This window comes from Williamsia sp. Y853 (genome assembly GCF_056786495.1).
In genome coordinates, this window is the sequence record NZ_JBXCJC010000001.1 from 1 (window position 1) to 55,257 (window position 55,257).

General features: G+C 64.0%; 57 protein-coding genes, 1 tRNA gene and 1 rRNA gene (1 of these 59 only partly in view). 20 read left to right on the forward strand and 39 right to left on the reverse strand.

Annotation, left to right across the window (positions count from 1 at the left end; translation table 11 throughout):
- The 8 genes from AC1TPF_RS00005 to ssd all read right to left on the reverse strand — a co-directional run.
- Positions 1-322, reverse strand: a 16S ribosomal RNA gene (locus AC1TPF_RS00005); the annotation flags it as partial.
- A gap of 690 nt (positions 323-1,012) precedes the next feature.
- The gene (locus AC1TPF_RS00010; RefSeq protein WP_482137205.1) at positions 1,013-1,372 is read right to left on the reverse strand and encodes an Rv3654c family TadE-like protein; all 360 of its coding nucleotides are present in this window, start codon (positions 1,370-1,372) and stop codon (positions 1,013-1,015) included.
- Complete coding sequence (locus AC1TPF_RS00015; protein ID WP_482137204.1) at positions 1,369-1,689, reverse strand: TadE family type IV pilus minor pilin; 321 nt, start codon at positions 1,687-1,689, stop codon at positions 1,369-1,371. Before AC1TPF_RS00015 ends, AC1TPF_RS00010 begins: the two co-directional genes overlap by 4 nt.
- Before the next feature lie 40 nt (positions 1,690-1,729).
- Positions 1,730-1,936: a DUF4244 domain-containing protein gene (locus AC1TPF_RS00020; RefSeq protein WP_482137203.1), complete on the reverse strand. Its 207-nt coding sequence runs from the start codon at positions 1,934-1,936 to the stop codon at positions 1,730-1,732.
- Between the two features lie 46 nt (positions 1,937-1,982).
- Positions 1,983-2,585, reverse strand: coding sequence for a type II secretion system F family protein (locus AC1TPF_RS00025; protein WP_482137202.1), 603 nt, complete (start codon positions 2,583-2,585; stop codon positions 1,983-1,985).
- The gene (locus AC1TPF_RS00030) at positions 2,582-3,391 is read right to left on the reverse strand and encodes a type II secretion system F family protein (RefSeq protein WP_482137201.1); all 810 of its coding nucleotides are present in this window, start codon (positions 3,389-3,391) and stop codon (positions 2,582-2,584) included. Before AC1TPF_RS00030 ends, AC1TPF_RS00025 begins: the two co-directional genes overlap by 4 nt.
- The gene (locus AC1TPF_RS00035) at positions 3,388-4,584 is read right to left on the reverse strand and encodes a TadA family conjugal transfer-associated ATPase (RefSeq protein ID WP_482137200.1); all 1,197 of its coding nucleotides are present in this window, start codon (positions 4,582-4,584) and stop codon (positions 3,388-3,390) included. The genes AC1TPF_RS00030 and AC1TPF_RS00035 overlap by 4 nt, the downstream gene beginning before the upstream one ends.
- The gene (gene ssd / locus AC1TPF_RS00040; RefSeq protein WP_482137199.1) at positions 4,581-5,648 is read right to left on the reverse strand and encodes a septum site-determining protein Ssd; all 1,068 of its coding nucleotides are present in this window, start codon (positions 5,646-5,648) and stop codon (positions 4,581-4,583) included. The genes AC1TPF_RS00035 and ssd overlap by 4 nt, the downstream gene beginning before the upstream one ends.
- A gap of 404 nt (positions 5,649-6,052) precedes the next feature.
- Between ssd and AC1TPF_RS00045 the strand changes: the two genes are divergently transcribed.
- Positions 6,053-6,889 carry an HAD family hydrolase gene (locus AC1TPF_RS00045; RefSeq protein WP_482137198.1) on the forward strand — a complete coding sequence of 279 codons (837 nt, stop codon included), beginning with the start codon at positions 6,053-6,055 and terminating at the stop codon, positions 6,887-6,889.
- 436 nt (positions 6,890-7,325) lie between these two features.
- On the opposite strand, the gene AC1TPF_RS00050 is transcribed toward AC1TPF_RS00045, so the two are convergent.
- Both AC1TPF_RS00050 and AC1TPF_RS00055 read right to left on the reverse strand, forming a co-directional pair.
- On the reverse strand, positions 7,326-8,051 hold the full coding sequence (locus AC1TPF_RS00050) for a Fic family protein (RefSeq protein WP_482137346.1): 726 nt from the start codon (positions 8,049-8,051) through the stop codon (positions 7,326-7,328).
- A gap of 67 nt (positions 8,052-8,118) precedes the next feature.
- Positions 8,119-8,985, reverse strand: coding sequence for a LuxR C-terminal-related transcriptional regulator (locus AC1TPF_RS00055; RefSeq protein ID WP_482137197.1), 867 nt, complete (start codon positions 8,983-8,985; stop codon positions 8,119-8,121).
- A gap of 135 nt (positions 8,986-9,120) precedes the next feature.
- Here AC1TPF_RS00055 and acs point away from each other — a divergent pair, with 135 nt between their 5' ends.
- Positions 9,121-11,061: an acetate--CoA ligase gene (acs, locus tag AC1TPF_RS00060; RefSeq protein ID WP_482137196.1), complete on the forward strand. Its 1,941-nt coding sequence runs from the start codon at positions 9,121-9,123 to the stop codon at positions 11,059-11,061.
- Positions 11,062-11,075: 14 nt separating this feature from the next.
- On the opposite strand, the gene AC1TPF_RS00065 is transcribed toward acs, so the two are convergent.
- On the reverse strand, positions 11,076-11,300 hold the full coding sequence (locus AC1TPF_RS00065) for a hypothetical protein (RefSeq protein WP_482137195.1): 225 nt from the start codon (positions 11,298-11,300) through the stop codon (positions 11,076-11,078).
- Between the two features lie 183 nt (positions 11,301-11,483).
- On the opposite strand from AC1TPF_RS00065, the gene AC1TPF_RS00070 reads away from it, so the two are divergent.
- Both AC1TPF_RS00070 and AC1TPF_RS00075 read left to right on the forward strand, forming a co-directional pair.
- A complete protein-coding gene (locus tag AC1TPF_RS00070; RefSeq protein WP_482137194.1) occupies positions 11,484-12,686 on the forward strand; it encodes a sensor histidine kinase in 1,203 nt (400 codons plus the stop codon).
- Positions 12,676-13,350: a response regulator transcription factor gene (locus AC1TPF_RS00075; protein WP_482137193.1), complete on the forward strand. Its 675-nt coding sequence runs from the start codon at positions 12,676-12,678 to the stop codon at positions 13,348-13,350. Before AC1TPF_RS00070 ends, AC1TPF_RS00075 begins: the two co-directional genes overlap by 11 nt.
- Before the next feature lie 16 nt (positions 13,351-13,366).
- On the opposite strand, the gene AC1TPF_RS00080 is transcribed toward AC1TPF_RS00075, so the two are convergent.
- Positions 13,367-13,870 carry an SRPBCC family protein gene (locus AC1TPF_RS00080; protein ID WP_482137192.1) on the reverse strand — a complete coding sequence of 168 codons (504 nt, stop codon included), beginning with the start codon at positions 13,868-13,870 and terminating at the stop codon, positions 13,367-13,369.
- Between the two features lie 192 nt (positions 13,871-14,062).
- Here AC1TPF_RS00080 and AC1TPF_RS00085 point away from each other — a divergent pair, with 192 nt between their 5' ends.
- Positions 14,063-14,581, forward strand: coding sequence for a phage holin family protein (locus AC1TPF_RS00085; RefSeq protein ID WP_482137191.1), 519 nt, complete (start codon positions 14,063-14,065; stop codon positions 14,579-14,581).
- Between the two features lie 4 nt (positions 14,582-14,585).
- The gene (locus AC1TPF_RS00090) at positions 14,586-15,512 is read left to right on the forward strand and encodes an alpha/beta fold hydrolase (protein WP_482137190.1); all 927 of its coding nucleotides are present in this window, start codon (positions 14,586-14,588) and stop codon (positions 15,510-15,512) included.
- Positions 15,513-15,543: 31 nt separating this feature from the next.
- Here AC1TPF_RS00090 and AC1TPF_RS00095 read toward each other — a convergent pair whose 3' ends face one another.
- Genes AC1TPF_RS00095 through nth form a run of 4 tightly spaced genes read right to left on the reverse strand, consistent with a single transcriptional unit; the run spans position 15,544 to position 18,886 of the window.
- Positions 15,544-16,743 (reverse strand): MarP family serine protease, encoded by a 1,200-nt coding sequence (locus AC1TPF_RS00095; RefSeq protein ID WP_482142159.1) that lies wholly within the window; start codon positions 16,741-16,743, stop codon positions 15,544-15,546.
- Entirely contained in the window at positions 16,743-17,477 is a 735-nt protein-coding gene (locus AC1TPF_RS00100) for an NUDIX hydrolase (protein ID WP_482137188.1), read from the reverse strand. Before AC1TPF_RS00100 ends, AC1TPF_RS00095 begins: the two co-directional genes overlap by 1 nt.
- A complete protein-coding gene (locus AC1TPF_RS00105) occupies positions 17,474-18,202 on the reverse strand; it encodes a TlpA family protein disulfide reductase (protein ID WP_482142160.1) in 729 nt (242 codons plus the stop codon). The genes AC1TPF_RS00100 and AC1TPF_RS00105 overlap by 4 nt, the downstream gene beginning before the upstream one ends.
- A gap of 3 nt (positions 18,203-18,205) precedes the next feature.
- On the reverse strand, positions 18,206-18,886 hold the full coding sequence (gene nth / locus AC1TPF_RS00110; RefSeq protein WP_482143969.1) for an endonuclease III: 681 nt from the start codon (positions 18,884-18,886) through the stop codon (positions 18,206-18,208).
- A 209-nt stretch (positions 18,887-19,095) separates the two neighbouring features.
- Here nth and AC1TPF_RS00115 point away from each other — a divergent pair, with 209 nt between their 5' ends.
- Both AC1TPF_RS00115 and AC1TPF_RS00120 read left to right on the forward strand, forming a co-directional pair.
- Positions 19,096-19,344 carry a hypothetical protein gene (locus AC1TPF_RS00115; RefSeq protein WP_482137186.1) on the forward strand — a complete coding sequence of 83 codons (249 nt, stop codon included), beginning with the start codon at positions 19,096-19,098 and terminating at the stop codon, positions 19,342-19,344.
- 169 nt (positions 19,345-19,513) lie between these two features.
- Positions 19,514-20,188, forward strand: a complete 675-nt coding sequence (locus AC1TPF_RS00120; RefSeq protein WP_482137185.1) for a Crp/Fnr family transcriptional regulator — start codon at positions 19,514-19,516, stop codon at positions 20,186-20,188.
- 82 nt (positions 20,189-20,270) lie between these two features.
- Here AC1TPF_RS00120 and AC1TPF_RS00125 read toward each other — a convergent pair whose 3' ends face one another.
- From AC1TPF_RS00125 to AC1TPF_RS00155, 7 genes are all read right to left on the reverse strand, one after another.
- The gene (locus tag AC1TPF_RS00125; protein ID WP_482137184.1) at positions 20,271-20,852 is read right to left on the reverse strand and encodes a GTP-binding protein; all 582 of its coding nucleotides are present in this window, start codon (positions 20,850-20,852) and stop codon (positions 20,271-20,273) included.
- On the reverse strand, positions 20,833-21,231 hold the full coding sequence (locus AC1TPF_RS00130) for a DUF742 domain-containing protein (RefSeq protein ID WP_482137183.1): 399 nt from the start codon (positions 21,229-21,231) through the stop codon (positions 20,833-20,835). The genes AC1TPF_RS00125 and AC1TPF_RS00130 overlap by 20 nt, the downstream gene beginning before the upstream one ends.
- Before the next feature lie 7 nt (positions 21,232-21,238).
- Positions 21,239-21,652, reverse strand: a complete 414-nt coding sequence (locus tag AC1TPF_RS00135) for a roadblock/LC7 domain-containing protein (RefSeq protein ID WP_482137182.1) — start codon at positions 21,650-21,652, stop codon at positions 21,239-21,241.
- Positions 21,649-24,360: a HAMP domain-containing sensor histidine kinase gene (locus AC1TPF_RS00140; protein ID WP_482142161.1), complete on the reverse strand. Its 2,712-nt coding sequence runs from the start codon at positions 24,358-24,360 to the stop codon at positions 21,649-21,651. Before AC1TPF_RS00140 ends, AC1TPF_RS00135 begins: the two co-directional genes overlap by 4 nt.
- Positions 24,361-24,775: 415 nt before the next feature.
- Positions 24,776-25,582: an MBL fold metallo-hydrolase gene (locus AC1TPF_RS00145; RefSeq protein ID WP_482142162.1), complete on the reverse strand. Its 807-nt coding sequence runs from the start codon at positions 25,580-25,582 to the stop codon at positions 24,776-24,778.
- Positions 25,583-25,616: 34 nt separating this feature from the next.
- The gene (locus AC1TPF_RS00150) at positions 25,617-26,363 is read right to left on the reverse strand and encodes a GntR family transcriptional regulator (RefSeq protein ID WP_482137179.1); all 747 of its coding nucleotides are present in this window, start codon (positions 26,361-26,363) and stop codon (positions 25,617-25,619) included.
- A gap of 27 nt (positions 26,364-26,390) precedes the next feature.
- Entirely contained in the window at positions 26,391-27,545 is a 1,155-nt protein-coding gene (locus AC1TPF_RS00155; RefSeq protein WP_482142163.1) for an acyl-CoA dehydrogenase family protein, read from the reverse strand.
- Between the two features lie 167 nt (positions 27,546-27,712).
- On the opposite strand from AC1TPF_RS00155, the gene AC1TPF_RS00160 reads away from it, so the two are divergent.
- Both AC1TPF_RS00160 and AC1TPF_RS00165 read left to right on the forward strand, forming a co-directional pair.
- Positions 27,713-28,567, forward strand: a complete 855-nt coding sequence (locus AC1TPF_RS00160) for an HpcH/HpaI aldolase/citrate lyase family protein (RefSeq protein ID WP_482137177.1) — start codon at positions 27,713-27,715, stop codon at positions 28,565-28,567.
- A complete protein-coding gene (locus AC1TPF_RS00165) occupies positions 28,560-29,543 on the forward strand; it encodes a MaoC family dehydratase (RefSeq protein ID WP_482142164.1) in 984 nt (327 codons plus the stop codon). The genes AC1TPF_RS00160 and AC1TPF_RS00165 overlap by 8 nt, the downstream gene beginning before the upstream one ends.
- Here the strand turns inward: AC1TPF_RS00165 and AC1TPF_RS00170 are convergent.
- Genes AC1TPF_RS00170 through AC1TPF_RS00180 form a run of 3 tightly spaced genes read right to left on the reverse strand, consistent with a single transcriptional unit; the run spans position 29,540 to position 32,957 of the window.
- Positions 29,540-30,439, reverse strand: a complete 900-nt coding sequence (locus AC1TPF_RS00170) for an LLM class flavin-dependent oxidoreductase (RefSeq protein ID WP_482142165.1) — start codon at positions 30,437-30,439, stop codon at positions 29,540-29,542. The two genes, AC1TPF_RS00165 and AC1TPF_RS00170, sit on opposite strands and share 4 nt — an antisense overlap.
- Positions 30,440-30,450: 11 nt before the next feature.
- Complete coding sequence (locus AC1TPF_RS00175; protein WP_482142166.1) at positions 30,451-31,791, reverse strand: amidohydrolase family protein; 1,341 nt, start codon at positions 31,789-31,791, stop codon at positions 30,451-30,453.
- On the reverse strand, positions 31,785-32,957 hold the full coding sequence (locus tag AC1TPF_RS00180; protein WP_482142167.1) for a CoA transferase: 1,173 nt from the start codon (positions 32,955-32,957) through the stop codon (positions 31,785-31,787). The genes AC1TPF_RS00175 and AC1TPF_RS00180 overlap by 7 nt, the downstream gene beginning before the upstream one ends.
- Before the next feature lie 132 nt (positions 32,958-33,089).
- Between AC1TPF_RS00180 and AC1TPF_RS00185 the strand changes: the two genes are divergently transcribed.
- Positions 33,090-33,233, forward strand: coding sequence for a hypothetical protein (locus AC1TPF_RS00185; RefSeq protein ID WP_482137172.1), 144 nt, complete (start codon positions 33,090-33,092; stop codon positions 33,231-33,233).
- Between the two features lie 41 nt (positions 33,234-33,274).
- Here AC1TPF_RS00185 and AC1TPF_RS00190 read toward each other — a convergent pair whose 3' ends face one another.
- Both AC1TPF_RS00190 and sp36 read right to left on the reverse strand, forming a co-directional pair.
- On the reverse strand, positions 33,275-33,739 hold the full coding sequence (locus tag AC1TPF_RS00190) for a RidA family protein (protein WP_482137171.1): 465 nt from the start codon (positions 33,737-33,739) through the stop codon (positions 33,275-33,277).
- 7 nt (positions 33,740-33,746) lie between these two features.
- Positions 33,747-33,911, reverse strand: coding sequence for a Sp36 family protein (gene sp36, locus AC1TPF_RS00195; RefSeq protein WP_023956445.1), 165 nt, complete (start codon positions 33,909-33,911; stop codon positions 33,747-33,749).
- Positions 33,912-34,054: 143 nt separating this feature from the next.
- Here sp36 and bagA point away from each other — a divergent pair, with 143 nt between their 5' ends.
- A complete protein-coding gene (bagA, locus tag AC1TPF_RS00200; RefSeq protein WP_482137170.1) occupies positions 34,055-35,065 on the forward strand; it encodes an ATPase BagA in 1,011 nt (336 codons plus the stop codon).
- Positions 35,065-36,159 carry an ATPase BagB gene (gene bagB / locus AC1TPF_RS00205; protein ID WP_482137169.1) on the forward strand — a complete coding sequence of 365 codons (1,095 nt, stop codon included), beginning with the start codon at positions 35,065-35,067 and terminating at the stop codon, positions 36,157-36,159. The genes bagA and bagB overlap by 1 nt, the downstream gene beginning before the upstream one ends.
- A gap of 57 nt (positions 36,160-36,216) precedes the next feature.
- On the opposite strand, the gene AC1TPF_RS00210 is transcribed toward bagB, so the two are convergent.
- On the reverse strand, positions 36,217-36,534 hold the full coding sequence (locus tag AC1TPF_RS00210; RefSeq protein WP_482137168.1) for a WhiB family transcriptional regulator: 318 nt from the start codon (positions 36,532-36,534) through the stop codon (positions 36,217-36,219).
- A gap of 227 nt (positions 36,535-36,761) precedes the next feature.
- Between AC1TPF_RS00210 and AC1TPF_RS00215 the strand changes: the two genes are divergently transcribed.
- Positions 36,762-39,230 carry a penicillin-binding protein gene (locus AC1TPF_RS00215; protein ID WP_482137167.1) on the forward strand — a complete coding sequence of 823 codons (2,469 nt, stop codon included), beginning with the start codon at positions 36,762-36,764 and terminating at the stop codon, positions 39,228-39,230.
- An 84-nt stretch (positions 39,231-39,314) separates the two neighbouring features.
- Here AC1TPF_RS00215 and AC1TPF_RS00220 read toward each other — a convergent pair whose 3' ends face one another.
- On the reverse strand, positions 39,315-39,782 hold the full coding sequence (locus AC1TPF_RS00220; protein WP_482142168.1) for a GatB/YqeY domain-containing protein: 468 nt from the start codon (positions 39,780-39,782) through the stop codon (positions 39,315-39,317).
- 104 nt (positions 39,783-39,886) lie between these two features.
- On the opposite strand from AC1TPF_RS00220, the gene AC1TPF_RS00225 reads away from it, so the two are divergent.
- The 3 genes from AC1TPF_RS00225 (at position 39,887) to AC1TPF_RS00235 (ending at position 41,525) form a co-directional block, all read left to right on the forward strand.
- A complete protein-coding gene (locus AC1TPF_RS00225) occupies positions 39,887-40,882 on the forward strand; it encodes a metallophosphoesterase (protein ID WP_482137165.1) in 996 nt (331 codons plus the stop codon).
- Between the two features lie 65 nt (positions 40,883-40,947).
- Positions 40,948-41,021: transfer RNA gene (locus tag AC1TPF_RS00230), tRNA-Pro, on the forward strand.
- A 249-nt stretch (positions 41,022-41,270) separates the two neighbouring features.
- A complete protein-coding gene (locus tag AC1TPF_RS00235; protein WP_482137164.1) occupies positions 41,271-41,525 on the forward strand; it encodes a hypothetical protein in 255 nt (84 codons plus the stop codon).
- A 168-nt stretch (positions 41,526-41,693) separates the two neighbouring features.
- On the opposite strand, the gene AC1TPF_RS00240 is transcribed toward AC1TPF_RS00235, so the two are convergent.
- The 7 genes from AC1TPF_RS00240 to AC1TPF_RS00270 all read right to left on the reverse strand — a co-directional run bounded on the left by AC1TPF_RS00240 (position 41,694) and on the right by AC1TPF_RS00270 (position 50,480).
- Entirely contained in the window at positions 41,694-42,173 is a 480-nt protein-coding gene (locus tag AC1TPF_RS00240; protein WP_482137163.1) for a hypothetical protein, read from the reverse strand.
- 515 nt (positions 42,174-42,688) lie between these two features.
- Positions 42,689-43,378: a response regulator gene (locus AC1TPF_RS00245; RefSeq protein WP_482137162.1), complete on the reverse strand. Its 690-nt coding sequence runs from the start codon at positions 43,376-43,378 to the stop codon at positions 42,689-42,691.
- Entirely contained in the window at positions 43,371-45,905 is a 2,535-nt protein-coding gene (locus AC1TPF_RS00250; RefSeq protein ID WP_482142169.1) for a DUF4118 domain-containing protein, read from the reverse strand. The genes AC1TPF_RS00245 and AC1TPF_RS00250 overlap by 8 nt, the downstream gene beginning before the upstream one ends.
- 10 nt (positions 45,906-45,915) lie before the next feature.
- Entirely contained in the window at positions 45,916-46,542 is a 627-nt protein-coding gene (locus AC1TPF_RS00255; RefSeq protein ID WP_482137160.1) for a potassium-transporting ATPase subunit C, read from the reverse strand.
- Positions 46,543-46,548: 6 nt separating this feature from the next.
- The gene (gene kdpB, locus AC1TPF_RS00260; protein ID WP_482137159.1) at positions 46,549-48,654 is read right to left on the reverse strand and encodes a potassium-transporting ATPase subunit KdpB; all 2,106 of its coding nucleotides are present in this window, start codon (positions 48,652-48,654) and stop codon (positions 46,549-46,551) included.
- On the reverse strand, positions 48,651-50,336 hold the full coding sequence (gene kdpA, locus AC1TPF_RS00265; protein WP_482137158.1) for a potassium-transporting ATPase subunit KdpA: 1,686 nt from the start codon (positions 50,334-50,336) through the stop codon (positions 48,651-48,653). Before kdpA ends, kdpB begins: the two co-directional genes overlap by 4 nt.
- Before the next feature lie 3 nt (positions 50,337-50,339).
- Positions 50,340-50,480 carry a potassium-transporting ATPase subunit F gene (locus AC1TPF_RS00270; protein ID WP_482137157.1) on the reverse strand — a complete coding sequence of 47 codons (141 nt, stop codon included), beginning with the start codon at positions 50,478-50,480 and terminating at the stop codon, positions 50,340-50,342.
- A gap of 308 nt (positions 50,481-50,788) precedes the next feature.
- Between AC1TPF_RS00270 and AC1TPF_RS00275 the strand changes: the two genes are divergently transcribed.
- On the forward strand, positions 50,789-51,046 hold the full coding sequence (locus AC1TPF_RS00275; RefSeq protein WP_482137156.1) for a hypothetical protein: 258 nt from the start codon (positions 50,789-50,791) through the stop codon (positions 51,044-51,046).
- Positions 51,047-51,058: 12 nt separating this feature from the next.
- Here the strand turns inward: AC1TPF_RS00275 and AC1TPF_RS00280 are convergent, their stop codons facing one another.
- Both AC1TPF_RS00280 and AC1TPF_RS00285 read right to left on the reverse strand, forming a co-directional pair.
- Positions 51,059-51,679: a TetR/AcrR family transcriptional regulator gene (locus tag AC1TPF_RS00280; RefSeq protein WP_482137155.1), complete on the reverse strand. Its 621-nt coding sequence runs from the start codon at positions 51,677-51,679 to the stop codon at positions 51,059-51,061.
- 164 nt (positions 51,680-51,843) lie between these two features.
- Positions 51,844-52,560 (reverse strand): enoyl-CoA hydratase/isomerase family protein, encoded by a 717-nt coding sequence (locus AC1TPF_RS00285; RefSeq protein ID WP_482142170.1) that lies wholly within the window; start codon positions 52,558-52,560, stop codon positions 51,844-51,846.
- 149 nt (positions 52,561-52,709) lie between these two features.
- On the opposite strand from AC1TPF_RS00285, the gene AC1TPF_RS00290 reads away from it, so the two are divergent.
- Both AC1TPF_RS00290 and AC1TPF_RS00295 read left to right on the forward strand, forming a co-directional pair.
- Positions 52,710-54,245, forward strand: a complete 1,536-nt coding sequence (locus AC1TPF_RS00290; RefSeq protein ID WP_482142171.1) for an AMP-binding protein — start codon at positions 52,710-52,712, stop codon at positions 54,243-54,245.
- A gap of 38 nt (positions 54,246-54,283) precedes the next feature.
- Positions 54,284-55,257 carry the 5' portion of an amidohydrolase family protein gene (locus AC1TPF_RS00295; protein WP_482137152.1) on the forward strand. The gene runs 205 nt beyond the window's last position, so 974 of the gene's 1,179 nt are visible here — the first part of the coding sequence; its start codon is at positions 54,284-54,286; its stop codon lies beyond the right edge, outside the window.

The following is a 55,257-nucleotide window of genomic DNA, read 5'->3' on the forward strand; positions in this document are numbered from 1 at the left end:
GTCTCAGTCCCAGTGTGGCCGGTCGCCCTCTCAGGCCGGCTACCCGTCGTCGCCTTGGTAGGCCATTACCCCACCAACAAGCTGATAGGCCGCGGGCCCATCCCAAACCGCCGGAGCTTTCCACCCTCTCCCATGCAGGAGAAGGTAATATTCGGTATTAGACCCAGTTTCCCAGGCTTATCCCAAAGTTTGGGGCAGATCACCCACGTGTTACTCACCCGTTCGCCACTAATCCACCAGCAAGCTGGCTTCATCGTTCGACTTGCATGTGTTAAGCACGCCGCCAGCGTTCGTCCTGAGCCAGGATCAAACTCTCCATGAAAATCCTCTAAAACCACTCCCAAAGGAGCAAGTTTCAAAAAAATCTGTTCTGAAGAGATTTTCAAATCCCAACCAAACAAAAACTGACACCACCACAGGACTCAAAACCTGCGATGGGATCAAAATAATATCTAACTAATGCCGGCACCACACATCTGCCACCGAACCAAACCCCGGAATGGGATTTCGTCACCGTGACAGACATACAGCACCTAAATTGGCACTAACAATCCATCGACACACTATCGAGTTCTCAAAGAACACACCCGCAACCAACTTCGACACACGCATTCGATGCCATCCTGGAAGGGATATTTTGTTGTATCTAACCGGCTGTCTCCGTCTCGGAGGCAACTTTTCAAGCTTACCCGACTCGCATCCGGTCCGCAACTCGCTGCTCTCGCAGTCCGCCGCCACCCGCGTTTGAACCCTCCACCGAAAAGCGGAGCACATTCAACTATGGGCGGTCAACCTTGTTCCTTCAGGAAAAGACTTCCCTGTCGGTGTTCTCGGCTCCGGGCTTCTTGCTCTCCGGCGCCTCACTGGCTGACTTGAAGAAAGTTACGGGAACCGGACACCTACCGTCAAATCGCCTGGTCCGAGCGGTGTTTGGGTGGATCGCCGCAGACCAGAGGCACGCAGGGGCTCGTGACTGCGGGCCACGGATCTTCTGTGACCGTGGCCACTGTCCTCATCCCACCTCGACCGGTCCCGCCCGGGCGCTCGACCGAGCATCTCGAAGCCCGACGGCGCCAATCTCTACTGCGACCTGGGCGGTGACCACGACGTCACCACCCGTGACCTGGCACTTTTGCACCGATGCAGACATCCGGGAAGCAATGTCACGCGCGGCCCCGCACGGATCGGACTCGCCCATCACCAACCGTTGCGCCGCGGCCAATGCCGCGAGGTCGGCGGCCGACTGCGAGTGATGGCGGGCCGAAATGGCCGCTCCCACATACACAATCAGCACGACCACAGCGACCAGCGCCGCAATGACCATCGCCCCGACCACCGTCGCCGATCCGCGCTCGTCGCGCACCGGGTTCACGGATCCGCCCCGATCGGCTCAACTGCGGCCACTGCGGTGGCGCCCACCTCAACCATCGGCAGCAACGAGACCGACACCCGGACCCGTGCCTCCACCACCTCTCCCTCAGTGCGAAGGGACACCGAGGCGCCCTTGGGAGCCACCTGCCTCCCTACATCCCGCGCCTTGGCCGAATCTCCCTGTGCTGCAACACGTGCAACCTCTCGTGCCGCGTCGATGCATCGAATATGGGTTGCCATCGCCGCCACCCCGGCCACGGAGATCACCACTACCGCGACAATCGAGGCGATGGCGAACGCCGCTTCGATTGTCACCATCCCCCGATCGTCGGCCGGTAACCCCCGCCGCCGCATGGGGTCAGCCGACCGCGGTCTGCAGCGCCTTGTTGATGATCCCCGTCAGCGCAGCGACGATGTTGTCACCGGTGACCACTGTGTAGAGGATGGCGCCAAAGGCCGCGGCAGCGATCGTGCCGATTGCGTATTCAGCGGTGCTCATTCCGCTGTCGTCGGTCATCAGTAGTGCCGCCCTGACCTGGGCCTCTCGAATCATCCTGTTGATCATGATCATTTCCCTCCCCTTCTGTGCCGCGGAGGATCCGCGGCAGGTCTCACATCAGCCCGCCGCCGAAGACCGGCCCGGCAAGCCCGATGACCACCGGCACGATCCCCAAGCACACGAACGCCGGTAGAAAGCACAAACCCAGTGGTCCGCTGATCGCCACACCTGCACGCTCGGCTGCAGCTGCCGCCCGATCCTGGGCATCAGCTCGTCGGCTCTCCGCCAGCTCGGCCAGTCCACGCACCGGCGAGGAGCCGGCCCGCGCGGACCGGCGAGCCATTGAAGCCAGTGCCTGCACAGCTGGGTCTGCATTGTCGGGAACCGCCCATGCCTGTATCGGGTCAGCACCCAGTGCAAGCAGATCCGCAGCCTGGGCGAGAGTGCGGGCAAGTGCAGGAGGTGCCGATTGCGACACCACCCGCGCTGCCATACCGACCGGCAGTCCAGAGCGCAGGCACACCGCAAGCAGGTCATAACCTGCAGCTGCGGCGAACGGATCGTCGGAAGGGGCCTTGACGCCCAGCCAGCGCGGCTGTCGGTTGCGTTCCCGCCGGGCCGGCGGACCGACAACCCGATAGGTGATCCACTCCGGTCTGGGCCACAGGACGATCGCTACCGCGCAGACCAGGGCTGCCACCACCCACCCGGTCATGACCCCGCGACCTTTCCGACAATTCGCCTCGACCACAACAAGCCCGCGCAGACCAGACCGACGCCGACAACCAGGAGGATTCCTCCGAGGCCGCCCCCGAGCAGGACCGACAACGGCGAGGCACCAATCGCCTGCCCGAGACCGATACCCAGCACCGGCAGCAGTGCCAGCACCATGGCGGTCGCTTTGGCTCCGGCGAGTGCAGCCCGCGTCCGATCCCGAAATCGACCGCGCGCGATCAGATCTGATCGCACGGATGTCAGCAGTTCGGCAATCGGCAGCCCGTACTGTTCGGCCGTCCGCCACGCCACCGCCACCCGAGACCAGGCCTGCGGGTCACGGACCTGCGCCTGTTCGATCCCACCTGCGACGTCGCCGCCCAGCATGGACCGTCCGGCCATCGTCGACAACGTCTCGGCAACGGCTGACCGCGGTCCACCACCGGCGTCCTCGGCTGCCTGTCGGCAAGCGTGCGCAGGATGGGCGCCGACACGTAGTTCGGCGATCATCACCTCGAGCGCAGCGAGCAACGCAGCAAGCTCGGCTGCCACCTCCGTCTCGCGTCTCCTGGCCCGAAACAGCAGGTAGGCCATGCCCGACGCCATGGATGCGGCGATACCGGCAGACATCCCGACAATGATGAGAACTGCGACCGGCACCCCGATGGCCGCAACCGCGACGACGTCTTCAGTGGACCTGGCGCGGCGAACAACCGAAGCACCATCCAAGGCGAGTGTCCTCACCTGCGCTCGAGTCCGCGGCCAGAGCAGCAGCGTCAGCGCCACAGCCGCGAGCACCACGCTCATCGCACGAGCCTGCTGTCGAGGAGCGCGGCCAGGTCGGCGGCCGCAGCAGTGAAACCACCGCGGCGACGCCACACCGCTTCGACGTGCACCAAGCCGTCGGCACCGCGGCGCAACATCCCGATCTCCCCCACCCCGCGGGCACCGTTCGCGTCGCGGAACACACCGATCACGACTGAGATGGCTGCCGCGAGCTGGCTGTGGAGTGCAGGCCGGTCCATGCCACCGAGCGCGGCGAGCGCTTCCATCCGGGCCGGGACCTCGGCCGTGGAGTTGGCGTGCAGCGTTCCGGCACCGCCGTCATGGCCGGTGTTCATCGCGGTCAGCAGATCAACGACCTCAGCGCCGCGGACTTCACCGACCACGATCCGATCCGGACGCATTCGCAGCGCTTGGCGCACCAGCGCACGAACCGGAACCTCTCCTGCCCCTTCAACATTGGGGGTCCGGGCCACCAGTCGCACCACGTGCGGATGTTGCGGGGCCAGCTCCACGGCATCTTCCACGCAGAGGATGCGTTCGGCCGGATCGACGCGACCGAGCAGTGCCGACAGCAGGGTGGTTTTTCCGGCGCCGGTCCCGCCGACAACCAGGAACGCGAGCCGGGCGTCGATGATCGCCTCCAGCAGAGTCGCGGCTTCCTCTGCGATGGCACCGGATGACACCAGTGCGTCGAGGTTCTGGGTTGCCGGTCGCAGGACTCGCAGGGACAGGCAGGTCCCGTCGACGGCAATCGGCGGGATCACCGCGTGCAGGCGAACGCTGTACCCACGTCGGCCGAGGCCGGACAGCTGACCATCGACCCAGGGCTGCGCGTCATCGAGTCGTTTGCCTGCGGCCAGGGCCAGACGCATGGCCAGTCGCCGGACCGCGTCGTCGTCTTCGAATTCGATGTCCGACAAGCGAAGTCCGCGTCCCTGATCAACCCAGACGGCCCGCGGACCGACAACGAGGATGTCGTTGACGCCCGGACCTGCCAGTAGATCCTCGAGACGGCCGGCACCCACCAATTCGGTCTGCAGAAAGCGCAGCGCGTCGAGTAGGTCGGTGTCACCGAGCACACCACCGGCCTCGGCCCGGACCACGGCGGCCATCACCTCAGGTGTCGGATCCTGAGCGGTCGCGGCCAACCGTTCGCGGACCCGCGTCAGGAGTTGGCTGCGGTTGGACGCCGCCACCGGGCCCGGTTCACTCATCGCACAGCTCCCCGCAGCGTCTCGGCGCGCTCGAGGACCGTCACTGCACAGCGCCGCAGCGGCGAACGCCGCGCCAACAGCAGTCCGCCGGACTCGAGGTCACGGGCAAGTCGGGAATCCGGTCGGGTGGCGGTGAGCAGCGGCAATCCCAGCACCTGCGCCACCTGGCCGGCACGAAGTCCACCCGGAGACGGCCCGCGCACCACCACTTCGACCCGACCTGCCCGCGCCCGAAGCCTGGCCGCCATCTCGCGTCCGGCGGCACATGCCCGGATCGAGGCGCCACAGACCAGGACGACCAGGTCGGCCGCCTCCACCACGGCCGTGACCACCTCGTCGCCACGTCGCGGTACATCCACGACAACGACATCGCCGTTCGCTCGAGCAGCGTCGATCGCGGCGAGCGCAGCCTCCGGCCGGACCGGCGCAGGCGCGCCCCGGCGACCGGCCAGGATCGCCAGGCCTCCGCGCGCATGTGGCAAAGCGGTGTGCAGCGATTCGGCAACAACCTGCCCGCTCTCCAAGGTGAGTTCCTGCCAACGCAACCCTGGATGATCCTCGACGCCGAGAAGCAGATCCTGGCCTCCGCCGAGTTCATCGAGATCGAGCAACAGGGCGCCGTGGCCACGTTCACACGCGATCAACCCGATACCGGCGGCGAGTGTGGACGCACCGGCCCCACCGTGGCCGGCAATCACTGCGATGGCGACCCCTTCCGGGCCGGTGGGTCGCCGGATCCTCGACAACGCCTGAACCACTGCGTGCTCGTCGTCCGGTAGCACGAATCCATGTCCGGCTCCGAGCGCCAGCGCGCTCCGCCACATGTTCGGGCCGTCCCCGGTGACGCCGACGACCATCAACCCGTTGCGGCGGGGCAAACCGGCCGCAAGGGTCTCATCAACCGTCGACGCATCGACAAAAATGGCTGTCGCCTCAGCCCATTCACGTCGGCAACGATCGGGACGTGCACGAATCACGTGATAGCCGGATGCGGCCGCGACACGCTCGATATCGTCGGCCATTTCGGGCGACACCATCGCGAGTACCAGGGGAGCTTCGTTCATGCCTCACTGTGGCAGTGGTTCCACCGTGACATCGCTCGAAACCATCGGTTCGAGCGATGGTTGTGAATAGAACCCCACACTGTGGACAATTGCCCAAAAGAGGACAAAACCGCTGGTAGCGCGGGTGGTGAGAGGGTGGGCCAGATGACCGAAAACCCCCAGATATGGGGACGACCCCGGCCAGGGGGGGAGGAGGCCAGGGTCGTCGCGTTCAGCCCCGGGGGGTCGGGCTGAAAGCCCCGGAACTCGTCCGGGTAAGTACGACTATACACAAGAATCCATGATTGATTGCAACTTCAACCAATCGCCTTACTTGGCCTGAGCCGAGGCGCACAGACTTCCAATGGTGTAACCCAAACAAGTGAATCTTCGCCTCACGTGTGCCCTGGACGTACCCTCGACGGGTGACAGCATTCCAGCCGGCCGACGAGGGCCCACAGCACTCGGCCGGCACCCCGATCGCGGCCTTTTTCGACCTCGACAAGACCATCATCGCCAAGTCCAGCTCGCTGGCATTCTCACGCCCGTTCTTCGACCAGGGCCTCATCAACCGGCGCTCGGTCCTCAAATCGTCGTATGCGCAGTTCATGTTCCTGCTGTCGGCGGCCGACCATGATCAGGTCGAGCGGATGCGCAAACATGTCACCGAGATGTGTACCGGTTGGGATGTCGAGCAGGTCTCCTCGATCGTCCGCGAAACGCTGCACGACATCGTCGACCCGCTCGTCTTCGCAGAGGCCGCCGATCTCATCGCCGGTCACAAAGCGCGTGGCCACGACGTGGTTATCGTGTCGGCTTCGGGCGCCGAGATCGTCGAGCCCATCGGAGAGATGCTCGGCGCCGACTATTCGATGGCCAGCCGCATGAAAGTCGTCGACGGCAAGTACGCAGGCGTGATGGATTTCTACTGCTACGGCCAGGAGAAGGCGGTGGCGATGAACGACATCTCCCGGGCCGTCGGCTACGACCTCTCCCAGTGCTTCGCGTACTCCGATTCGATCACCGACCTGCCGATGCTCAGCGCGGTCGGCCATCCGACGGTCATCAATCCTGATCGGGGCCTGCGGCGTGAGGCCACCGAACGCGGGTGGCCGATGCTGTCGTTCACCAAACCGATCTCACTCCGCGATCGGCTCCCGTCAACCCCTTCGCCGAAGGTAACGGCTTCTGCCGCAGTCGGTTTGAGTGCATTGGCGGCCGGCGCAGTCACCTATACGATCCTGCAGCGCAAACGGCATTGAGTCCGCTGCGGCGGTTTCAAATATGTTCAGCCGCAACGGATGAGTGAATTTTCGAATTCACGACCAGGGAACACTTGATGTGACTGTGGTCACGGTGTACAAAGTAGTTACGGAAAGCGCGGAACGCCAAGTGCGGGCCGGAAGAGAAGGTACGGACTCCTGACCGCGCACTCCCAGCACGGATATCGAGCACCCACGCGAAGCACGCCGCGGGAGGCTACAGGTAGTGGACCTGCAAGATCCGCGCCGAGTTCAAGTGAGTTCCTTTGGGTGGGAGCGCATTTGGATAAGGTGCCGGAACACTTGCCGAGGTCATCCCACACAACCACAATACGCACGCATGTGTAACTCGGATCCGTGCTAGCGGGCGGCGATCTGACCCCACGTTCCAATACGTCGGGTCAGAGAGCCGTCCGCAGCGCGTTGTCCGCCTCTTCTACTTTCTCGGGCGCGCCGCTTCTGCGATCGACATCGCTTCGGCAGCACCGGCTTCAAGCGCCTCACAGCTGAGCAGCAACCACAACCGGATTGCCTCGGCATCGCCCGTACCGAACCCCTTCGACAGGTCGCGGTACTCAGAAATCCGCTTGAACCACGTCACCTCGGGGACCCCTAGGTTATGCGGGTCCAGCCCAGTGCTTGCACAGACCAGGCGGGACGCGGCCCGGGCCACCACCCCGTTGGCGTGCTGGAAGGGTTCGAGCGCCAGCAGCTCGGCATGCACCACAGCCGCCAGCACCGGTGCCGGCGCCTTTGTCGCACCGGTGATCAGTTGGGCAAGCAGGTCCAGGCGTTGCCCGAGTCCGGCGTCGGCACGCGGACGGCCGAGCAACTGCTGGTCGTCGGTGATGTCGGCGGCGGCGAGCACATGCAGCCGCGCGAGTGTCTGCATCGGTGCGCGCGTCCAGACCGCAACGAACTGCGGCAGGGAATCACCATCGAGGGCCTGGGCGACCCGCATCGCGCCGGACAGTACCGGATCGTCGAAATCTCCATCGCGGACGAGTTCGACACTGCCGCCGTCTATTGCGGCCGATGACCGGCCTGCACGCCACGACGCCTCGGTGGCTGTTTTGTCCCAGCCTCGCAGGTTGGCGGGGTGTCGGTGTGCGGCGGCCAGCGCATCTCGCGCACGGTCGGCGGCCGTCGCGACGCCCGGCATCTCGAACAGTGGAGCCAGCGGATCGGTCACGACAGATCAGCGTACGCGGCCCATACCCCCGCCAGGATCAGCGCATCTCCCGGTGGTCAGGGCAGCTCAGAGCATGGCCCGCATTCCGTGCCTTCACCACAGCCTCGTGCCGGGTGTGCGCGCCCAGACGGACCATCGCGGCGCGCAGGTACGTCTTCACCGTGTCCACGGTCAGCCCCAGCCGGTCAGCCACCACCCGATTGCCGAAACCCATGGCCACCAGCGACAACACCTCCAGCTGTCGAGGGGTGAGCGGTATGGACGGTTCAGCCGCAGACCTGCCCGCGCCGCCGATCTGGTCGACGAGCTCGAGGATCCGTCGGCGCGACTCATCATCGGTCGAGACCGTGGCGATATCGCGCAACTCATTGCACCAATCGAGCGCCGAGGCCTGCGCCTGCTCGGCCTGGGTGCGGGCAGCCAAGGCAGCAACGCGACGATCCACCTCGTCGCGCGTGCTCAATTCGGCGGCAACCCGGCCCGCTTCTACGGTCAATGCGTTGACCACGTCGTCGCCGAGGGGACCCTGGCCACGCCAGCCGGCGTACAAGAGCCCGCGCACCGAGCCGTCGACGACAATCGGTGCCGCGGCGAGATCGGTGATGCCCTCTCCGAGGATCTGGTCGTCGAAATCGTGGGTGATCTCGTCGGCCGAACCGTAGTCCCGGAGCAGGATCGCGCGTTTGTTGAGCCAGATGAGTCCACCGAGACCCCGCTGCGGGGTGACCCGGATGGTGCGCAGCGCGGAGGTCTTGTGTCCGACCGATGTCGTGACCACGATGGTGTCCTGATCACGCAGGCCCGCGAAAACCACCGGTGTTCCGGTCATCCGACGAAAGCGCGCGCTGGTAGCCCGCACCAGCTCGCGATCGCTGGGACGGAGGACCTCGTTGTCACCGCTCATGCACTATCCACTTTCGGGGCTATTTCAGTTGATGATGCCGCAGACATGATGTGGTACACAACACAGCGGCAGCCGAACCCGCCCACATCACAGTCGATGACGGCATGCGGACCGGCGGCGAGCGAAAGGGAGACAATGAGCGAAGGCACTGTACAAGCGGTATATCCCCCATCGACCGAGTTCGTCGCGCAGGCAAATGCGGGGCCCGAACTCGAAAAGGCCGCCGAGGCCGACCGCCTGGCGTTCTGGGCCGAGCAGGCGCACCGCCTGCATTGGGACACCGACTTCACCGACGTCCTCGACTGGTCCGACGCCCCGTTCGCGAAGTGGTTCGTCGGCGGCAAACTCAACGTCGCCTACAACTGCGTCGACCGGCATGTGGAAGCCGGCAACGGCAGTCGCGTTGCGATCCACTGGGTCGGTGAACCGGGCGACTCCCGCGACGTCACCTACGACCAGTTGCTCGCCGAGGTCTCGCAGGCCGCCAACTACTTCACCGAGATCGGCCTGGTCTCCGGCGATCGTGTCGCCATCTACATGCCGATGGTTCCCGAAGCGATCGTCACCATGCTGGCCTGCGCCCGCCTGGGACTGACCCACTCTGTGGTCTTCGCCGGATTCTCTGCCGGTGCACTGCGCTCGCGGGTCGACGACGCCGAAGCGAAACTGGTGGTCACCACCGACGGCCAGTACCGACGCGGCAAGCCTGCACCGCTGAAAGCTGCCGTCGACGAAGCCCTCGGCAGCGGCGACGATGCCGCGAAGTCGGTTGAGTATGTGCTCGTGGTGAACCGCACCGACTCCGACATCAACTGGACCGACGGCCGCGACCTGTGGTGGCACGAAACCGTCGCAAAGGCCGATACCGCGCACACCCCGGAAGCCCACGACGCCGAGCATCCCCTGTTCCTGCTCTACACCTCGGGAACCACCGGTAAGCCCAAGGGCATCGTCCACACCTCGGGCGGCTATCTGACACAGGTCAGCTACACCTTCCACAACGTCTTCGACCACAAGCCCGGCCAGGACGTGTTCTGGTGCGGCGCCGACATCGGCTGGGTCACCGGACACAGCTATCTCGTCTACGGCCCGCTGTCGAACGGCGCGACCGAGGTCGTCTACGAAGGAACTCCCAACTCCCCCAACGAACATCGCCATTTCGAGATCATCGAGAAGTACAAGGTCAGCACCTACTACATCGCGCCGACCCTGATCAGGACCTTCATGAAGTGGGGCCGCGAGATCCCCGACGCCCATGACCTGACCTCGCTGCGGCTGCTCGGCAGCGTCGGCGAACCGATCAACCCCGAGGCCTGGCGCTGGTACCACGAGGTCATCGGAGGCGAGCGCTGCCCGATCGTCGACACGTGGTGGCAGACCGAAACCGGGGCCATCATGATCTCGCCACTCCCCGGGATCACCGCCACCAAGCCCGGCTCCGCGATGGCCCCGCTGCCCGGGATCAGCGCGAATATCGTTGACGAAGAAGGTAAGTCGGTGAGTGCAGGCGAGCAGGGCTTCCTGGTCCTCGACAAGCCGTGGCCGTCGATGCTCCGCGGAATCTGGCGTGATGACGAGCGTTTCCGGGACACCTACTGGTCGCGGTTCGCCGAACAGGGCTGGTATTTCGCCGGTGACGGGGCCCGCTACGACGACGATCACGATCTCTGGGTCCTTGGCCGCATCGACGATGTCATGAACATCTCGGGGCACCGAATCTCCACGGCCGAAGTCGAATCCGCGCTTGTCGGCCATCACAGCATCGCCGAGGCCGCGGTGATCGGCGCCGCCGATGCGACCACAGGTCAGGGCATTGTCGCGTTTGTCATCCTGCGTCAGGGTCAGGAAGACACCGGAGATCAGCTCGTCAAAGAGCTCAAAGATCAGGTGTCCAAGGACATCTCACCCATCGCCAAACCGCGCGAGATCCATGTTGTGCCAGAACTCCCGAAGACGAGGTCCGGCAAGATCATGCGCCGTCTGCTGAAGGATGTCGCAGAGGGTCGCGAACTCGGTGACACCTCAACGCTGGTGGACCCGACGGTCTTCGACAACATCCGCCGCAGCAGCAGCTGATCGCACCAGTTGCGTCAGGCCCGGGCGACCTCAGGTGTCGTCCGGGCCCACCGCAGCGATTCACGCAGGTCGTGGCGGCGACGAGCCCATCGGATTTGTCGCATCTGCGCGCTATCCGCTGCGTCGCGCCGTGCCATCGCAGCACGCACTTCACGCGCCCGATAGTCCAGGCCGTCGCCGCCACCGAACGGCCACGACGAGATCACCACAACACCCACACACACCAGGATCCAGAACATCGTCGCTCTCCTTGGTTTCTGTCGGCATCAGGTGGGACACCGATCGGGTACCAAGAACGCTAATGAGAACAAAGCAGCAGGTCAGCCACCTCGGGGACGATCTTTCACTCCTACCACCGCAGGTCCGGAGAATCCTCCCCGGGACGGAGGTTTTCGTGGGCCTCACCCGATAAGATCAACGAGATGCGGTGGTTGACTGCACGGTATGCGCGCACCTTCGCGCTGATGGGGTACCAGTACCCCTGGTACTACATGCTGATCACCGACGCCGCGATCCTGGCAGCCGTGAGCGCCGCGACCGCGCAACGGATCGCCGATCATCCGCACGGCCGAGACTGGCTGTACCTCTCACTCGCGGTGTTCTTCGCACTCGCCCCGCACATCGCCTGCCTGTTCCTCAAGAAACGGATCGTGTTCACCCCGTTACTTCTTGTGGGAACGGTCATCTCGGTGGCCTTCTTCTGGATGATCCCGGTGTACGCCGATGCCGCGCCACTGCTGCTGGTCCTGGGTGTCACCACCGGCGGGGCGATCAGCACGTGGAAACAGTCGGTCGTCAACATGATCCTGAGCGCCGGCGCCCTGGCGATCGGAATCGCGACCGGAGCAGTTGAGCAGGGATGGTTGATCGCCGCAATGCTGTGTTTCGGTGTCGCAGTGGGACACCTGATGCAGGCCCAGCTGGCGTTGCTGTTGCGCGAACGTCAGGCCAGGGCCGCGCGGCTTCAGCTCGACCGCGTCACCCTCGCCAGTGAAGTGCACGATGTGATCGCACATTCCCTCAGCATCGTTCTGCTCAACGTGACCGGCGCCCGGCGGGCGTTGCAGGAGGACAACGACACCGCCGATGCCGTCGCCGCGCTTCTCGATGCCGAACAACAGGGCCGCGCGGCGATGGCCGACATCCGCCAGACCATCGAATTGCTCCGCGCCGACGCCGAACCCGACTCCCCGACACCGGGTCTGAGCGATCTGCACGAACTCGTCTCGTCGTTCCGGCGTGCCGGACAAGACATTCGGTTCGACTACGACGATCCCGGCGCGCCCGCCACGAGCGCAACCGAACTCGCGACGTTCCGCATCGTCCAGGAATCCCTGACCAACGCATCGAAACACGCCCCCGGCGCCACCGTTGATCTGAAGGTGCGGCCCGACGCGACCGGAAGTCTGCACATCACCGTGCGCAACAAGGTCACACCCGACAGCCGGCGCCGGCCGGGTGGGTCCGGCCTGAGTGGAATGCGTTCACGAATCGAACATCTGGGTGGCCGGTTCCACGCGGCGCCGACCGACGACGCCTGGGAGGTCAACGCGGTGTTGCCGTTTGCCACCGACCACCGGACCGGCACGGACCTGCGCAGCACGGCGGTACCCGGTGGCCGCTGAAACGCCGCGGATCCGCGTACTCCTGGTGGACGATCAGGATCTGGTCCGATCCGGGCTGCGTCGAATCCTGCGCCGCAAAGACGGTTTCGACGTGATCGGCGAATGCTCCGACGGCGACGAGGTGGTCGACGCCGTGGCAGACCACCGGCCCGATGTGGTGGTGATGGATCTGCGGATGAGGCGGGTCAGTGGGATGGCCGCAACCCGAAGGCTGGCGTCGACAGTCGATCCACCACCGGTCTTGGTGCTCACCACTTTCCGGGACGAGGAGTTGTTGTCGGACGCGCTGCGAGCCGGTGCGGCCGGTTTCGTGTTGAAGGATTCACCCGCCGAAGAGCTGATCCGGGCCGTGCGCATCGTCGCCGAGGGTGAGGCAGTCCTCGATCCGGCGATCACCTCGCGGGTGCTCGACACCTATCGGGCTGCGCCGGGCCCGACCGCCGCCGGTGCCTCACTCGATCGCCTGACCTCACGCGAGTCGGCGGTCCTGGGCCTGATCGGACGCGGGTTGTCGAACGACGAGATCGCCGCCGAACTGGTGATCTCGGTGGTCACCGTCAAGAGCCATGTCGGCAACGTCTTCCACAAGCTCGGTGTGCGCGATCGGGCCGCAGCGGTGGTCTACGCGTTCGACCACGGGGTGGTCAGTCCCCGCGCCCGCTGAGCGCTCCTCAGCGGCGCTACAGCTTCGCGAAATGTTTGACCGTGTCGGTCTCGATGGTGGCGAAGGTCTTCGCGGAGATCGGGGTCGCGAACTTGGTGGTCTTGGCCATCAAACCCGAGAGTTCGATGGCGAACGACCACGTGAATCGACAGCCGATCGGTGCAGGCTCGACCTCGGTGAGTTCACCGAACGCCTTGAGGCTCGGAACGTTGGCCTGCTCGACGTAGAAGGCGTTGCGGTACCGACCCGCCTCTGGATCCTCGTCCCAACAAAAGAATTTCTCCGACAACTTCACATAGCCGGGGGCCAATTCGGCCGACCGCGTGGTGCCGACACCGTAGGGCGGCGCCGAGGTGAAGGTGATCGATTTGATGATCCGGCACCAGTCAAGGGTGTTCTGCCTTGTCAGTTCGGCCCATGCCGTGGCGGGGCTGACCGGCAGGTTGACCGAGAAGCGGTGGGTGACCGGGGCGGTCTCGAAGAAGTCGAGAGCAAACGGTTCGAGCGGGTACGCGGGCATGATTGCCTTTCGTGAGGCGTTCAATCCCGGCGAGCGGCGAGGCGACCAAGGATTCGATCACTCGCGCGAGAACGGTCCGATGAGCCTGCGATCAATCCTGGCATGGCAACATAAGAGCCTACAAACCCCGGCGAGAAGAAAGACAAGCGTCCGGGTGGTCTCGGATGCTTGTCCGAGGATGGAGGAGTAGCAGTGACTCTGGACGACCGCACCTCGGGAGATGTTCCGAACGTCTCATCGATCCCGTTGTCCGACCCCAATGTGCGCCCCGGTGGTGACCCGAGTGTTGGAGCGCTGGTGAAAGAAGCCACCGCACATCTGTCGACACTGTTCCGCGCCGAAGTGGCGTTGGCCAAGGCCGAACTGACCGGGGAGGCCAAGAAGGCCGCCATCGGCACGGGCCTGATCGTCGTGGCCCTCACCGTTGCGCTCTACGCCAGCCTGTTCTTCTTCTGGTTCCTCGGCGAGTTGCTCTCCGAGTGGCTGCCGCGGTGGGCCGCATTCGGCATCGTGTTCCTGATCCTGCTCGTCGCGGCGATCATCACCGGACTTGTCGGGTACATCGTGTTCAAACGGATGACCGGGCCCAAGAAGACCATCGCGTCCGTCCAGCACCTCTCGGACGTGTTGCCTGCAGGCCCCGGAGGTCACGACGCACAGGTTCGCCCCGGCGCCGACCTGCGCAAGCCCAGCCAGCCCGCCAAGGGCTGACATTTTGCCTGCCCCGGATCCGTCGACCGTCCGGTTCACGGGATGGCACCACAGCGATGTCCGCGCCAACGGCGTCCGACTACATGCGGTCGAGGCCGCGACCCCGCGGAAGGACCGTCCCCTGGTCCTTTTCATGCACGGTTTCGGTGAGTTCTGGTGGAGTTGGCGCCACCAGCTCACTGCGCTCACAGAGGCCGGCTACCGGGCGGTCGCCGTCGACCTGCGTGGCTACGGGGACAGCGACAAACCTCCGCGCGGCTACGACGGTTGGACACTGGCCGGTGACACCGACGGCCTGATCCGGGCCCTGGGACATACCGACGCCACTCTGGTGGGTCATGCCGACGGCGGCCTGGTCTGCTGGGCGACCGCCGTCCTGCATCCCCGTTCGGTCAGGTCGATGGCGGTGATCTCCTCTCCACACCCGCAGGCCCTCAAGACGGCCACGCTGCGCGAACCGAGCCAGCGCAAGGCGTTCCTCGGCGGGTTCCTCAAGTCCCAGATCCCCCGGACGGCAGAGCGCACACTCCTCGAGGACGACGGCTTGATGGCCGAGATACTCCTGCGCAGACATTCCGGTCCCGCCTGGATCGACACCGACGACTTCGCCGACACCGCGCAGCGGAACCGCTCCGCAATCCAGATACCGGGCGTGGCCCATTGCAGTCTGGAATACCAGCGCTGGGCCTTCCGGTCGCAGTTCCGTCCCGACGGAAGCCGCTTCCTGGAACTCATGGACAAACGTCTGCACATCCCGGTTCTCGCGATCCGGGGTGAACTCGACAACTACATCCAGCGATCGACTCTGACCGCGAGTGCGCACTGGTCGTCGAAACTGGAACTGACCGAGGTCGCAGATGCCGGCCACTACTCACATCAAGAGCAGCCCGACGAGGTCAACGGTCGGCTGATCGAATTCCTGCAGAGCTGACCCTGCCCCGCACCGATCACCGGCCGAGCCTTCAGGACGAGTGGACGCAGGACTGGGTGTCGACGGGCGCGCTCAGGCGTTCGGATTCGGCCAGACCGGGTTGAACCTGGGCCGCGGTCAGCACAAACCCCGTTTCGGTGGACGGATCCTCGGCGGCACCGAACACCACGCCGAGCACCTCCCCATCCGAATTGATCAGCGGCCCGCCGGAATTGCCCTGCCGAATCGAGCCGCGCACGGTGTAGACCTCCCGGGTGACCGCCGTATCGGGATAGATGCCCGGGCCCCGCAGCTGGATGACCTCGCGGATCCGCTCGGCGCTGGCGTTGAACGGCCCGCCTTCGGGAAAGCCGAGCGCGATCGCATCGGTACCCGTTTTCGCCAGCTCGTCCGCAAATCGCATCGCCCGGGCCTGCAGGCCGGGGACGTCGAGAATCGCGATGTCGGTGAGCGGATCGAAGTAGACGACGGTCGCGTCGAAGGTGTCGTCGGAGGCCGACACCTGCAGCAGGTTGGTGCCTGCCACCACGTGCGCGTTGGTCATCACCCGTTCGGGCGAGACCACGAAGCCGCTGCCCTCCAGTGCCTGCCGACAGCTCTGCGCGATGCCTTCGATCTTGACGACACTGCCGCGAACCTGTTCGACGACAGGCTGATCGAGGAGCGTTTCGTCGGGCGGGTCGACACTGGTGATCGGGGTCCGGCCGAACGGCCCGATGGCCTCCTTGAGCCCCGAGTTGTCGAACATGTCCCAGAATTCGCGCGGGGCCCGCTGGAGCCACGTCGGCGCGAGCTGGTTGATCTCCTCGATCACCTTGGAATCTCGGACCGCCGCGGCGATCTGCGGTTGCGCCGATGTGCTGATCGGTGTGGCCAGGATCCAGGCGGCCAACAGGACCGCCACCGCTTGCAGCAGCGAACCGATCACCGAATCGACCCGTCGCAATGACAACGTCCGAATACCGCTCCTGGCCGCCCGGCCCAGCACCATCCCCGAGATCTCGCCGACGATCACCAGCGCGACCAGCAGCAGAACGCCCGCGATCAGCCGCCAACGCTGGTCTTCGATGTTGCGGATCAGATGCGGTGCCAGCAGCACGCCGGCCGCCGCGCCGAGCAGGACCCCGATGAATGCCATCGCCGACGACATCGCACCCTGGCGATATCCCGACGCGGCGGCGAGCAACGCGATGCCGATGACGATCACATCGACCCATGCGGATCCGCTCATCACTGACCCACCTTGGCGAGCTCCACATCGAGGTCACGGATATCCGACTTGTCCCAGGGGATCTCCCAGCCGGCGGCTTCGATGATCGCGGCCAGCAGCCCGCCGGTGAAACCCCACACGAGCATGCCTTCGACGCAGAAAGCCGGTGCTTGGTAGGCACGGGTACCGGCGATCATCCGTTCGACCTGGATCCTGTTGTGCGGATCGATCAGGTCGCGCAGCGGCACCCTGAGCACGCGGGAGGTCTCGCCGATGTCGACGACACCGACGTCGGACAGTTCGGTCCAGTAGGCGAGCACCGGCGACACCTCGAAGCCCGAGGGCGGCACCGGGAACATGTCGAGGACCGCGAGTTGGCTGACACCGGAGGGATCGAGCCCGGTCTCCTCCTCTGCCTCACGCATCGCGGTACCCACCGGGAAGTCGTCGCCCGGATCGCGGGCGCCACCGGGGAACGCGATCTGTCCGCCGTGGTTACGCAGGGTGCTTGCACGCTGGGTCAGGAGCACCGTGGCATCGGCGGGGACACCACCGTGATGGGTCGGATCGCCGTCCCAGTCGCCGCCGATCAGGATCAGCACCGCAGCGGGGCGGGTGATCGGCATCTGGGAACGCATGAGCCGGGCGGTCATTCCTCCGCGCTCCTCGACCGATTGCGTGACGCCGGCAAGATTCGCGGTGAGCGCGCGCATCCATGGGGGCACCGACGTCGTCGGCACCAAGATCTCGGTCACGCGGCGACACCCAGGTATTTGTCGACGGCCGCCGAGACCTCATCGACGGTGTCGAAGACCGTCGGCAGCACCGCGGCGACCGTACCGTCGGCCCGGACCAGAACGGTGGCCGGATAGACCCGCGGAATGCCAAGGGCAGCAGCGATCTTCGCGTCCGGATCGACAACGGTCGGCAAGTTCACACCGATTTCGGCCAGCAGGTTGAGTGAGAGGAAGACGTTCTCCGACCCTTCTTTGCCCTGCACGGTCAGCACCCGGATCTTGTCGCCTGCCTGCTCGGCATAGTCGGCAATCACCGGGAGTTCGGCCCGGCACGGACCACACCAGTGAGCCCAGACGTTGACCAGCATCGGCGTACCGGCCGTCGCAGCCCCGAGGTCGACGGTCGAGCCGTCCGCCAGACAGGGCACCAGAACACCCTTGAGTGCGGAGTTCTCCGGCGCCGGACCGGGCTGGGACGGGCAAGCCTGCAATCCTGCCTTCTCCCGGGCCTTGACCATGTCGTCGTCGGAGACGGCGGCCTGGAGTCCGGGGAGCTTTCCGGTCCCGTCGGTCGACACCGCGGACGGCGCGGGCGTGGGATCGGGAGAGGACCGCGGCCAGATGGCAACGATCAGTGCGAGCACGACAATCAGGACGGCCAATGTCCAACGGGCCGATGTCGACAGCGCAAAACGCGAGCGCTCAGTGGGCCGGGCCTGGCCCGGATCAGGTGAATCCGACATCGACTAGAGACCTGCCAGTGCAAGTAGATGGTCGGTCTCGGGCCCCTTCACCAAAGCCGCGGCCTCAGATTTCTCCGTGGGTCCCAGACCGTAGGACGGGCAGTCGGCGGCAAGCACGCAGACACCGCAGGCCGGCTTGCGTGAATGGCAGACCCGTCGACCGTGGAAGATCACGCGGTGCGACAAGTCGGTCCAGTTCTTGCGTTCGATGAGCTCACCGACAGCGTGCTCGATCTTGACCGGGTCGGTCTCCGCGGTCCATTTCCAGCGCTGCACCAGCCGCCCGAAGTGGGTGTCCACTGTGATTCCGGGTACACCGAACGCATTACCGAGTACGACGTTGGCGGTCTTGCGGCCGAATCCGGGCAAAGACACCAGATCACGCAGATTCGACGGGACCTCGCCGTCGAAACGTTCCACGAGTGCCTGGCCGAGACCGATGATCGAGTTCGCCTTGTTCCGGTAGAAACCCGTCGATCTGATCATCTCTTCGAGCTCGGTCCGATCGGCGCCTGCGTAGTCCTCGGCGCTGCGATAGCGCTTGAACAGGGCAGGCGTTGTCAGGTTCACCCGCACGTCAGTGCACTGCGCCGACAGGATGGTGGCCACCGACAGCTCCAGCGGATTGGTGAAGTCCAGTTCGCAATAGACGTGCGGAAAAGCGATCTGCAAGGTGCGGTCCATCCGCCGCGCACGTCGCACCAGACCTGTGTGGGTCTCGGTCCCGCGCTGCGCCGCGGTTTTGGCGCGCTTGACCCCTGCCTTCGAACTCACCAACTCAGAGTACGGGGCGGCGAACCGACTGCGCGGGCGAGTGGTCGAGCTCGGCCCCGACGACCATTCCTACGGCGATTGTTTCTCTTCTGAGACCTGGGTTGTGTTAACTACACCCCATGCACGGACTCGCAGTACTTCTCTTCCCAGCCGCTCTCATGCTCTTCGCTCTGTCGATGGAGCGGCTCGAGAGCCGGCTCGAGCGCCTCACCGTCCGCGGTGAACACGTCGAGGAATTCTTGGAGTCGGCGAAACCCGAGCAGCTCGACACGCTGGCCACACACGGTTTTCCTGCGGCGCTCGACGAGTTTCGCGATCGCCGGACGCCGACGAACTCCGAATCCGACGATTCGATCCGCGTCAGTTAGCGATCGTGGAGCCGCTCGCGACAGGCCATCGGCGTTAGTGGGGGTAACTGCCAGTTTTTCCTCTGGTTACCCGTAGACTGCATAACGGGTGACGAACACAACAGCATGATTTGTGTGAGCATTCTCAGGTTTGAACGTGGTCTGGCTGGACCCTTAGAAAGGGGCGTAAGTGGAGGAAGTACTGGCGCGGGCGGGCATTTTTCAAGGTGTGGAGCCCACCGCCGTCGCAGCACTGGCCAATCAGCTCCAGCCTGTTGATTTTCCCCGTGGACATGTCATCTTCAACGAAGGTGAGCCCGGAGACCGGCTGTACATCATCTTGTCCGGCAAGGTGAAGGTCGGCCGCAAGTCAGTCGATGGCCGTGAAAATCTGCTGACGATCATGGGGCCGTCCGACATGTTCGGCGAACTGTCCATCTTCGATCCGGGTCCGCGTACCTCCTCGGCCACCACCGTGACCGAGGTCCGTGCGGTCTCGATGGACCGTGACGCTCTGCGTTCGTGGATCGCCGACCGGCCGGAGATCGCGGAGCAGCTGCTCCGGGTTTTGGCCCGTCGTCTGCGACGCACCAACAACAACCTCGCCGACCTCATCTTCACCGACGTTCCCGGACGCGTGGCCAAGCAGCTGTTGCAGCTGGCCCAGCGCTTCGGAACGCAGGAAGCCGGGGCTCTGCGTGTGACTCACGACCTCACCCAGGAAGAGATCGCCCAGCTGGTGGGCGCCTCCCGCGAAACCGTGAACAAGGCCCTGGCCGACTTCGCACAGCGTGGCTGGCTCCGTCTCGAGGGCAAGAGTGTCCTGATCGCCGACTCCGAGCGCCTGGCACGTCGCGCTCGCTGATTTCCTTACCGAAACCGCCAGTTCCGGCGCACCCATGTGGCGCGTTGGAACTGGCGGTTTTGTTTTGGCCGGACGCGGGACACTAGCTGGCTGACCTCACGCTGGTGAGTGCGTATTCGGTGAGTGTGATCAGAGCTGTACGTACCGACTGTGCCCGCCGGGCGTCGACTTCGAGGATGGGCACGGAACCCGAGATCGCCAACGCTTCTCGAATGTCATCGATCGCGAAACGTGGTGCGTCGTCGAACTGGTTGATCGCAACGACGAACGGCAGACCGCAGGCTTCGAAGTAATCGATTGCCGCGAACGAGTCGTCGAGGCGCCTGGTGTCGATGAGCACGATGGCACCGATCGCTCCGCGCACCAGGTCGTCCCACATGAACCAGAAGCGACGCTGTCCCGGTGTGCCGAAGAGGTAGAGGACGAGATCGTCGGACAACGTGATCCGGCCGAAGTCCATCGCGACCGTCGTCGTCGATTTCGTGCCCGCCACATCGAGTTCGTCAACGCCTTCGGACTCGTCGGTGATCATCGCCTCGGTGCGAAGGGGCACGATTTCCGAAATCGTGCCGACCAACGTGGTTTTGCCCACGCCGAACCCGCCCGCCACCACAATCTTTGTCGATGCGGCTCGGCCTCTCGTATCAGAGTGCCTGTAGTCCACGAAGTGTCCTTCCGATGAGTTCGCGGCGCTGCGCCGCAGTCGCGTCGTCGCTGAGAGTCTCCGAAAGGCGCAGGCTTCCGGTTTCGACGAGATCCCCGACAAGCACACGCGCAACGCCGAGGGGCAGATTCAGACGGGCCGAGATCTCCGCCACGGACGGTCCGTTCCCGCACAGCGCAATGATTTTCGTGCGGACGTCGCTGGGCGGCCAGAAGTTCGGGATGGTGTCAGGGGTGGTGTGCACCGGAGCTTCGAGCGGGAGGTAGATGTCGGTTTTGGTACGCCCCGCCGTGAGCGTGTAGGGCCTCACCAGGTTGGGAGACGGTGCACCGATCTCAGAGGAATCGTCGTCGTCGTGCAGCGAATCGGGTGGGGGCATGAGTGCGTCACCGTTCTCGCATTCGGGCCGACGGTTCCACCATGCTGCCGACGCGCGAGACGAGCACGGCCATCTCATACCCGACCTGGCCGATGTCGCACGATGCTGCGGTCAGTGACGCCAGGTGCGATCCGTCACCGACGCTCATCAGTAGGAGGTAGCCGTTCTCCATCTCGACGACCGACTGCAATACCGGGCCGCCGTCGAACAATCGCGCCGCACCTGAGGACAAACTCGCCAGTCCGGATGTCACGGCCGCCAACTGCTCGCCCCGCTCCTGAGGCAGGTCTTCGCTTGTTGCCATGAGCAGGCCATCGGCCGAGACCAGGACGGCATGTACGACACCGACTATGTCTCTCGCGAAGTTCGACACGAGCCAGTCGAGCGACCGGTCCGGTGTTGGGGCCACGGAGTAATTCATTCGTTCTCGTCCGTTCTGTGTCGGTGGGAGGCGTCTTCTGAACGGCCGGCGCGGACGCCGTCGAAATGATTCGTGAACTTTCGCCGCACGGCCTCTGGATTTCTCGCCGGTCCACTCTCCGGATCGGGGCGAGGTCGATGGGGGGACGCCTGCGCCGGGTTGACAGTTCCCGGGACCAGGCGGGCGCCGGGCGTACGGGCGGGCAGACCGCTCTCCGTCCGAGTCGTGATCGGAGACTCGGCTGCGCTCGCCGCCGCGGCCCATCCGGCATCGGCAGCGGTAAACCAGGAACCGCTCGGACGCTGAACGTCTGCGGGATCGAGCAACCATTCCGAGACCATGCGTTCATAGATGGACACCGGTGGGCTGCCCTCAGGCAACACAGCCTCAGGCGACGCAGCCTCGCGTGCCGACGGCCCAGGAACGGCGCGGTCCGTCGATTCAGAGGCGGAGGTCTGGTCCATCGGCGGCGGACGGTTGCGGCCGTTGGTTGTCGGACCGTTCCTGGTGTCGCCGGCCGCCGCTCTGTCGGCGCGAGCGGCGGGCCGGGCACTGAAGAACGCAGATGTATCGGAGGGCGAACCGTTCACATTCCAGTCGACGGTCGACGCGACGGAGTCGGAGTCGGTGGGAGGGAAGACCGGTGCCGGAGCTTTGTCGACTCCACTCGCTCCGGGCCTACGTCGTGGCAGCTTCGCCGCGGTGAGCTCGGTGTACGCGGTCGAGTGACCGGACTTTGCTGCGGGTGCGGCGACCGCGGTAGGTGCACTCGTGGCCGGGGCGCCCCTGCCCGCACTGGCCCCGTCGAACAGACGGTTGGCCGCCGCACGAGACGATGCTGCCGAGTCCCGCCTGGCCGCCCGCCCGTTCCGACCCTGCGACGGGAAGGAGGTGACGACCAGGTTCACGGGGATGTGCACGCTGGCGGTGACTCCCGACGTACTCCCCTGCGCCTGCGTCATACGGAGCCGAACCGTCACATTGTGGCGTTGCGCAAGGCTCCCCACCACGTACAGGCCCATCCGGCGCGCCGTCTCGGGTGTGACCTCGCCACCGACGGACAACCGGACATTCGCTTCGTCGATCTCCGTTGCGGACATCCCGAGGCCACGGTCGGCGACCTCCATGAGGATTCCGCCATCGACGGCACGCGCGGCCGCGACGGAGACGAGAGTGTCGGGAGGCGAGTACCGCAGCGCGTTGTCGATCAACTCGGCGAGGAGATGCACGATGTCGGATGCCGCCGGGGACACCACCATCGCGTCGGGCACCTCCTGCATCGACACGCGGCGATAGTCCTCGACCTCGGACACAGCGGCACTCAGGACGGTGTCCACAGCCACCGGTTGGTCGTTCTGGTTCCGGCGCGGCGCGGTGCCTGCGAGCACCATCAGGTTGGCCCCGTTGCGCCGCATCCTCGTCGCGAGGTGATCGAGGCGGAACAGGCTCTCCAGCCTGCGCGGGTCGTCCTCGTCGCGCTCGAGTTCCTCAATGAGGGAGAGCTGATGGTCCACGAGCGATTGACTCCGCCGCGAGAGCGTCTCGAACATGTTGCCGACCTGGAGTCGCAGTCGCGCTTGCTCGCCGGCGAGTGCCAGGGCTTCTTCGTGGATGTCGTCCACAGCCCGGGCCAGCTGACCGATCTCCTCTTTTGTGTGCACCGGGATGGGTACGACCTTGGGCGGGTCGCCACCCATGCGGATTTCTTCGATCTCCTCAGGAAGGGCACGGTGCGCAACATCGAGCGCGCCTTGCCGGAGTCGCCGAATCGGTCGGATCAGCGACCGCGCCACCAACAGTGCGACCAGAGACGCGATCAACACGGCGGCCAGGACAATCGCCGACTCGATCCACGCGGCCCTTTTTCGATCCTCGGCCTGCGCCGTCAGCGATGCGATCGACTCTCCGGCCAGACGCTGGGTGATCGCGTTGTACACCTCCCCCGACCTCTCCGCCGACGCAGCCGCTTCGGCCAGGCCTACGTTCGATCCGGCGGAGTAGATGGCGAGGCGGGTGTCGAGCAGAGAACGAAGCTCCTGGACCTCCGGGGAGTCGTCACCGAGCAGCACGGCCAACGCGGAGAGGTACGCGGTCTCACGGCCCGCGGCACGGTTGGCCAGGCCGAACGTGGCCCGGTTGGGCTCGGACAGGAGGATCTGCTGGGTTTGCGCCGCCCGGTTACCAGAGAGCGAATCGATGATGCCGTTCCCGAGCGTCCTCAGATCGGTTTTGTCGGCGGCCAACCCGTTGGTGAGGTTGGTCACAGAGGCGAGCCAGAGTTCCGTTGCCGCGGAGGTCATGTTCTCTGCGACGGCGATACGGTCCGCGACCGGTACCGGCCCGGACTGTAGGCGAGCCCGCAGCTCGCCCGCCGCCGCCAAGGCCGCCTGGAAGTCCCTGGCCACGTCGGCCTGCAGCGGCGAATTCTCCAGTCGCTCACCGACGGCGAGCGACGACAGAATTTTCCCTAGCTGATCCTCCGGCCCCGGATCACCGGCGGTGGCAAGGTCACCCACCACGGAGTCGATGGCGAACAACTGCGATGACGCGGTCGACTTGTCGACATTCGACGCCAGATCTGATGCGTCGGCCACCACCGATTGAATGCGCAACGCACCAAAAAAGATGGCCAGCGCGAGCGGCAGCGCAACGACGGCCGCGACCTTGACGCTGACCGGCCAGCCGGAGAGCGACCAGATACGCGGCACACGTCTACGCTTCGATGACTCTGTTCCGATTTCGACCACGCTCGAATCCCGCTTCGATTCGCCCGGGTGGGGCTGGAGGCAGAGGTAACGGATGTTCCCCGGCAAAGGACACCTTGGCTTGATGTGACGCATAACGAAAGCTTGGGCATCTTCTGTGGGAGCAACTTATACCAACAATGTGCATCGAGAAAGTTTTGACATCGCCCTGACTCGCTTAGGCATGAACGGCCAGATGCTCAAGCTGCTCTGAATGCGATCGATTTCGATCGATTTCGATCGATTTCGATCGTCACGACCAGAGGTCAATATCGTCATGATCAAAGATTAATGACGAAGCCAAATCCGTTGTCGGACGGTACTTTTCAACGCTAACGAATTGTTCTGAATCTCACCGACGAGATCCATGCCATTAAATCTAATCCTGTGCGAGATAGGCGAGCTGCGTCTTGACCGACATCTTGGCTGCCGGCCAAAGTTTCTTGTCGACGTCGGCATATACCATTTTCACCACCTTGCCGGGCTTGGCATCTTTTGCAGTCACCCCGAGTTCGGTCAGGGCCGCCCGCACCTGATCGATCCGCTGCTCGCGGTGCGCCTTGTAGTAGCGGGCCACCGGGATCAGCTCGGCATGATCGGGGCCGTGGCCGGGCAGCATCGCACACTCATCACCCTCGACGATGAGCCGATTGAGTGAGTTCATGTAGTCACGTAACGATCCGTCCGACGGATCGAGAACCGTGGTGCCACCGCCGAGGATGGTGTCGCCGGTCAGCATGGCTCGCTGGCCCTCGTGCTCGACGAGGAAGCTCACCGAGTCCCCCGTGTGACCGGGTGTGTAGAGCACGGTGATCTTCAATCCCGCGGCCTCGATGACCTCGCGGTCGGCCAGGGTCGAGGCGCCGCGGGTGTAGTCGACGCTGCGGGCCCGGACCGGGGCACCGGTCTGTGCGCGGAAGTACTTGATCGCACCGGTGTGGTCGTAGTGCCGGTGGGTGATCAGCCCCAACACCACGTTGCCCTGCGCAGCAACGGCTTTCACGTGCTTTTTCTTGCCTTTGGGGCCGGGGTCCACCACAACACAATCCGAATGTCCGGGCGCCCGCAAGATCCAGGTGTTCGTGCCATCCAGCGTCATCATCCCGGGGTTGCGACACAGCAGCACCGAAGCGAAGTCGGTGACCGGGCGAACTTCACGGTATGCAGGCTGCTGCAATTCACTCATGCAACTCAGGCTAACGCCCTCAGCATGATGCAGCTCACCCGCGATCGCGATACAGCGTGACGCGATAGGTGTAGTGCTCGGGCAGGAAGTGACTGACCGACAGTTCACTGACGACCCCGTTGCTATCGGTGTACAGCCGATCGATCCGCAGAACAGGCTGACCCGCTTCGCAATCGAGATGGACGGCGTCGAGGTCGTCGGCCTGCCCGACCGTGATGGATTGAGCCGCCTCGGCGATGGGCGCGGCGAGGTGCCGTTCCAACAGCCCGATCACCGTGTAGGTACTGACCGCTCCCTGTGCCATTTCCGGGGCGTCGATCACCAGTCGTGCGACGTCCTCGGGCAGATGGACCGTTGTCAGCACGAACGGGATCCCCTCGTGGATCCGCCGGAACACCACCGTGTAGACCACGTCGCTGTCCAGCCGCAGCCGACTGGCGGCCTCCACATCGATCCGCCTGCGAAGCTGATCGACCACCTCCATCGTGGTGTCGTGCGACAGGTTCATCAGATCCTCGATCGAACCCTGCTGCCGCACGTACCGCCCACCGGATTCATTGACGAATGTTCCGCGCCCCGGCACCCGATAGACGATGCCGTCCGCCACCAGGTCCACAAATGCCCGGCGCACGGTCTGCCTGCTGACCTCATAACGCTCCGACAGCTCGGATTCCGTTGGGAGGCGCAAGCCGTTGTCGTAGCGACCGGCGGCGATGTCCTGCCGCAGCTGGTTCGCCAACAATTGGTAGGCGGGCGCGGCCTCGCTCCTTTTCCCAGGCATGATCGCCACGATGCTACGCGGGCAGGCCTATAGCCCGCCGCGGGACACCAATTGTCCGGCAATGACATTGCGCTGGATCTCGTTGGTGCCCTCCCCGACGATCATCAGCGGGGCGTCCCGGAAGTAGCGTTCGACGTCGTATTCGGTGGAGTATCCGTAGCCGCCGTGGATCCGGACCGCGTTGAGGGCGATCTCCATCGCGACTTCGGAGGCGAAGAGCTTGGCCATACCGGCTTCCATGTCGCAGCGCTCCCCCGAGTCGAACTTCTCGGCGGCAAAACGGGTGAGCTGCCGGGCGGCGGTCAGCTTGGTTGCCATGTCGGCCAGGTAGTTTCCGATCGACTGGTGCTTCCAGATCGGCTTGCCGAAACTCTCCCGCTGCTGGGCGTAGGCCAGTGCGTCTTCGAGCGCCGCCGCCGCGACACCGAGCGCCCGCGAGGCGACCTGGATGCGCCCGGTCTCGAGGCCCTTCATCATCTGCGGGAATCCCTTGCCCGGCGTACCACCGAGGATCGCCGACTGCGGGATGCGGTAGTTGTCGAAGGAGAGCTCACAGGACTCGACGCCCTTGTAGCCCAGTTTCGGTAGGTCACGCGAGATCGTCAGTCCCGGGCCATGTTCCACCAGAACGATGGAGATACCGGCGTGGCGTGGTGTGGCGGCCGGATCGGTCTTGCAGAGCAGCGCGATCACACCGGACCGCCGCGCGTTGCTGATCCAGGTCTTGGCGCCGTTGATGACCAGGTCGTCGCCGTCGGTCTTGGCCACGGTCGTCAGCGCCTGCAAGTCCGAACCACCACTGGGTTCGGTCAGTGCCATGGTGGCCCGCATCTCACCGGTTGCCATCACCGGGAGGTACTTGTGCTTTTGTTCGTCGGTTCCGAACATGGTGATCAGTTTGGCGACCACGGTGTGTCCGCCCATGGCGCCTGCCAGGCTCATCCAGCCGCGGGAGAGTTCTTCGGTGACCGCCACATAGCAGGGCATCGACACCGGTGAGCCGCCGTATTCTTCATCGACCGCCAGCCCGTAGATACCGATCTGTTTCATCTGATCGATCCACTTGTCGGGATACTCGTTGGCTTTCTCGACCTCACGTACTGAGGGCTTCACCTCGCGGTCGACAAAGTCACGCACCGTTTGCACCAGCATCGATTCTTCGTCGTTCAAGTTGTAGCTCATGACACCTTCCGCGACAGTGAAACTTTGTACGGCCATATTCGGCCCAATGTGACCCATTGTCAACCACTTGTTGCCCGCCTCGACCGCACGTTGCTTGACAGTGGCAAACACCGACGACCATGATTTGGCCGTACATACCCGATGCAGCAGCCACTCGAAAGGATGCGATGAGCCGCCGACGATCTGTGCTCGTGACCCCGGGTTCCGACCGACGCAAGTTGACCAAGGCATTGCAGGCCGGAGCCGATGAGGTCGTCCTGGACCTCGAAGACGCCGTCACACCCATCAACAAGGGTGCTGCCCGGACGCTGGTGGTCGAGGCCATCAACACGATCACGCCGGCGCCCGGTACCACCATCGCCGTGCGCATCAACAGCATCGATTCACCGTGGGCCGCCGCGGACCTCGCGGCGCTGGCCCACACCGGATCCGGCTTGTCGAGTGTCGTCGTGCCAAAGGTGCAGGGTGCAGCCGACCTCGAGACCGCCGCGGCTGGACTCGCCGGACATGGTGCCACTCTGCAGGCACTCATCGAAACCCCCACCGGCCTCACCTTCCTCGACGACATCTGCAGTGCCGTAGACGAATTGGACGGCCTGATCATCGGATACGCCGATCTGGCGGCCGAACTCGGCCGAGAGCCCGGTCTACCGCCACACCGGTGGGCTGCCATTCAGGACCGCGTGCTGATCGCCGCGCGGACCGCTGGTATCGCCGCCATCGACGGACCGCACCTCGGAACCGCCGACAACGACGACTTCAGGTTCGCGACGCGCTGGGTGCGCGAGCTGGGATTCGATGGCAAGTGGATGATCCATCCACGTCAAATCGATTACGTAACCAGCGAATTCACTCCATCGGCCGATGCTGTCGAACACGCACAACGCGTTCTGGCCGCACTCGAGGAAGCCGCTCTGCGCGGCGCCGGGGCCGCTCAACTCGACGGGCAGATGCTCGACGAGGCGGTTGCATTGTCTGCACGACGCACATTGGCCAAGGTAGAGGAGAGCACCGATGTCTGACCCGATCGCCGTTGGCGGACCGTACTTCGACGAACTGGTGGTGGGGCAGGTCTTCGACACCGCCCCGTCGATGACGCTGACCGAGGGCGCTGCCGCGGTGCATCAGTCGATACTCGGCGACAGGTTGCGGCTGTCACTCGACGCCCACCTGTCGCAGGCTGTGACCGGACACCCGAAGGCCCTGGCCCATCCCGGACTGGTCTGCGATGTGGCGATCGGACAGTCGACGCTGGCGACACATCATGTGAAGGCCAACCTCTTCTACCGCGGTCTCCGCTTTCACCGCTTTCCCCACATCGGCGACACGCTCTACACCCGCACCGAAGTTGTTGGATTGCGGGCGAATTCGGTTAAACCAGGACGACGGCCCACCGGACTTGCGGCCCTGCGGATGGAGACCACCGACGCCGACGGGAACAAGATCCTGGACTTCTACCGGTGCGCGATGATCCCCCTGTCCGACTCCCCGGCCGAAGGCCGTCCCGAGTCGAACGATGATCTCTCGGCAATCGGCCCGGCCGACGAACCGGCCTTTGAGATCCCGGCCGGGTGGGATCTGTCGGCATTGCCGAAGTCCCAGTCGATTCCGGCACCCGGCACGGTCTACGTATCCAGTGCCGATGTGGTGTCGAGTGCCCCTGAGCTGGCGCGACTCTCACTCAATATCGCGGCCACCCATCATGATGCGCGGATCGGTGGTGAGCGCCTGGTGTATGGCGGTCACACCATCGGCATCGCACTGTCTCAGGCCAACCGGGCCTTGCCCAATCTGGTGACGGTCCTGGGCTGGCAGTCCTGCGACCATGTCGGTCCGGTGCACGAGGGCGACACGATCACCAGCCGCTTGGAGGTGGAGTCAGCCGAATCTGTTGGTAACGGAACACTGTTGAAGTTGCGTTCGCTCGCCGACGTTGTTGCGGCGGACGGCACCACGACGCCGGTGCTCGACTGGAAGTTCACCGCGCTCACCACTTAATCGTCCAGTACCCCCGCGACGACCTCGCGCCCGAAGATCTTGATGGTCTCCGGGTCTGCGAGATCGTGGAGGCGGACAATACACAGTTCCACCCCGCGATCGATCTCGGCCTTGAACATGTCGACCAGTTCGCCGGGTGTACCGACCAGGGCTTTGCCCCAACCGGATTCAGGCAGCCGGCGAGCGGTTCTCTCGATCACCTTGGCGCGCAGCGACTCGTCGGTGACAACACCCACGGCGTACTGCACGGATAGGCGCGCACCACCGCTCAGCGGACGCAGTTCGTCGAGTTGATCACGCGCGCCACCAACGCAGTTCCACCAGTCTGCGTATTCGGCGACCAGCGGCATCGTCAGTTGTCTGCCTGCTCCGCCGATGTGGATGGGGATCGAACTCTGGACCGGCGTCGGCCTGCCGTAAGCACCGGACAGCGCAAAGTGCTTGCCCTGGTAGTCGAACGGCTCTCCAGAGAACATCAGGCGCAGGATCTCGACCGTCTCCCCTAATTGCTGCGCACGTTCCTTTCGCGATCTGTGTTCGATGCCGAACATCTCGAACTCGGCTTCGATCGACCCCCAACCCAAACCCAGATCGAGCCTGCCACCCGAGATCCGGTCGACGGTCGCGGCCATCTTTGCCAGAACCGCCGGATGCCGAAGTGGGTTGCACACCACCAGATGTCCGAGCCGGATGTCCGCGGTGGCCCCAGCGATCGCCGACAGCAATGTCCAGCTCTCCAGCGCATCCAGGGACGGCGCGCCGGGCGCAAAGAGGTGGTCCATCACCCAGAACGAGTCGAATCCCGCCCGCTCGGCATTCTGGGCGGCGGCGATCACGGCATCGGCCGGCATCCCCAACTGGGGCACGAAGATCCCGAACTGCGGCCGATCTGTCATCTCTTCACTCCTCATCGCTCCATCATCTGTCCACCGATCACCGTGGCGGCGACAAGTTCTGCGCTCAGTTCCGCGAGTACCACCTCTGGCGGCTCGGACAGCAGGCACAGGTCGGCCACCGAACCAGCGGTCAGCTCACGTGGCGTTCCCGGATCACCGGGCTCACCCAGAAACAGTTCGACGGCAGACCTCGCCGAAATACGCTCCGAGATGGACAGTTCCGATCCGCTCCCCGTTGTGCGATCGCGCGCCGCGCGCATCGCCGCCCAGGGATCAACATCCCCGAACGGGGCGTCCGTGCTGCCTGCCACCGGTATTCCGGCACATTGCAGACTTCGCAGCCGCCAGAGTTCTTCGTGTTCGGCGGTCGGCACATCCTGCAGGTACTCCTCGCCGCGTTCGGCCACGAAATTGGGTTGTGTCACCACGGTGACGCCCAGTTCCGCGAGGTCCTCGATCATTGATTCGGGCACGACTGCAGCGTGTTCGATGCGGTCGCGGGCATGGACTCGGGCGGAGCGCAGCGCGGTGGTGGCCACCACCAACTGCACGGTGGTGACGCAGTGTAGGGCCACTGCAATGCCCCGATCATGCACGGCTGCAATCCATTCGGTGAGGGCATCGAGGTCGAGGGTGGTGTCGTCGAGAATACGTTTGACCGGCCCGAACGACAGGTGGGGATGGTCGCGGCCCGAATCGGCAGACATCACCAGGACCCGCTGACGGATCTGGCCGCCGCCGACGGCGGCGTCGAGCGAATCCAGGTCGGACGCGGTCAGATCCGGAGTTGCCTCGGTGACGGCGGTGACGCCGTATGCGCTCAGACGGCGGCTGAGCGGACCGAAATCGGTGGGGCTGCCGGTGGTTGTCGCAGCCATCCGGGTGTCCTGCCGAAAGAGCTGTCCGGTGGGATGGTCTGACTGATCGAGAGCAGCGAGACCGGCCGAGTTCACAAACCACATCGCGCCGCTGCGATGCTGAATCCGCAAGGGCACGTGCGGAACCAGCGCGTCGAGAGTATGCCGGTCGAGCTCTCCGGCCACGCTGTGGTGGTAGCCGACCGCGCGGATCCAGCCATCCGGTTGCGGGGTTGCCGTGATCAGCGCGGCCCTGAACTCCTCAGGGGTGCGGACCTGCGGGGGGCCGACCCTGGTCGACTCGGCCGCGGCCGCGGTGGCCCGCAGGTGGATGTGATGGTCACAGAGGCCTGGGATGAGGGTTCCTCCTCGCCCATCGAGAACCGTTTCTCCTTGCACCGCAGTGAGTTCCGTCCCGACCTCACCGATGCGGTCGCCCACCGCGCGCAGCACGAGGGGCTCCCCGGTGAGTCGTCGCGCATTGATGATCAGCATGCCGCCCGACTCTCGATCAGGCCTGCCACCCACTGCGCGTCCACCGTCGCGCCGGTGGCCTCTGCGATCGCAGGCACCCGGGCTTCAACCTCTGCGTGGTCGCTATGACCCGGGATCGTCTGCACTGCAGCGTATTTTGCCGCCACCCCCGACATCACCACGTCGATGATCTCCCCGCCACCCCGACCGAGCGATTCGATCACCGCGCCTGCGGCTTCGAGACCCGTCAACGGGTCGGCAATAGCGTCGCCACAGAACACCGGGCCGGTACTCCCCTGTCCGACAAGTCCACCGGCGACCGCCGCGTCGTCGCCGAACGCCACCCGGTTACGCATGTCAGGGGCCGTGCCGTACCCGGTGATCCGAATCCAGACGCGACCCGGGCGGAGTGCACGCGTCGCGGCGTCCAGTCCTGCGGACTCCAGCGCCCGCGGTCGCGATGCCTCGATCACGACGTCGGCAACGTCGAGCAGATTCGCCAGTTCGGCGTTCCGACCGGTGATCTCGGCTGGAAAGAGATGCTTTCCACCGTTTATCCACCGGAAGAAGTCAGGGTTCCCGGCGCGAGCGCCGTCCGGCCTGCCCGGACTCTCCACCTTGATCACCGTGGCTCCCAGGCTCCCCAGAAGTTGCCCACACAGCGGTCCGGCCCACATCGCGGACAGGTCGACCACCAGCAGATCGCTGTCGACCGCCCGCGGCTGAGTCCGGTCCCAACCTCGCGTCATCACCGACGGTGGGGCAGTCGCCGACCCCAGCACCGCAGCCGGGATCTCGAGCATCTGTGCGCGGTCGACGAGTTCGTCCGCAACCCAACCCCGGGCCGCGCCTTCCAGCGTCGACCACACGTCCTCGATGGGTTCGTCGGTCCTGAGCAATGCGCCAAGCGACTCGATGTCGGTGCTGCGGGCCAGGGAGAACGCCGTCCAGGTGTCGCTGCACCGGATCAGCCGGGTGGCACCGCCCACCGAAATCCGCCCCTGCCGCCGGGTCCCCATCAGCGCAGATCGGCCTGCGAGGAGATCGTCGACCGAGACATCAAAGGGCGCCGCGGCCTCGTCGGCCAGTGCCAGGATGCCGGCCCGACTGAAATCAGGTGGGCCGTCCGGATCACCGGTCAGATGAGCCATCCCGCTACTGGCCCAGCGCCTCGCCGGATCGGTCACCGATGCTCCTTCTGGTCCCCCGCACTTCGCACCAGCCTATTACCCAGCTCACACCCACCTGCCATGGGCGTATAGGTCGATTCCATCGTCACCGCCAACGGGTTTGGCGGGGAATGTCATCTGGATACGCCGATGGTCAACCGGGTACATGTGGTGCTACTCAACAAGATCGACCTGTTGCCGCACCTCGACATCGAGTTGCAGGCATTTCTGGACACGATCGCCCAGACGAATCCGCGCGCCCACGTGATTCGGAGTGAGCGCGCGGACCGGTGAAGGTTTGGAGCAGTGGTACAGCTGGATCGATACCGCTGTGGTCAGACCTCGACGATGAGTTCGACCTCAACCGGTGCACCGAGCGGCAGTTCGGCGACGCCCACCGCTGATCGGGCGTGAGCCCCGGCCTCACCGAAGATCTCACCGAGCAGGTGCGAGGCGCCGTTGATGACGGTCGGCTGTCCGGTGAACCCGGGTGCCGATGCCACGAATCCGACGACCTTGACGATCCGCTTGATCGAGTCGATACCCACCAGCGCGTCGATGGCGGCCAGCGCGTTCAGCGCGCAGATCCGTGCGGCGTCGGCGGCAGCGTCGGGCCGGACCACACCTTCGGCTCCCTCGGACACCTTGCCGTGCGCGGTGAGCTCGCCACCGAGCATCGGCAACTGACCCGACGTGTAGACGAGGTTGCCGGTCTGGACGGCCGGCACGTATGCGGCAAGGGGCGCCACCACTTTGGGGAGCACGATGTTCAGTTCAGTCAGTCGCTCCGACCAGGTCATATGCGCATCAGCCCTTCGCGCGCTTGAGGTAGGCGACGTGCTGTTCGCCGGTGGGTCCGGGCAGGACGCTGACCAGCTCCCAGCCGTCGGCACCCCACTGGTCGAGGATCTGTTTGGTGGCGTGGGTCAGAAGCGGAACGGTCACGTATTCCCAGGCAGTTGGCTCACTCATGTGCCCAGCCTAACGGCTGCATATGCGCAAGCCAGGGGCAGCCGCGCTCAGCCACCGGAACCACAGTCGGGCAAGCGGCAAAACTTGGACCCGAAGTCCGCGGCGCCATGTTGATCACCGGCTCTGATGGATAAGGTGAGCCGGTGACGTCAGAACAACCGCAGGGTTATCACTGGCCGGAAGCAGCCAGGAAAGCACGACTTCATTTCGTGTCAGGTAAGGGTGGGACCGGGAAGACGACCGTCGCGGCTGCGCTCGCGTTGGCTCTTGCGGCCGAGGGTAAGAAAGTGCTGCTCGTGGAATGCGAGGGGCGGCAGGGCATCGCGCAGATATTCGACGTTCCGCCGCTGGCACCAACCGAGACCAAAGTCGCGACCGCAGAGGGCGGCGGCCAGGTCTCGGCGCTGGCCATCGACATCGAACACGCATTGCTCGAATATCTCGACATGTTCTACAACCTCGGATTCGCCGGTCGCGCCATGCGCCGGATCGGGGCGATCGATTTTGTCACCACCGTCGCGCCGGGGCTTCGCGATGTTCTGGTGACCGGAAAGATCAAAGAGTGCGTGGTCCGGACGGACAAGAAGGGCAACCGGATCTATGACGCGGTGGTCGTGGATTCACCACCGACGGGGCGGATCGGTAACTTCCTCGATGTCACCAAGGCGATGGCCGATCTGACCAAAACCGGTCCGCTCCGCAATCAGAGCGACGGTGTTGTGAAGCTGTTGCACTCCAGCGAGACCGTGGTGCATCTGGTGACCCTGCTCGAGGCGATGCCGATTCAGGAGACCATCGACGCGGTGGGCGAGCTCGAGGGCAAAGACCTGACAATCGGGTCGCTGATCATCAACAAGGTGTCGCCGCAGCACCTGCCTGCCGATTCGGTCACCGACATCGCCGATGGCGTGATCGACGCTGCCCGGCTGAGGACTCAGCTCGACGCCGCAGGCCTGACCGTCACCGAAGCCGACTTCGAGGGCCTGCTGACCGAGACCATCGAGCATGCCGGCCGTGTGCAGGCGCAGCTCGAGGCCGGGGCCGATCTGGAATCGTTGCACAAGGACAAGCTGCAACTCCCGGCCTTTGACGAAGGCATGGACCTCGGCGGTCTCTACGATCTGTCCGAGATCCTGCAGAAAGCGGGTGCCTGATGCCCATCGACCTGAAAATGGGTGCGATCCTCACCGATCCGGGCACCAAAGTTGTGATCTGTTGCGGCGCAGGCGGAGTCGGCAAGACCACCACTGCGGCGGCAATGGCGGTCTGGGCTGCCGAGCGCGGTCGCAAAGTTGTTGTGCTGACAATCGATCCGGCCAAACGCCTTGCCCAGTCGCTGGGCATGGACGAGCTGACCAACAGCCCACAGCCGGTGAAGATCGACGGCGAGGGAACGCTCGACGCGATGATGCTCGACATGCGCAGGACCTTCGACGAAATGGTCACGCAATACTCGCCACCCGATCGGGCCGAGGCGATCATGAACAACACCTTCTATCAGACGGTTGCCAGCTCGTTCTCCGGAACACAGGAATACATGGCAATGGAGAAGTTGGGCCAGCTTCTGGCACAGGATGATTGGGATCTTGTGGTGGTCGATACCCCACCGTCGCGCAATGCCTTGGATTTCCTCGATGCACCGCAGCGACTCGGCTCGTTCCTCGAAGGTCGCCTGATGAAGGTGCTCGTCGGCGGTGGACGTGGCGTAGGCCGCGTGGTCACCGGCGCCGTGGGCCTGGCAATGAAGGGCGTCTCGACGATCATCGGCGGCGAGACCCTGCGAGACGTGTCCGTGTTCGTACAGTCACTCGACACGATGTTCGGCAGCTTCCGCGAGCGGGCCAACAAGACCTACACGCTGCTCAAGCAGCCGGGGACCAAATTCGCGGTGGTTGCCACGGCCGAGCCGGATGCGCTGCGCGAAGCCGCATTTTTCGTCGACCGATTGTCGGAAGAAAAGATGCCGTTGGCCGGACTGATCCTCAACCGGACCCATCCGAACCTGACCAGCATCAGCGGATCGACAGCCGAGGCCGCCGCCTCGCAGATCGATGATCCGCTGACCAAGGCGATTCTGACCATTCACGCAGAGCGGGCCACCATCGGCAAGCGCGAGCTGCACCTCTTGCACAGCTTCACGACCTCACATCCCACGGTTCCGATCGTGGGTGTTCCGGCACTGCCGTTCGAGGTCGCGGACATGACGGCGTTACGTGCCGTAGCCGAAGAGCTCACGAACAAAGGCTGAAAACATGCGAGGAGGCGGTCTCCCCGGCCGCCTCCTTTGTTGATCTGCGCTGACTGCTCAACCAACGCCGACGATTTGACGCCTGCGCTGAGTTTCGAAGAACGTACTCCACGAGGTGACCTCGGGATGCTGACGCAGAAGTGCTCGACGCTGACGCTCCGTCATCCCGCCCCACACACCGAATTCGACGTGATTGTCGAGCGCATCGGCTCCACATTCGAGTTGCACCGGGCAATGCCGACAGATGGTTGCCGCCTTGCGCTGTGCTGCGCCACGGACAAACAGCTGGTCAGGATCAACCTCACGGCACCGTGCCCTGGCCACCCAGGCCAGCCTGGCTTCGTTCTCTATGGTCGCAGCTGCCGCTTTCGCCATGTGCATCCCCTGTCTAAAGCATATGAAGTACGCCTGGACTTGCATTTACCACTGAATGTTATGTGAGTCACATTCAAGTAGAACTAATCTATGGATCACACTCATGGACAGTCAAGACCTGGATTGAAAAAAGTGGCACTGACGTCCAAACAGATGAGGTATCGGGTCGATCTCAAGACCTTCGAACTCCTTCGAGGCACCCCCGGGTGACACGTATCGTGGCGGGCGTGTCGAAGTCGAAATCTTTAACTCTGCTCGTTGGATCCTGTGTCCTGGCCGGAGTTCTGGTCGCCGGCCTGCTCTTTCCGATCGCAGGCGGCTTCGGCCTCGTGTCGAATCGGGCGGCGGACACCATGCAGAACGTGTCGTCGGAGCTCATCGAGGGTCAGGTCCCCGAGGTCACGACCATGACCGACGTCAACGGCAAACCGATCGCGTATGTCTACGACCAACATCGCACCCAGGTCGGCTACAACGACATCTCCCCCGAGATGATCCGAGCAATCATCTCCGTCGAGGACCGCCGATTCCTCGATCACGACGGCGTCGACTGGAAAGGGACCATCCGTGCGTTCCTCAAGAACCAGTCGACCGGCGAGGTCCAGCAGGGCGCATCGACCATCGACCAGCAGTATGTGAAGAACTACCAGCTGCTGGTGCTCGCGCAGAACGACGCCGAGCGCCGCGCGGCCACCGAGACGACTCCGGCCCGCAAGCTCAAAGAGGTCCGCATGGCGTTGACCCTCGAGAAGACGCTCACCGAACAGATCAAGAGCGACCGGAACCTCAGCGACGCAGAGGCCAAGCAGGAGGCGAAGAAGGAGATCGTCACCCGTTATCTGAACGTGGTGCCGTTCGGTAACGGGGCCTACGGCATCGAAGCCGCCGCCCAGACCTACTTCGGCAAGCCTGCCAAGGATTTGAATGTGCCCGAGTCGGCCATGCTCGCAGGCATGGTCCAGTCGAGTTCGGCCCTGGATCCGTACACCAACCCCGAGGGTGTGACCGAACGCCGCAACGTCGTCCTCGAGACGATGGTCTCGAACTTCCCGAACCGTGCCGCCGAATACCAGGCCGCGATGAGCGCCCCGCTGGGCGTTGCCCCCTCCCCGATCACCATGCCCAACGGCTGCCTTTCCGCCGCCGACGCCGGATTCTTCTGCGACTACGCACTGCAGTTCCTGGCCGCCAACGGCATGAACCGCGAAGCCATCGCCCGTGGCGGTTACACGATCCGCACGACGCTCGATCCGGCCGTCCAGAGATCGACAGATGCCGGCGTGCAGAAGATCACCGACCCCAACCTCGAGGGCGTGGCAACGGTGATGAGTGTGATCAAGCCCGGCACCGAATCGCACGACATCATGTCGATGGCGTCGAGCCGCGCCTACGGACTCGATCAGAACGCGAACCAGACCGTCCAGCCACAGCCGTTCTCGATGGTCGGAGACGGCGCCGGATCGGTCTTCAAGATCTTCACCGTCGCCGCGGCCATGGAGAACGGGCTCGGCGCGGGATCGTCGTTGGTGGTCCCGGGATCGTTCCAGGCGCAGGGCATGGGTAGCAGTGATGGCGCCAACGGCTGTCCCCCGGCCAGCTATTGCGTCAAGAACGACGGCAGGTACCCGGCCCGGATGTCGATCACCGATGCTCTCGCGCAGTCGCCCAATACCGCGTTCGTGAAGCTGTTGCAGGACGTCGGTGTGGCCCCTGCCGTCGACATCGCAGTTCGGTTGGGCATGCGGTCGTACGCCAGCCCCGGCAGCTCGGGCAACGGCGAGCAGTCTCTCGCGGACTACTTCAAGCAGGGCAACCTCGGTTCGTTCACCCTGGGACCGACCGCGGTCAACGCGCTGGAGCTGTCGAACGTCGGCGCAACGCTGGCCTCACACGGTGTGTGGTGCCCGCCCAACCCGATCGCATCGATAACCCAGCCCAAGCGGGACCGCTATGGCAACGAGGTGGTCGACGCCAACGGTGCCCCCGCTGTCCAAGAAGTCGCGTTCGAGCGGCCCAAATGTGAGAAAGCCGTCGAACCCGGGCTCGCGGACACCCTTGCCAACGCCTTGAGTGCCGACGATCGCGGTGCGGGAACCGCTGCCGGTGCCGCTGGTTCGACCGGTTGGAGTCTGCCGCTGTCCAGCAAGACGGGCACCACCGAAGCCCACCGCTCATCGGCATTCGTCGGCTTCACCAACAATCTGGCTGCGGCCACCTACACCTACAACGATTCCCCGACGCCGTCTGAAATCTGCTCGGGCCCACTTCGGCAGTGCGGCGACGGAAACCTGTACGGCGGTAGTGAACCGGCTCGGACCTGGTTCACCGCGATCCTGCCGATCGCCAACAACTTCGGGCCCACCGTCCTACCGCCCAACGACCCGCGCTATGTCGCCGGAGTCGGCGGCACGTCCGTCCCGAACGTGGCAGGCATGAGTGTGAGTGCGGCCACCAGTCGCCTCGAGGACGCCGGATTCCGGGTCACGCGGGTCCAGACCGATAGCCCTGCGTCAGCGGGGACCGTCGTGTCGATGAGCCCTGAGGGCACCGCGATCGGTGGCAGCACCATCACCATCTACGTCAGCACCGGGCGAACGCAGCCGCCACCGCCACCACCGACGACACGTGCACCCGCTCTGCCGACGACGATCACCGTGCCGGGGATCGGCCCGATCGAGATACCGACACCACCCTGACCAAAATTCGCTCCACCTGCTTGCGTTCGATCCGTTTGCAACCGGATCAGACGCAAGTAGGTGGAGCGGATTTCGTTTACGCAGTTACTGCAAACGCGCGCGGACCGCGGCCGACAGGCGTTTGCCGTCGGCCCGGCCTGCTGCGAGGGCTGTGGCCTGTCCCATGATCTGGCCCATCTGCTTCATCGTCGGCTCGGCGCCCGTCTGCTCGGCGACCGCCGCGTAGGCCTGGTTCACCACTGCCTCGAGTTCGGCGTCGTCGAGCTGGCTCGGCAGGTAGCGGGCGATGATCTCGGCTTCGGCACGCTCCTTGGCGGCGAGTTCATCACGGTCGTTCTCGGCGAAGATCGAAGCCGCCTCCGCTCGCTTCTTGCTTTCGCGGGCAAGCACTTTGAGGACGTCGTCGTCGGTCAACTCACGTGCCGCCTTGCCAGAGACCTCTTCGGCACCGATCGCGGCGAGAACCATCCGCAACGTCCCGGTGACAAGAGTTTCCTTGGCTTTCATGGCAGTGGTCAGATCGGCGCGGATCTGTTCCTTGATGGTCGACATGAGGTCAAAGCTACGCCGACGAGGTACCGCGCTCCCAACCTGTTTTCGCTCAGGGCATAGGCCGAGCAACCTGCGGGTTCGGGACCGGCGCGTATTCTGGGACCATGATTCAGGGACTACAAGGCGCTCCTGGGCGCGGGAATCAACTCTCACGCCCGACGCTGCAGCAGATCGCACTCGGTGCAGTTGCCGCCGGTGCAACCGGCCTGGCGTACGCAACTCTGGTGGAGCGCAATGCCTTTGCGCTGCGCCATCAGACGCTTCCGGTGCTCGAGCCCGGCGCGACGCCACTGCGGGTTCTGCACATCAGCGATCTGCACATGATGCCCGGCCAGCGCCTCAAGCAGGCCTGGGTCCAGGAACTCGCAGGCCTCAAGCCCGACCTGGTGGTCAACACCGGCGACAACCTGGCTCACCCCCAGGCGGTGCCCGCGGTGGTGCAGGCCCTCGGTGGACTGCTGTCGGTGCCCGGGTTGTTCGTTTTCGGCTCCAACGACTACTTCGGTCCGACCGCCAAGAACCCGCTGAAGTACTTCAAGAAGGACCACAAGCGTTCCCACGGTGAGCCGTTGCCCTGGCAGGATCTGCGGGCGGCCTTCACCGAGCGCGGCTGGCTCGACGCCACCCATTCGGTCCGTGAACTCGAGGTCGCCGGGGTCCGCGTGGCCGCCGCGGGCGTCGACGATCCACACATCGGACGGGACCGTTACGAGACCATCGAGGGACGCCCCAACCCGCTGGCCCACCTGCGCCTTGGTCTGACCCACTCCCCCGAGCCCCGCGTACTGGACCGGTTTGCCGACGACGGCTACGACCTCGTCATGGCAGGCCACACGCACGGTGGCCAGCTCTGCCTGCCGCTGTACGGCGCACTGGTGACCAACTGCCACCTCGACCGCTCGCGGGTCAAGGGACCGTCCGCGTGGGGCTCCTCGATGCGCCTGCACGTCAGTGCCGGCCTGGGCACCTCCCCGTACGCACCGGCCCGCTTCTGCTGCCGTCCGGAGGCGTCGCTGTTGACGCTCACACCGGTCTCGGATCACGACTCCGATTTTGACCAGGAAGGCTCTCTTCCGCCGATCAGCGCCGAAGCCAATTGAGGCCTCTGACCAGGCGATTTAATGCCTCGGGCGGACTGCGGTAAGCTATCGCAGGTTGATTGTCACGGGGTGTGGCGCAGCTTGGTAGCGTGCTTCGTTCGGGACGAAGAGGTCGTGGGTTCGAATCCCGCCACCCCGACAGAAAGACCGATTTCGATCGGTTTTACAAGATGTGTTGGTTGAGACACAAGCAGTGAGACCCCGGTCTCGGGAAACCGAGACCGGGGTTTCCTCGTTTCTGGAGACCCTCTTGCCGCTGTCCCCATCCGTTCGCGCTTGCAAAAGTTTCGCGATGTCCGATCCGGGTATAGAAACATGCACCCCACAATTCTTTGTGGACTGACAAGCAGTGTCGAAACTGCACGATCAGCATCATGAGAGGTCGACCATGGCAGCCCAGGACCCACAAGAACTCCGCACGACGGAGGTCCCTTCGGAAGATGTCGCAAACGAGGTGTTGTCGCCTGCGACACCTGGAGCAGAAAACCTGGGCTCTCCGGACGCCCAATCGGGCGCATCCGCCAGTTCAACCAAGACTGAAGACGAAGTGCCTGCCACTGACGACGACGTGCTGGCCCCTGCAACTCCCGGGGCAGAAGTCCTGGGGGTCGACGCGGATACCGAAGCGCCACAAGCCAACTAGGTCTCTGCCGACGGCCACGCGCCGGGCCTGGACGGGGGCGTCATGCCCCCGTCTTCGCCGGTCCTGAATCCTCTGACGCCGAACAAGATTGGCAGCCCCCAGGCACATCACCTGAGATATCCGGTGACCGAGGTCAGGGCACGGTCGGGATCGGCCTTCTCGATCGGATCAGTTGCGCTGCGCCGCGGTGGCCAGAATTGCCTGTCGCTTGGCCTGGTACGCCCGGATAGCAGGCGCGTTCTGGATCAGGACGGAGTCGGAACAGGTCATCAGCCACATGTCGGCGAGAACAAGCCGGTGCAGCGCCACGCTCAGTGCCAAAACGCCTTCGTCGAGACTGCGGATGAGTTCTGGTAGCCACCGGCCGGGATCAGTGGTCAGTGATCCGTCGAGGCGGGTCGCCGTCTGCAGGCACCACTCGACGAGGTCTTGGAACCGAGAGCGCGCCAGCATACGAAGGGCCTCGTCGATGTAGACGTCTTCCAGACCCTCGTCGCGCGCGAGGTCTTCGAGGAGGTCGTTGGCGAGGGCATCTCCACACGAGTACAGCCATGCTGCACACCAGTAGACGCCATCGGCACATTCAACGTCCTGCCATCGTCGAAGAGTGGCAAGAAGCGTTGTTGTCTCAGGTCCTGATTGCTGCACAGCGCTCGCCCGCTCTCCGTAACAAATCGCCCCCGGGTTCGATAAACAGTTGAGTATCACCAAGCCGACTGGCCAACACCATTGTCCACCCCTCCGCTAGAAGCTCTTCGATCCTAAACACATAATGGTCGGCTTCGCCCGGCAACAACTGAAACCCGACACGAAACTACACAACCGAATTGCTTAACCGGTCATTCCTAGTAAAACTCCCACAAGGGAAATATCTTTGGCAAACCGGCGGTCTCAAGCGGTCAAGAAGTATTGTGACACCCGCACTGACCTGCCCTGTAGTACAAACGTGCGAACTTTCGGGCACACCTACTTGATCGGCTTCTGTTTTCTAAGTTCACAAACAACTAACGCCGATCGTATCGAAAGCGAGCACTCGCAAAGTTTGTGATCCACAGGGTTCAGAAAAGCGATCGAGAATTACCAACGAAGTCCACTTACCCTTTCGGGCAAGTGGACTAATAGTAATTTCATTGCAATCAACAAATACCGGACGAGGAAAGGTGCTATCGCACGAAGCGATATCCCATGCCCGCTTCTGTCAGAAGGTGCCGCGGCCGGGTGGGATCCGGTTCGAGCTTACGCCGCAGGCTTGCCAGATATACACGTAAATAGTTCGTCTGGGTGCCGTACGACGGGCCCCAGACATGGCTGAGTATGTCGCGCTGGCTGACGAGCTTTCCTTCGTGCCGCACAAGCATCTCGAGCACACCCCACTCCGTGGGAGTCAGATGCACGGGCTCGCCGGCGCGAGTCACCTGTTTGGCCCGCAGGTCGACCGTGAAGGCATCGGTCTCGACCACTGGAGCGCCCTCATCGGTGCTGGCACTCCCCCGACGTACCGCTGCTCGTAGCCTCGCCAGGAACTCTTCCATCCCGAACGGTTTGGTCACGTAATCGTCGGCGCCGGCATCGAGGGCCTGCACCTTGTCTGCCGAATCGACGCGCGCGGACAGCACGATCACCGGCACATTGGTCCAGCCACGCAACCCGGCCAGCACGGTGAAACCGTCGATATCAGGCAAACCGAGATCGAGGACGATGACCTGAGGGTTGGTCTGCCCGGCTGCAGTCAGTGCACCCGCGCCGCTCGACGCGGTGGTGACGTCGAACCCGCGCGCGTTCAGGTTGATTCGGAGCGCACGAAGAATCTGGGGTTCATCATCGACGACCAGTACGCGCACCCGCTCACTCATCGCCGCGCTCCGATGGAGGGCCGACCGGGAGTTGGAATGACATCGTCAAGCCCCCGCCAGGGCTGACGCCAGGGATGATCTTGCTGCCCATGGCCTGAACGAACCCCTGGGCAACCGACAGCCCCAGTCCGACTCCCACGCCGTTGTCGTGATCACCGAGTCGCTGAAAGGCCGTGAAGATCTTGTCCCGATCATCAGCGGGAACACCCGGTCCGTGGTCGCATACCGAAATGGTGCACCGCGGCGGGTCATCGGCAGTGAGGCGGGCCCGGACCTGAACCGGACTCGACTGTCCACTGTGACGTAGGGCGTTGTCGATGAGGTTGGCGAGAACCCGCTCCAGCAGGCCCGGATCCGCGTAGACGAGGATGTGTTCGACATCGAGTTCGATGCGATTCGCGCCTGCCGGATCAAGCCGCGATATCCCGACCGTCGCCCCGCTCACCACCTCGGTCAGGTAGACCATCTGCAGATCGGGGCGGACGACACCCGCGGCCAACCGCGACGAGTCGAGCAGATTGCCCACCAGCGCGGTCAGATGATCGGTCGACTCCTCGATCGTGGCGAGCAATTCGGCGGTGTCCTCGGGGGAGAATGTGACGTCGGTACCCCGCAGACTCGACGCCGCCGCCTTGACCGCGGCCAGCGGGGTACGCAGATCGTGACTCACCGCCGACAACAGCGCCCTGCGCAATCGATCGGTTTCCGCGAGTGCACGCGCTTCTGACGCCTCGGCAGCCAGTTCGCGGCGCTCCACGATGCCCGCCGCCTGCGTGGCGACCGCGGACAGCACCTTGCGCTCTCGCCCACCGAGTTTCGGTCCCTTCAGCAGCATCTCGAACTCACTGCCGGGAACGGAACACACGGTGTCGGCATCGGCGGCCTCCGTCGGCGGGGTAGCACCGACCGCCCCCTCGACGGTGTTCGGATCCCGCCCACCCCGGCGGACCACGGATACCGCCTCCTGGTCGTACGTCTCTCGAACCCGTTGCAGCAGGCCCTCGAGGCCTTCACCACTGAGAACGGCTCCGGCGAATGTGGCCAGGAGTTCGGCGTCGCGACTGGCGCGCTGCGCCTGTGTCCGCCGGACGGTGGCTGAATCGACCAGGGCTGCGACGGCAATCGCAACAATCAGCATCACGATGATGGTGATGAGGTTGTCCGGCTCATTGATGGTGAAGGTGAATCGCGGATTCGTGAAGAAGTAGTTGAGCAGCAGTCCCGACAGAATCGCCGACAGTGCCGCCGGACCGATGCCACCGAGCATCGAGACCGCCAGTACCACCACAAAGAACAGCGCCGACTCACTGGCGAACCCCAACCAGCGATCCAGCAGACCCAGGAAGCCCGCCGCCACACAGGGAACAACCACGGCGGCAAGCCAGCTCAGCGGGTGATGAAACCGGGTTTGCCTGATGTCCAGCGGGTTCCGTGCCGTGGCCTCTTCGTGAGTGACCATGTGCACGTCGATCTTCCCTGAGTTCCGGACCACCGTGGCACCGACACCCTCGTCGAAGATCCGCTTCCACCGCGGGCGCCGCGACGTTCCCAGCACCAGCTGCGTGGCATTGATGCCGCGGGCGAACTCGAGCAACGCGACCGGAACATCGTCCCCGACGATCGTGTGGATCTGTGCACCGAACCCTTTGGCGATCTCGGTCAGTTTGACGATGTCGACCGCCGTCGGGTCGGCCAGTCCGTCGGCGCGCACGATGTGAACGACAACAAGTTCAGCACTTGATCTCGACGCGATCCGGCTCGCCCGCCGCAGCAGGGTCGCCGACTCGGGGCCGCCGGTCAGCGCCACCACCACTCGCTCGCGCGCCTCCCACGTCGCGGTGATGTCATGTGCGGCACGATATGCCGCCAGGTTGTCGTCGACCTGGTCGGCCAACCAGAGCAGCGCCAGCTCCCGGAGTGCGGTGAGGTTCCCCTGCCGGAAATAGTTGGCCAGTGCGCCGCCCACCCGGTCGTTGGGGTACACCTTGCCCGCAGCCAATCGTTGTCGCAGCGCCTGCGGAGCGATGTCGACGAGTTCGATCTCGTCGGCTTTGCGCACGACATCATCGGGAACCGTCTCACGCTGCACGATGCCCGTGATCTCTTGCACAACGTCGTTGAGACTCTCCAGATGCTGGATGTTGATCGTGGACAGTACGTCGATCCCGGCGTCGCGCAGCTCGTCGATGTCCTGCCACCGCTTGGCATTTCGCGAACCGGGAACGTTGGTGTGTGCGAACTCGTCAACCAGCGCCACCTGTGGACGGCGTGCCAGCACGGCGTCAAGGTCCATCTCTTCCAGAACCGTGCCGCGATACTCGATCTTCTGACGGGGGACGATCTCCAGACCGTCGGTCATGGCCGCGGTGACCGAGCGCCCATGCGACTCGACCACCGCGACCACCACATCAACGCCTTCGCCGACCAGCGCGTGGGCTTGCGCCAACATCTCGTACGTCTTGCCCACACCAGGTGCGCATCCGAGGAATACCTCGAGTCGTCCCCTGGTCTCTTTGCCGGCAGTCACTGCAGCGATCTTAGTCGCAGGCCGGAGCGGTCAGCCCCAGGTCGATGTTGACACCAAGAACGTTGACCGTCGGCTCCCCCAGGAATCCCAGCTGGCGACCGTTGGTGTTCTCGGCGACAATTCGCTCGACCTCGTCCACGGACTTCCCGTTCTCACGGGCCACCCGCGGTATCTGGAGCTGTGCGTAGGCCTCGCTGATGTGCGGATCCAGACTCGATCCCGATCCGGTGACGGCATCGACCGGCACCTGCTGCGGTCCGACGTTCTCCCGGGCGGCGATGATCTGCCTGCGCTCGTCGATCCATCCCGCGAGCTTGGCACTGTTCGGTCCCTGGTTACTGGCAGCCGAGGCGGCCGGGTCGCCCGGTGCCATCGGATCGTCAGCAGATCCCAGCACGCGAGCGTGTAGGAACTTGTCGGGTTGCCCGTTCTCCACCTGCGGGTCGATGCCGATCAGGCTCGATCCCACGACACAGCCGTTGCTGTCCTCCACTTTTGAGCCTTCTGCAGAGGACGAGGTGACTCTCGAAATCCCCCACACCACAGTGGGATAAGCGACGCCGAGAATCACCGTCATCGCCGCGAGGACCGCGACGGCAACTACACACTGCCGTATCCATGTCGAGACAGAATTCATGTTCAACTACCCCATTCCCGGGAGAAAGCGGACCACCAGGTCGATCAGCCAGATTCCGATGAACGGCGTGACCACACCACCGAGTCCGTAGATCAAGAGGTTGCGGCCCAACAACTTTGACGCCGAGCTGGGCCGGTAACGAACGCCTCGCAACGACAACGGGATCAACGCCACGATGATCAGCGCATTGAAGATCACCGCCGAGGTGATGGCCGACTGCGCCGAATGCAAGCCCATGATGTTGAGCTTGTCGAGCTGCGGATAGATGCCGGTGAACAGGGCGGGCAGGATCGCGAAATACTTTGCCAGATCGTTGGCAAGGGAGAACGTCGTGAGCGCCCCTCGGGTGATCAACAACTGCTTGCCGATGGCCACCACGTCGATCAGTTTGGTCGGATCCGAATCCAGATCGACCATGTTGCCTGCCTCTTTGGCTGCCGAAGTACCGGTGTTCATCGCCAGACCGACATCGGCCTGTGCCAGTGCGGGTGCGTCGTTGGTGCCGTCACCGGTCATCGCGACCAGGCGCCCACCGGCCTGTTCCTTGCGGATCAGCGCCAGCTTGTCCTCGGGAGTCGCCTCGGCCACGAAGTCGTCGACTCCGGCCTCGGCGGCGATGGCCTTGGCGGTGAGCGGGTTGTCACCCGTGACCATCACGGTCCGGATGCCCATGGCCCGCAGCTGTGCGAAACGCTGTGCCATACCGGGTTTCACAACGTCGGACAGTGCGATGACACCCAGGACGCGCGCCTTTGTATCCCCGACCCGCACAGCGACGACCAACGGGGTTCCGCCGGCACCGGCAATGCGATCGACTTCATCGGAGACCTCGATCGGCGGCACACCGCCGTTGTCGCTCACCCACCGGAGTACCGAATCTGTCGCCCCCTTGCGGATTTGACGCACGCCTTCGCCGGTTCGCAGATCCATCCCGCTCATCCGGGTCTGGGCGGTGAAGGCGATGAACTCTCGAGAACCGCGGGTCTCGATATCGATCGACGCCGGATCGAGGCCGAACTCGTCTCGGCAGAGGTCGACGATACTGCGCCCTTCTGGCGTGTCGTCGGAAAGACTCGATTGGCATGCGGCCAAGGAGAGTTCCTTCGTGGTCACCCCCGGTGCGGCGACAAGGGATGTGGCGCGACGATTACCAAAGGTGATCGTGCCGGTCTTGTCCATCAGCAACGTATCGATGTCGCCTGCGGCCTCGACCGCACGGCCCGACATCGCCAGCACGTTGCGTTGCACCAACCGGTCCATACCGGCGATGCCGATCGACGAGAGCAGAGCACCGATGGTCGTCGGGATCAGACAGATCAGCAATGCGATGAGCTTGACCGCGTCCGGTGTCTGGCCCGCGTACTCCTGCATCGGACCGACTGCCACCACCGCCAACAGAAAGATGATGGTCAAGCTGGACAACAAGATGTCGAGGGCGATCTCGTTGGGCGTTTTCTTGCGCGATGCCCCCTCGACCAGCGCGATCATCCGGTCCACGAAAGACTCACCGGGCGAGGTGGTGATCTTGACGATGATCTTGTCCGACAGCACAACCGTGCCGCCCGTCACCGCACACCGATCACCACCCGATTCCCGGATGACCGGGGCAGATTCGCCGGTGATCGCCGACTCGTCAACTGTGGCAATACCTTCGACCACATCACCGTCGCCTGCGATGACCTCGCCTGCCTCGACCACGATCCGATCACCGATGACCAGCGCGCTACCGGAGATCTCGGTGATGCTCCCGTCCGCCTCGAGCTTGCGGGCCATGGTGTCCTGCTTGACCTTGCGCAGGCTTGCCGCCTGCGCCCGGCCACGGCCTTCGGCAACCGCTTCGGCCAGGTTGGCGAACAGAACCGTGAACCAGAGCCAGAACACCACCGCGAAGGAAAACCACGACGGCTGCCACACCGCAAGAACAGTGGTGACGATCGCGCCGATGTAGACCACGAACATCACCGGGTTGCGCGCCTGATCGCGGGGATTGAGTTTGCGGAGCGCCTGTGGCACCGAGGTGATGAGCTGCCGCGGATCGAATGCTCCGCTGCCTGCCAGATCATCATCCGCGATGTCGACGGGTGCAGGTCGCTGCGCCACCGATGTGGTCATGACAATGCCTCTGCTATTGGTCCCAGCGCCATCGCGGGGAAGAAGGTGAGCCCGGCAACAAGGAGTACGGTGCCGGTGACCAGGCCGCCGTAGAGGAGACCGTGGGTGGGAAGTGTTGCGCTACTGGTAGACCGGGGCTTTTGTGATGCCAGCAGCCCGGCGAGCGCCAGGACGAAGATGATCGGCAGGAATCGGCCGAGAAGCATCGCGAAGCCCAGAGATGTCTGGAACCAGTCACTGGTCACGGTGAGGCCGCCGAACGCGCTGCCGTTGTTGTTGGCGGCAGAAGCGTAGGCATACAACACTTCAGAGAAGCCGTGGATCGACTCGGTCGACCCCGGATCGCCGCTGTTTCCCTGAAACCCGGTGGTGGACGACAGGATGACCGTGATCGCGGTTCCGGTCAGCACCAACGCCGGCATTACCAGGATCGACAGGGCCGCCATCGTGATTTCGTGCTGACCGATCTTCTTGCCGAGGAACTGCGGGGTCCGGCCGACCAGCAGGCCACCAACGAACACCGCGATGATCGCAAGTACCAGCATCCCGTACAGACCGGTTCCGACGCCACCAGGTGCGACCTCACCGAGCAACATGTTCCAGATCAGCGCGCCGCCACCGGCGGCGGAATAGGAATCGTGTGCGGAGTTGACTGCGCCGGTAGATGTTCCGGTGGTCGAGACCGCAAACAATGCCGACCCCGGGACTCCGAACCGCTGTTCTTTGCCTTCCATCATGGCGCCGGCCGCCTGCGCAGCAATGCCGTTGGTACGTGACTCGAAGGCCCACACGACAGCCAGCATGCCGCTCCAGATCACCGCCATCACACCGAGAATCGTCAAACCCTGGCGACGATCGCCAACGAGGGTGCCGTAGGTGCGCGTCAAACAGACCGGAATGATCAGCAGTGCAAGGATTTCGACGATATTGCTCAGGGGTGTCGGATTGGAGAACGGATGAGCGGAGTTGGCCGACAGCGTGCCGCCTCCGTTGGTACCGAGTTCCTTGATCGCCTCCTGCGACGCAAACGGACCGACCACACTCGAACCATTCGATCCGTCGAGGCCGATGAAATCGAAGCCACTCTTGAACGACTGAACGGCACCCTGCGTGAGCAGAATGGCCGCGACGATGATGCTCAGCGGCAACAGGATCCGGAGTGCCGAACGGGTCATGTCGACCCAGAAGTTGCCGAGCTCCCCGTCACCCTTTTTCGCGATGATGCCGCGGATGAGCGCGACGGCAACCGCCAGCCCAACTGCCGCAGACAGGAAGTTCTGCACTGCCAGTCCGACCATCTGGGTCAGGTTGCTCATCACCACTTCGGGCGAGAAGGACTGCCAGTTGGTATTCGCGACAAACGAGATCGCGGTGTTGAAAGCCATGGCAGGCGATACGGAATCGCGGCCGTCACTCCAAGGCAGGACACCTTGCAGTCGTTGTAGCAGGTAGAGGAACACGATGCCGACGAAAGAGAATGCGATCAACGCGGTGGCGTAGCCGGTCCACGTCTGGGAGCGCTTGGGATCGATCCTGGCGATTTTGTAGATGAATCGTTCGGGCGCCCAATCGCGCGCACCGGAGAACACTCGGGCCATGTAGTCGCCGAGGGGCACATATGCCGCCGCGAGTACGAACACCACCACCCCGACCTGGAGCGCGGCAGCCAAAGAGGAGTTCACGCCTTAGAACCTTTCGGGAAATATGAGGGCGGCAAAGAGGTACAGCACGACGATCACTGCGAGGATCAGCAACACGACGTTGGTTGCTCCGTCGGCGGTCACCGGCGTGTTCTCGCAGCGACGGCACGCAGAACCAGCGCGCATGTTAGGAAACCGCCGCCGATTGCCAGCAGAAAAAAGAGATCTGACACGACCACTCCTGGAGAGATGCCGGGCTACTCCATCGAGCCCGGCGTGTGTCCTGAGCATGCGCCGATCAAAGGGGCGTCGAACCCGTCGTTGACGACCTTCATACGCCCGCATCCTCGATCTTTACGCGATCTTTGCGCGTGGCGATTCGGGCTCAATCGAGGCCGTGAATACAGCTGACGTATTCAGATATCGCAATGCCGAATCAGTAGTTCAGCAACTCCGATGTACCAATAGCGGGAATCTACTGATCTAATGTATGCATGCGAAATAGACAATCGACTGCTGCTGATAAGGATGCTCCCGAAGCATCCAAGGCACTCAGCGTTGGAGCGCAGGTCAACGTCACCACTGACGACAACACTCGAGAAGGCACCATCGTCGAGGACTTCGGTGTTCTCCCCGAGGCCACGGTCGATCTCGGTGACGGACTCAAGGTCAGCCCGAAGCGCTTTGCTGTGCTGCTGAACGACGGAAGCCTGGTGTTCGTCAACGACGACAGCCTCGAGGCAATCTCGTAAAACGCGGCGCCGTCAACGACGGCGCTGCATGACCTCCCGCAGCTCAGGACTCGGTTCGCCCTCGAGTTGGCGCAGGTAATTCTCGACAACCTCGATCATCTCCGCGTGCCCTTCGCGGACGCCGAGAGTGTCTTCCATGACCACAACCCGCGAGATGCTGGTCATCAACACTATCGCCGCCACTGCCGGCATCTGGTCGAGATCAACCCCATATCTGCGCAGCACTTCCTCGATACCGGCACTTGCCTCGCTGCGGAACTGTTCAGAGATCCGCACGATCTCGGCCCGAAGTTCTTTGCGATGGTTCGACAATGCGATGAATTCCATCGTGAAGATCGCACCGGCCGGATCGGTACTGAACGTCCACAGCGCCCACAACGGCTGCTCGGATTTGAGCGCCAACGCCTGTACTTCGAGGCCTTGCTCGGCCCGACGCCGGAACAGCTCCAGGAACAGCTCGTCCATGGTGCGGAAGTAGTAGTGCACCAGCTGAGGTTTGAGGCCCGCTTCGTCGGCCACGCGGCGGGAACTCACCGCGGCATAGCCGTTCTCCAACATCAGACGCTCGGCGGCGGCAAGCAGCACCGCGCGATTTTTTGCGTCCGGGGCGCCCAGTCTGCGGGGCGATGCCATCGGGTTCGACCTCCGCATCATTGTCAGCAGCCATTTGGCTCACGACATGTTAGCGCGCCGTTGTCCACAATATCGACGGATGCTGTGCAAATGCCTAGCACCGCTCCGTGCAGAAACGCGAAATGGCCGCCCGGACAACCGGGCGGCCAGTTCGATGCGACGTGTCAGCGCTTGCGGTTCATCACCCGGTCAGCAGCTTCCCAATGCTCCTCGGCCACCCACAGGCGTGCGAACGCCGCAACCGCCTCATCGGGGGTCGCACCGCCGATGACGCGCTTGATGTCACCGGACGAATTGTTGGCCAATGACCTGGCCACGGCCTTCCAGCCCTCATCGAACGACGCCCGGGGCAGTACCCGGTCGACCAGTCCGATCCGCTCGGCCTCGGCAGCACCGAGAAGTGCCCCACCCCCGGCGAGCAGCAGGGCCCGACTCTTACCGACCAGCTGCGCGAGTCGCTCTGCGCCACCCCAGGCCGGCATGATCGCCAGCGTCACCTGGTTGAAGCCGATCCTGATGTCGTCGGCAGCGATACGGATATCGGCGGCAACGGCAACCTCGGCCCCACCACCGAGTGCGTGCCCGTTCAGCGCCGCAACAACCGGTGCCGGGAACGCGGAGATCTGATCGCAGATCCCGCGCATCCGCCAGGCCATCGCCTCGGCCTCTTCGATTGTGCGCAGGGCGCTCAGTTGCTTCAGGTCTCCGCCGGAGACGAACGCTTTGTCGCCGCCACCCTTGATGACCAGGGCCTGAGCGCCTTTCGCCTCATCCAGGGCCGTCTCGAGCTGATCCATGGTTTCCGGCGCAATCGCGTTCCGGGCCTGCGGACGGTCGATCGTGATGATCGCCAGACCTTCGTTGAGTTCAAGTTCAACCATGGGAGATTCTCCATCAATGAGATTGGCATTCTTCAGTTATGAGAATATCATCATCACCGTCGGCCGTTGATCGCCTCACCCGGCCGATCGCGACCCCGGCCGTCGTTCGGTACCCGGACCCGGACCAGAGCTGTATTGGAGTTGTCTACATGCGAACCATCCCCGCCGACCTGGTGGCCAGATACGAGCAGCAGGGGTGGTGGACCGACGAGACCATCGGAGAACTGCTCGCAGCGGGGCTCGCTGCCGCACCCGATGTCGAGTTCCGGATCCATTCGTCGATCCGACCGTGGACGGGGACCTTCGCCGATGTCGAGCTGGTTGCCCGACGACTTGCCGCCGGCCTGCGTGACCGTGGCGTGGGACCAGGTGACGTCGTCGCATTTCAACTCCCCAACTGGATGGAAGCCGCGGCAACCTTTTGGGCCTCATCGTTCCTCGGCGCCACGGTGGTTCCGATTGTCCACTTCTATGGGCGCAAGGAAGTCGGTTACATCCTCGGTGCGATCAAACCCAAGGTGTTCATCGCCGCCGAGAAATTCGGACGCCTCGAACACTCCCCTGATCTCAGTGCCGACGTTCCGATCGTCGGGGTGGTCGGCCGCGACTTCGACGACCTCCTGGCCGACGAACCGATGTCCGGGATCATCGAGACAGATGCGGCGCTACCTGCATTGATCGCCTTCACGTCGGGCACAACCAGCTCACCGAAGGGCGTGATCCACAGCCATCGCACGCTCGGTTTCGAGACCCGGCAACTCGGTGCGTGGTATCCGCCCGATCGCGGCAGCCAGCTCACCGCCGCGCCGGTCGGCCACTTCATCGGGATGGTCAACGCCTTCCTCATCCCGGTCCTCGACGGCAGTCCGATCAACCTCACCGACGCGTGGGATCCCGTGCAGTCGATGGACCTGATGAAGACGGAAGGCCTGACCGTCGGCGGCGGTGCCACCTACTTCGTGACCAGCCTGATCGACCATCCGGACTTCACCGACGAGTACCTGCCGTTCATGAAATATGCCGGGCTCGGCGGGTCATCGGTGCCTGCGGCGGTCACCACGCGACTCGAGGACCTCGGCATCACGGTCTTCCGCTCATATGGGAGCACCGAGCACCCGTCCATTGTCGGCTCGATGTACAACGCCCCCATCGACAAGCGCCTGTTCACCGACGGAAATGTTCTGCCGGGCGCCGAGATCCGGCTTGGCGACGACGGTGAGATCTTCAGTCGCGGACCGGATCTCTGCATCGGCTACACCGATTCGGAACTGACCGAACGTAGTTTCGACGAAGACGGTTGGTACCGCACCGGCGATGTCGGGGTGATCGACGAAGACGGCTACCTGACGATCACAGATCGCAAGGCGGACTTCATCATTCGCGGCGGGGAGAACATCAGCGCCTTGGAGGTCGAAGAGGTCCTGATGGGTATGCCGGCAGTTGCCGAAGCGGTGGTGGTCGCCGCGCCCGATGCCCGCCTCGGCGAGCACGCCGCCGGGGTCCTTCGACTCAAATCGGGCCATTCCATGCCCACGATGGCCGAAGTCCGCGCACACTGCGATCGGATCGGTTTGGCCAAGCAGAAGTGGCCCGAGGAGTTGCATCAGGCCGACGATTTTCCTCGTACCGCGAGCGGGAAAGTTCAGAAGTTTCAGGTGCGCAAGGATATTGCGACATCCGCATAAAGAGAATATGATTCTCACAAGAGGAAATGGAGGATCTCATGCCCGAAGCATTGCCGTATCCGTTGTTCGACGCGGACAACCACCTGTACGAGACCCAGGAGGCGCTGACCAAGTTCCTTCCGGAGAAGTACAAGAATGCGATCCAATACGTCCAGGTCAACGGCCGGACAAAGATCGCCATCCGTGGGCAGATCAGCGAATACATCCCCAACCCGACGTTCGACGTCGTCGCACGGCCGGGTGCCATGGAGGATTACTTCAAGAACGGTAACCCCAAGGGCCTGAGCAAGCGCGAGATCTTCGGCAAGCCGATCAAGTCGCCTGCCGCATTCCGTGAGCCTGCTGCGCGTCTCAAGCTCATGGATGAGCTGCAGATCGACCGCACGCTGATGTTCCCCACGCTCGCCAGCCTCATCGAAGAGCGCATGCGTGACAACCCGGAACTGATTCACGCCGTGGTCCACTCGCTAAACCAGTGGCTGTACGAGACCTGGGGTTTCAATTACGAGGATCGCATCTTCACCGTCCCGGTGATCAGCCTGCCGATCGTCGAAGAGGCCATCAAAGAACTCGAGTGGTGTGTCGAGCGCGGCGCCAAGGCCATCCTGGTCCGTCCCGCTCCGGTCCCCGGATTCAAGGGCCCGCGGTCGTTCGCCCTTCCCGAGTTCGACCCGTTCTGGAAGCGCGTCGTCGAGCTCGATGTGCTGGTCACCCAGCATTCGTCGGACAGCGGTTACGCACGCTACAACCAGGACTGGGACGGCACCAGCGACGAGATGCTCCCCTTCGTCACCAATGCCTTCCGCATGGTCAGCGAATGGCGTCCGATTCAGGACACAGTTGCCTCGTGGGTCTGCCACGGCGCCCTGTTCCGGTTCCCGGAGCTGCGCATCGCGGTCATCGAAAACGGTGCCAGCTGGTTGCCGCACGTGCTGCAGACCCTTGCAGACGTGTACAAGAAGGCTCCTGAGGGCTTCGGCATGCAGGATCCGGTGGCTGCCATCAAGAAGAG

What these genes read in the sequence shown, in the direction of transcription:
- AC1TPF_RS00015 (WP_482137204.1), bottom strand. Translation starts at nt 1,689, where the DNA reads ATGGTGACAATCGAAGCGGCGTTCGCCATCGCCTCGATTGTCGCGGTA.
- AC1TPF_RS00020 (WP_482137203.1), bottom strand. Translation starts at nt 1,936, where the DNA reads ATGATCAACAGGATGATTCGAGAGGCCCAGGTCAGGGCGGCACTACTG.
- AC1TPF_RS00025 (WP_482137202.1), bottom strand. Translation starts at nt 2,585, where the DNA reads ATGACCGGGTGGGTGGTGGCAGCCCTGGTCTGCGCGGTAGCGATCGTC.
- AC1TPF_RS00030 (WP_482137201.1), bottom strand. Translation starts at nt 3,391, where the DNA reads ATGAGCGTGGTGCTCGCGGCTGTGGCGCTGACGCTGCTGCTCTGGCCG.
- AC1TPF_RS00035 (WP_482137200.1), bottom strand. Translation starts at nt 4,584, where the DNA reads ATGAGTGAACCGGGCCCGGTGGCGGCGTCCAACCGCAGCCAACTCCTG.
- ssd (WP_482137199.1), bottom strand. Translation starts at nt 5,648, where the DNA reads ATGAACGAAGCTCCCCTGGTACTCGCGATGGTGTCGCCCGAAATGGCC.
- AC1TPF_RS00050 (WP_482137346.1), bottom strand. Translation starts at nt 8,051, where the DNA reads ATGCCGGGCGTCGCGACGGCCGCCGACCGTGCGCGAGATGCGCTGGCC.
- AC1TPF_RS00055 (WP_482137197.1), bottom strand. Translation starts at nt 8,985, where the DNA reads ATGAGCGGTGACAACGAGGTCCTCCGTCCCAGCGATCGCGAGCTGGTG.
- acs (WP_482137196.1), top strand. Translation starts at nt 9,121, where the DNA reads ATGAGCGAAGGCACTGTACAAGCGGTATATCCCCCATCGACCGAGTTC.
- AC1TPF_RS00065 (WP_482137195.1), bottom strand. Translation starts at nt 11,300, where the DNA reads ATGTTCTGGATCCTGGTGTGTGTGGGTGTTGTGGTGATCTCGTCGTGG.
- AC1TPF_RS00070 (WP_482137194.1), top strand. Translation starts at nt 11,484, where the DNA reads ATGCGGTGGTTGACTGCACGGTATGCGCGCACCTTCGCGCTGATGGGG.
- AC1TPF_RS00080 (WP_482137192.1), bottom strand. Translation starts at nt 13,870, where the DNA reads ATGCCCGCGTACCCGCTCGAACCGTTTGCTCTCGACTTCTTCGAGACC.
- AC1TPF_RS00095 (WP_482142159.1), bottom strand. Translation starts at nt 16,743, where the DNA reads ATGAGCGGATCCGCATGGGTCGATGTGATCGTCATCGGCATCGCGTTG.
- AC1TPF_RS00105 (WP_482142160.1), bottom strand. Translation starts at nt 18,202, where the DNA reads ATGTCGGATTCACCTGATCCGGGCCAGGCCCGGCCCACTGAGCGCTCG.
- nth (WP_482143969.1), bottom strand. Translation starts at nt 18,886, where the DNA reads ATGGACCGCACCTTGCAGATCGCTTTTCCGCACGTCTATTGCGAACTG.
- AC1TPF_RS00115 (WP_482137186.1), top strand. Translation starts at nt 19,096, where the DNA reads ATGCACGGACTCGCAGTACTTCTCTTCCCAGCCGCTCTCATGCTCTTC.
- AC1TPF_RS00130 (WP_482137183.1), bottom strand. Translation starts at nt 21,231, where the DNA reads ATGCCCCCACCCGATTCGCTGCACGACGACGACGATTCCTCTGAGATC.
- AC1TPF_RS00135 (WP_482137182.1), bottom strand. Translation starts at nt 21,652, where the DNA reads ATGAATTACTCCGTGGCCCCAACACCGGACCGGTCGCTCGACTGGCTC.
- AC1TPF_RS00145 (WP_482142162.1), bottom strand. Translation starts at nt 25,582, where the DNA reads ATGAGTGAATTGCAGCAGCCTGCATACCGTGAAGTTCGCCCGGTCACC.
- AC1TPF_RS00150 (WP_482137179.1), bottom strand. Translation starts at nt 26,363, where the DNA reads ATGCCTGGGAAAAGGAGCGAGGCCGCGCCCGCCTACCAATTGTTGGCG.
- AC1TPF_RS00155 (WP_482142163.1), bottom strand. Translation starts at nt 27,545, where the DNA reads ATGAGCTACAACTTGAACGACGAAGAATCGATGCTGGTGCAAACGGTG.
- AC1TPF_RS00160 (WP_482137177.1), top strand. Translation starts at nt 27,713, where the DNA reads ATGAGCCGCCGACGATCTGTGCTCGTGACCCCGGGTTCCGACCGACGC.
- AC1TPF_RS00165 (WP_482142164.1), top strand. Translation starts at nt 28,560, where the DNA reads ATGTCTGACCCGATCGCCGTTGGCGGACCGTACTTCGACGAACTGGTG.
- AC1TPF_RS00170 (WP_482142165.1), bottom strand. Translation starts at nt 30,439, where the DNA reads ATGACAGATCGGCCGCAGTTCGGGATCTTCGTGCCCCAGTTGGGGATG.
- AC1TPF_RS00175 (WP_482142166.1), bottom strand. Translation starts at nt 31,791, where the DNA reads ATGCTGATCATCAATGCGCGACGACTCACCGGGGAGCCCCTCGTGCTG.
- AC1TPF_RS00185 (WP_482137172.1), top strand. Translation starts at nt 33,090, where the DNA reads ATGGTCAACCGGGTACATGTGGTGCTACTCAACAAGATCGACCTGTTG.
- AC1TPF_RS00190 (WP_482137171.1), bottom strand. Translation starts at nt 33,739, where the DNA reads ATGACCTGGTCGGAGCGACTGACTGAACTGAACATCGTGCTCCCCAAA.
- sp36 (WP_023956445.1), bottom strand. Translation starts at nt 33,911, where the DNA reads ATGAGTGAGCCAACTGCCTGGGAATACGTGACCGTTCCGCTTCTGACC.
- bagB (WP_482137169.1), top strand. Translation starts at nt 35,065, where the DNA reads ATGCCCATCGACCTGAAAATGGGTGCGATCCTCACCGATCCGGGCACC.
- AC1TPF_RS00210 (WP_482137168.1), bottom strand. Translation starts at nt 36,534, where the DNA reads ATGGCGAAAGCGGCAGCTGCGACCATAGAGAACGAAGCCAGGCTGGCC.
- AC1TPF_RS00220 (WP_482142168.1), bottom strand. Translation starts at nt 39,782, where the DNA reads ATGTCGACCATCAAGGAACAGATCCGCGCCGATCTGACCACTGCCATG.
- AC1TPF_RS00225 (WP_482137165.1), top strand. Translation starts at nt 39,887, where the DNA reads ATGATTCAGGGACTACAAGGCGCTCCTGGGCGCGGGAATCAACTCTCA.
- AC1TPF_RS00235 (WP_482137164.1), top strand. Translation starts at nt 41,271, where the DNA reads ATGGCAGCCCAGGACCCACAAGAACTCCGCACGACGGAGGTCCCTTCG.
- AC1TPF_RS00245 (WP_482137162.1), bottom strand. Translation starts at nt 43,378, where the DNA reads ATGAGTGAGCGGGTGCGCGTACTGGTCGTCGATGATGAACCCCAGATT.
- AC1TPF_RS00255 (WP_482137160.1), bottom strand. Translation starts at nt 46,542, where the DNA reads ATGAATTCTGTCTCGACATGGATACGGCAGTGTGTAGTTGCCGTCGCG.
- kdpB (WP_482137159.1), bottom strand. Translation starts at nt 48,654, where the DNA reads ATGACCACATCGGTGGCGCAGCGACCTGCACCCGTCGACATCGCGGAT.
- AC1TPF_RS00270 (WP_482137157.1), bottom strand. Translation starts at nt 50,480, where the DNA reads ATGCGCGCTGGTTCTGCGTGCCGTCGCTGCGAGAACACGCCGGTGACC.
- AC1TPF_RS00275 (WP_482137156.1), top strand. Translation starts at nt 50,789, where the DNA reads ATGCGAAATAGACAATCGACTGCTGCTGATAAGGATGCTCCCGAAGCA.
- AC1TPF_RS00280 (WP_482137155.1), bottom strand. Translation starts at nt 51,679, where the DNA reads ATGGCATCGCCCCGCAGACTGGGCGCCCCGGACGCAAAAAATCGCGCG.
- AC1TPF_RS00285 (WP_482142170.1), bottom strand. Translation starts at nt 52,560, where the DNA reads ATGGTTGAACTTGAACTCAACGAAGGTCTGGCGATCATCACGATCGAC.
- AC1TPF_RS00290 (WP_482142171.1), top strand. Translation starts at nt 52,710, where the DNA reads ATGCGAACCATCCCCGCCGACCTGGTGGCCAGATACGAGCAGCAGGGG.